The following is a 56,621-nucleotide window of genomic DNA, read 5'->3' as shown; positions in this document are numbered from 1 at the left end:
TTGTTATCCAATAAAATGTCCCCTTCTGTCGGGGATTGCTGTTGTGCCAACAGCTTCAGTAAAGTCGATTTGCCTGAGCCATTGTGTCCGACCAGAGCATAGATTTTTCCCGCTTCGAATTGCATGGAAAAGTCAGATAAAAGTGAGCGATCACCAACTCGAAACTGCAGATTTTTAGACTCTATCATTCTAGAAAACCAAATAGGGTTGTGTGTGATTTAAGTTTGCGTTAGACAAACTCACATAAGCTTACATTTTATTCTTCCTATTAATAATAATGCAAATCGTTTGCAACACTGTTTATTGAAAGAGGGTAAAAAAACCGATTAATCGTTTGTGTGAGAAGACCATGTCAGGCTTTAGTTTGTATAAAGTGCTTTCTGCGGCGAGTCGATTGGTTGATATTTTGGTCATGCAAATGATCGCCTTCTTGCTTGAAGGCGATCAAGAGGGTTACACGTTAAAAGGGAGCGAATTGATCCAATTCAACCGTTGGAATTGTCCAGCGCTGGTGGGCTTCTAGTGGGTCAGTTTGGCGTCCAGTTAAAGGCGTTTGCATCCGCTCACCGTACAGCCAAAGTACCATGTTGCTGCGTGTACCACTGGTGATTGGTTGAGCCGCATGCGGCACACTGCCAAGGTGCAGCATGGCGGTCCCTGGTTTGAAGGTGAGTCGGTTTGCCGTCCCTTTTTGGCGATCATAAAAATCCACTTCTGAGCCTGTGAAGTGTTCGTCTGGCAGATTCAGGTTGATATTCAAGGTGGCAGCACTGGCATCCGTATGAGGTTGTAATGATGTATCCATACCGGTTTGATATTGGATAGAAAAGCCAAATGTTTGGCTGTCATATCCTACGATTTGAGGGAACAGTAAGCGTGCAATTGGACGCATATATTGATTCATGAGTTCGCGGTAAAAGTGTTGAAAGGCTGGTGCGGCCAGATAACCCTCTGAACGAGGATCAAGCATGGCACCATGACGATTGAGTGCGATGCCATAGGGTGGGCGAATCGGAATACCGGCTTCGGCCACCGCGTTGAGGTAGTGACGTAGTTCCGCTAATCGTTGGGGGTCAAAGAATTGAGCCAGATAGACATCAGGTGAAACCTCTTCCCATAGCTCTTTTACGGCGATTTCTTGTGTTGGGTCTTGCCACGCTTGTTCGACGGCAGCGCGTAATTTAGCGTCTAATAAGTAGGTACCTAATGTAATACTAGGAGCTTCTTCTTGGTCTTCCCATGCTTTCCATGCCGCACTTAAAAGTTGACTATTACTGTCCCAAAAGTGCTTAACCGACGGAGCTCGTTGCAGCATGCTCTCTCTGGATGGCAGAGTGAGCGCACGGGCATGTGCTAAGGGGTTGGATGCCATTTGGTTGATCTGGGTGGCAGTCTTGTTCATTTGCCTTATCCTCATACTTTGTTTGGTTAGCAGTGAATGTCACTGTTGATGATGAGGTAAGTGTAATTAGATTAAATTTGTGGATAAACTGGGTAAACACTGAATCACTTTTTTGATTTCGAATATAATTGGTGCGGTTATTCGGCTACTTTTCATGGCTCCCATATTGGGGGAGTGCCTATTTTTTCTAGTAGATAATCAATAAACACTCTGACTTTGGCTGTTAGTACATTGGATTTTGGGTAGACCAGCCATACGGCGCTTTGATCATCAATCTGGTAATCCGGTAGTACTCGTACTAAAGAGCCGTCGACAAGATCCTCATGAATATTCCACAGTGAGCTCATGCAAATGCCCAGTCCTGCTTTGGCGGCAATGCGCATGCTAGCACCGTCATCACACACGACTCTTGGTTTAGTATTGGCTGGGGGGAAACTGTAGGTTTGCTGATTTGATTGAGTGGTAAGCTTACGAGTTTTGGCGTTCATGAAGACCAACAACTGATGGTGTGTGAGCTCTTCTGGTTTTTTGGGCGTACCATGAAGCTCTATATATTTGGGTGAGGCACACAATACTCGTGTGTCACTGGCCAGTCGTCGGCCAATTAAACTGCTGTCTTCTGCTGCAAGATTACGTAGGGCAAGATCAAAGCCTCCTTCAATGAGTTTGACCTGACTGTCGGATAGCATGAGCTCAACATTGATGTCCGGATAGCGCTCTAAAAATTCCGGTAAAATCGGTATGACATAGCGTTGCGCAAAGGTGCTCGACGCGGCAAACCGCAATGTGCCACTGACATTTGGATTGCCTCGCCCTAGAGCGGCCAGAGCAGATTCTTGTTGCGCCAGTATTTCTTTAGCATAGGGTAAGAATTCTTTGCCTTCGATGGATAGGCTTACTTTTCGAGTGGTGCGGTGAAATAAATCCGCGCCCACTTGTGTTTCCAGTTTCGATAACCAAGCGCTGGCCACAGAAGGCGTTAGTCCTAATTGCTGTCCTGCGGCGCTGATGTTTAGAGTTTCAGCGGCTAAAACAAATAACTTAATGCCATTAGTGTCCATTTATTATCTCCAAAATCAGAATTCTGATTCCATTTATAAATCATTTATCATTTTTTTCCAAAGTATTATGCTGGCCTCATTCAATAGTAAGTGACTGATCCTTACTTATTTATCCATTTGGGAGAGAGGGAAAGTGAACATAACAGCCTCTGTTAACTATCATGTCACCAGTACTCAGCCGCAAGCGTTTCGTTTTGAGGTTGATGGCATTGTTGGCAATCTTGTGACACCTGAGTTAGTGGCAACTCGTGTTGAGGTCAAGGATTGCCGAGATGGTATGAATCAAATCCGCTTTGATGATGAGGGTGTTGCTTTCTTGTCGTCTGAGTCTGTGGTGAGCCATTTTACAGGTGATGATTGGCAAGCTCAGTATGATCAAGAAATTGCCGATTTATTGACTCGTCATATTGGAGCGAAAGAGGTGCTGGTGTTTGATCATACCGTGCGTATTGATGAACACGATGCCGACCGTAAGCCTGCTCGAAATGTTCATAATGATTTTAGCGCTAAAGGCGCTCAGCAGCGATTGATTGATCTGTTGGGGGATAAGCAGGCAGAAGGCTATCGGCAGGGGCATTTTGGCTTTGTGAATGTATGGCGGCCATTAGTTCAGTCTATTACTAGCTCGCCGCTGGGTTTTATCCGTCCTACTTCGATGGCCGCAGAAGATTGGATGACCATTGAATTGATTTACCCTGATCGACAAGGGCAGATTCTTGGTGTTGCTGAAAACCCGGGTCATGAGTGGTTCTATCTGTCGAACATGACGCCTGATGACGTGGCCATTTTTAATGTATATGACAACCTGCATCGACCTCATCTCGCACACAGTGCTTTAGATGTTGTCGGCCAAGAGGCAACGACGCCCAGAAAAAGTATCGAAACGCGCACGTTAGTGCGATACAGCTAGTTCAGATTTTGATGAATAGGAATAAACAATGAAAAAGACCATTTTAATTACTGGCGCAACGGATGGTATCGGTTTTGAAACAGCGAAAAAGCTCGCTGCACAAGATCACTCACTTCTTCTTCATGGTCGAAGTGCGGGTAAATTGCAGCAAGTGAAAGAGGCTTTGTTGGAGCAATTCCCTCAGGCTAAATTGGACATTTTTTTAGCGGATTTATCAGACCTTGATCAGGTTGTCACACTAGCGAACCAGGTTAAGGCAAATTATTCGTCGATTGATGTGCTGATTAACAATGCGGGCGTATATAAAGTGCCCAAAGCGATGGCGGAAAACGGGCTTGATGTTCGTTTTGTTGTGAATACACTGGCGCCCTATGTCTTGACCAAGGCTTTATTGCCATTAATGGGGGCAAAGAGTCGAGTGGTTAATTTGTCTTCGGCAGCGCAAGCGTCTGTTAACTTGGAAGCCTTACAGGGTCGTGTGCCAATGTCTGACAGTGAGGCTTATGCACAAAGTAAGTTGGCAATCACTATGTGGAGTTTTCAGCTTGCTAACGCCATGAAAAATGATGCGACAGCCATTATTGCGGTTAATCCTGCGTCGTTTTTGGGGAGTAAAATGGTGAAGCAGGCGTATGGATCAGATGGCAAAGATCTGGGCATTGGTGCAGATATTCTTATTCGTGCAGCGTTGAGTGATGAGTTTGCTGATTGCACGGGACGTTATTTTGACAACGACATTGGGCGTTGGGCACAACCTCATCCTGATGCGTTAAATAAAGGCAAAAATGACGCCTTAGTGAATGTTATGGATGAGCTATTAGGCCAGTTTGGTATTCAGCGTTAAGTCATGTTTTGTTGGTGATGCCTATAACGTTTTGAAAAAATGGATAGGGATGTAAAACATTAGAATCCAGAACTTTGGATAATGACTCAAAAAGAGCTAGAACATTCAGCCAGAGTGAAAGTGTTTTTTGATTTTATGGAAGGGAAAAAGGTAAGTGCATGTTTGTTTACTCATGCCAAAATACCTTATCTCTCAGTAAAAACGAAAGCTTAGAAGAGATATTCATACCATTCTTAACTGGGAAAGTTTGAATTATCTCTATTTATAACATGAGGATAGACATTACTGACGAGTGGATTAGGGTGAAAAATGACACTATCCTGATAAAAGCGAAAAGAAGTACTGAGTGTTTGATTTATAACGCTGAGCCATTTTGCTAGAATAGCGCTCAAACTTTTCATGCTTTGATAAATGGTTTTCTGGCTTTTGGCCCATGGCAAGCTGCATAACAGACAGAGCTTAGACTTAACTTTATTTTTTGCGCTTCTTCTAACGATAAGAAGGCGGCAAAATAGGAATTTGGATACATGGCAAACGCCGATTTTATTAATGAAGTAAACAAGCGTCGTACTTTTGCGATTATCTCCCACCCTGATGCGGGTAAAACTACCATTACTGAAAAAGTCTTGTTGTTCGGACGTGCGATTCAGTCGGCAGGAACGGTAAAAGGTCGTGGTTCTAAGCAACATGCGAAATCCGATTGGATGGACATGGAGAAAGAGCGTGGTATCTCTATCACGACGTCTGTTATGCAGTTTCCATACAACGATTGTTTGGTGAATCTACTGGATACACCAGGACACGAAGACTTCTCGGAAGATACCTATCGAACTTTAACCGCTGTCGATTCCTGTTTGATGGTCATCGATGCGGCAAAAGGGGTCGAGGACCGTACGCGTAAATTAATGGAAGTTACCCGTTTACGTGATACCCCAATCGTCACCTTTATGAACAAATTGGACCGTGATATTCGCGATCCAATGGAAGTGTTGGATGAAGTTGAAAGCGAGCTCAACATCATGTGCGCGCCGATTACTTGGCCGATTGGCTGTGGTAAACAGTTCAAAGGCGTGTATCACATTCATCGTGATGAAACGATTCTGTATTCAACGGGCCAAGGTCATACCATTCAGGAATTGCATGTAGTGAAAGGCCTGAATAACCCAGACTTGGATGCCGCAGTGGGCGACGAATTGGCTGAACAGCTACGTGAAGAACTTGAATTGGTTATGGGGGCGTCAAATGAATTTGACCACGAGTTGTTTATGGAAGGTGAATTGACCCCTGTCTATTTTGGTACGGCGTTGGGTAACTTTGGTGTCGATCATATGTTGGACGGATTGACAAAATGGGCACCTGCACCATTGCCTCGTCAGACCACTGAACGCCAAGTCGAAGCGAGAGATGAAAAATTTTCAGGCTTTGTCTTTAAGATTCAGGCAAATATGGATCCGAAACACCGTGACCGCATTGCTTTTATGCGAATTGTGTCAGGAACTTATAAGCAGGGCATGAAGATGAATCATGTTCGTATTGGTAAAAACATCAGTATTTCCGATGCGGTAACCTTCATGGCTGGGGATCGATCCCGTGCTGAGGAAGCCTTTGCAGGTGACATTATTGGTTTGCATAACCACGGTACCATTCAGATCGGTGATACTTTTACGCAAGGTGAAAGCCTGAAATTCTCAGGGATTCCAAACTTTGCGCCAGAGCTGTTCCGCCGTATTCGTTTGAAGGATCCTCTAAGACAGAAGCAGTTGCTGAAAGGTTTGGTCCAGTTATCCGAAGAGGGGGCTGTGCAGGTCTTTCGTCCGTTACAAAACAATGATTTGATTGTTGGTGCGGTGGGTGTGCTGCAGTTTGATGTGGTCGTGGCGCGCTTAAAAGCGGAATACAATGTGGAAGCCATTTATGAATCGGTTAATGTGGCGACAGCGCGTTGGGTTGACTGTGAAGATGGCAAGAAACTGGAAGAATTTAAGCGTAAGAATCAGGTTAATTTGGCATTAGATGGTGGTGATAACTTGTCTTACATCGCGCCAACTATGGTTAATTTGAGTTTAGCGCAAGAGCGTTTTCCGGATGTTACTTTCCGTGCGACCCGAGAACATTGATCAATACTTGACTAAATTACTAGGTTAAGCGGATAATTCGGTCATTCGTAACAGTATTATATGGTGTCATAATGAGTGTGGTTGAATCGGTTGATCCAATTGAATTTACAGAAGCGGCCGCGGCGAAATTAAAGTCTTTGATTGAAGAAGAAGAAAATGAGCGCTTGATGTTGCGTGTTTACGTGACAGGAGGTGGTTGTTCTGGCTTTCAGTATGGCTTTACCTTTGATGAAGAGCATCAAGAGGATGATACGGAAGTGGTTAGAGACGGTGTGACCCTAGTGGTTGATCCATTGAGCTTCCAATATCTCGTGGGTTCAGAAGTCGATTATAAAGAGAATTTAGAAGGTTCTCGCTTTACTGTACAAAACCCTAATGCCACTTCAACTTGTGGTTGCGGTGCGAGTTTTAGTATTTAAGTAGAGTGATCGTGACTTATTAAAAGAGGTCTTCACGTAAGTGAGGGCCTTTTTTTTATGGCTCAAAAAAACAAAGAGAGAGGGTTCTCGTTAGGCTTTGGTATACAGGTTGTTGGCTCGTCGAGCTCGCTCTTCATCGCTGATGATGCTGCTGTCGAGGGGCTTGTGATGGCCGATGAAGACCAAGCCAATTCGCTGATCCCCCAATATGGCTGGAGTCAGTACTCGATTTTTTGCTTTCCATATTCTTAACCCGTGAATGGCTGGAGGTATGGAGCCTTCTTCTAGCTTACTTTGATTAACTTGAGCGTAAAGGGGCGATAGTTGATCGGCTTCGCCATCTTGATCTAATAAAATATGGTGGTGGGTTACCTGTTGCTCAATAAACTCGGGTGGATAGGGTGTGTTGAGCGTTGGTAAGTGGGTCTCTTTCGGCAAGTTATAGAAAAAGCTGGGCACTTCTGGAGAACCTTGGTGTGGTGAAACGAGCAGTGTCATTTCAGTGGCGAGGCCATAAGATGGCTTCACAGGAATGTGAAAAATTAATTGTTTTGCGGGAGGGTGTTGCCGAACTTCAGGGGCACCGTAACCGGCTTGAGAGTTCGGTCTGCTCATACCGGTTGGCGGGACCTGCAAGAATAATTTCCAATCTTTTTGATCCAAATCCAGCTCTTCGGGCGAATACACCTGTATGTTGGATTGAATCAAATACCCTAAAACATGCTCTAGTAGGTTGGCAAAAATACTGGAAGAGGCTGTCAGTGGCTCTTTAATGTCACTGTCTACATGAATTTCTTTCACTTGGTGGGCAGCACTGCTGAGGTCGACAGAGTCTTTATTGCTCACAAACAGACGTGGCTTGCTTCTGGCAAGAAGTTTCCTGTCAGTCTGTTTGGTGCTTGCTCTGTTCAATGCCTCGATAAATAGCATGGTGCGGCTCCTTTGATCGCTGTGCAATGTTATCGACCATTTTTACCAAGAGTTTAGTGGTAGAGGCTATTTTAGAAAAGTTAATAGTGTTATGACTGAAAAACTATATCAAATGGTGGTGTTAGCTGAGGGGGATATGGAGGGAGACGCTTAGCCTACTTCCTTGTAGGCATGGCGAATTTTGGCTTAGCGCAGTAAGTTTGAGAGCTTAGGGTTTGGCTCTAAAGCTGCGCGGTAAAAAAGTGCGACCTTGCCGATCACTTGTACCGTTTCACTTTTCATCACTTTGCTGATTTCTGCAATTAACGCACTGCGTACATCACGATCCGTGATGCTGATACGGATTTTGATCAGTTCATGATCTTCAAGTGCTCTGTCTATTTCAGTTAGTACGGCTTCAGTTAGGCCGTTACCAGCGATCATTACCACAGGATTAAGGCTGTGGCCGATTAAACGGTACTGCTTTTTTTGGGCGTTTGTCAGACTCATAGTAAATTTTTCTCATCTTAGTTGACCCTCTTTATTGGAGGCTTTAGAGGTTAAGCGATATTATAGCGGAATATTGATTGATTTAGGTATGATGAAAACGTGGCAAGATCAAAAAGTAGTAACAATTGGATGAAGGAACATTTTGACGATCCATATGTCAAAAAGTCCCAACAAGATGGCTATCGCTCCAGAGCGAGTTATAAGCTGATTGAAATCAACGATAAAGATAAGCTGATTCGCCCAGGGATGAGTGTGGTGGATCTCGGTGCTGCGCCTGGTGGTTGGTCGCAAATCGCAGCAAAATTAATTGGCGACAAGGGAACCATCGTCGCGTCTGATATTTTGGAGATGGCCCCACTGCCTGGTGTGCGCTTTGTTCAGGGGGATTTTACTGAACAAGAAGTGTACGAAGCCATTTTGGCAGAGATTGGAGATCAAAAAGCGGATCTTGTAATTTCTGATATGGCCCCCAATATGAGTGGAAACAGTTCTTCTGATCAGCCTCAGGCGATGTATCTAGTGGAACTCGCCTTGGATATGGCGGCTCATGTGTTGCGTCCTGGTGGTAACTTTTTAGTAAAAGTGTTCCAAGGAGAGGGCTTTGAAGAATACTTGAAAGCCATGCGAGAGCAGTTTGGCTCTGTTGTAACGCGAAAACCGGATGCTTCTCGGGCGCGAAGTCGTGAAGTTTACTTATTAGGAAGACAATATAAGGGTTAATGGGCAATGTTCTGGTATGATAGCCAGTAACATTTAAAACTAACCGTTAAGAGGTGTGCTCTTGAACGATATGCTAAAAAATATTCTGTTATGGTTGGTCATTGCGGCTGTGCTGTTAACAGTGTTTAACAATTTTAATACCACGTCAGAAACAAACCGAATTTCGTATTCTGAGTTTGTTAAAGAAGTACAAGATGGCCGGATCGCGAAAGTGATTGTTGACGGTTATACCATCAGTGGTACGCGTTCAAATGGTGACAGTTTTGATACCGTTCGTCCTGCTGCGTCTGATCCAAAATTGATGGATGACTTGTTGAATAAAAATGTGGTTGTTGAAGGTCGTATGCCGGAACAACAGAGCATTTGGACTCAATTGTTGGTGGCGAGTTTTCCTATTCTTCTTATTCTTGCCATCTTTATGTTCTTTATGCGCCAAATGCAAGGCGGTGGCGGTGGCAAGGGTGGCCCGATGTCTTTTGGTAAGTCCAAAGCACGTCTGCTGCCAGAAGATCAAATTAAGACAACCTTTGCTGATGTAGCGGGCTGTGATGAAGCCAAAGAAGACACCGAAGAATTGGTGGATTTCCTTCGTGAGCCAAGTAAGTTTCAGCGTCTAGGTGGTAAGATTCCTCGCGGTATCTTAATGTGTGGACCTCCAGGTACAGGTAAAACCCTGTTGGCGAAAGCCATTGCCGGTGAAGCAAAAGTGCCTTTCTTCACGATTTCCGGTTCAGACTTCGTTGAAATGTTTGTCGGTGTGGGGGCGTCACGTGTACGTGACATGTTTGAGCAAGCGAAAAAACACGCACCTTGCATTATCTTTATTGACGAAATCGATGCCGTTGGTCGTAACCGTGGTTCCGGCATGGGCGGTGGTAATGATGAGCGTGAGCAAACCTTGAACCAGTTATTGGTTGAAATGGATGGGTTTGAAGGTAACGAAGGTATTATCGTTATTGCTGCGACGAACCGTCCCGACGTATTAGACCCAGCGTTGTTGCGTCCGGGTCGTTTTGACCGTCAGGTAACGGTTGGTTTGCCGGATATTCGTGGCCGTGAGCAAATTCTAAAAGTGCATTTGCGTAAAGTGCCGTGTGATGATGATGTTGAGCCAAAAAACATTGCTCGTGGTACACCAGGTTTCTCTGGTGCCGACTTGGCAAACTTGGTCAATGAAGCGGCTTTGTTTGCGGCACGCTCGAACCGTCGATTAGTCAATATGGAACAGCTTGAACTCGCTAAGGATAAGATCCTGATGGGAGCAGAGCGTAAGACCATGGTGATGAACAACGAAGAAAAGCTGAACACGGCTTATCACGAAGCGGGCCATACTATTATTGGTTATCTTATGCCTGAGCATGACCCTGTTTATAAGGTGTCTATTATCCCTCGTGGGCGTGCTTTGGGTGTGACTATGTACTTGCCTGAAGATGATAAGTACAGCGTCAGCAAGCGTGGTCTAGAGAGTCAGGTTTGTAGTCTTTATGGTGGTCGTATTGCCGAAGAGATGATTCATGGTTTTGATGGTGTTTCGACTGGTGCGTCAAATGACATCGAGCGAGCAACCAGCATTGCTCGTAACATGGTGACCAAATGGGGCTTGTCTGAAAAACTTGGACCTTTTGCTTACGAAGAAGATGATAATTCTGGTGGTTACATTTCTGGCCCGACTGGAAGTAAGGCTAATTACTTCTCTCCTGAGACAGGAAAAGTGATTGACGCAGAAGTGCAAGATATTATTAATCGCTGTTATGAAACGGCGACGAAAATTTTGCATGAAAACCGCAGTAAGCTTGATGTGATGGCCGAAGCATTAATGCAATATGAAACCATTGATGCGAAACAAATCAAAGAAATTATGGATGGTAACAAACCATCCGCGCCTGAAGGTTGGTCAGATCCTAGTGCGGATTCACCAGACGGTGGTGAAGAAAAACCAGCACCAGAAACGGTTGCAGAAGAGACTTCGGAAGCCAGTGATGTGGACGGTGTGTCTGGAGAAACGTCGCGACCTGCAGGTGAGTGATTTCAAACCATTTTGATATGGATGTTTCATGTCGTTAATGTCATTCGGGGACAAGTCGTTAGACTTGTCCCTTCCTCATGTAATGGGCATTCTGAATGTCACTCCGGATTCATTTTCGGATGGCGGTGCCTTCAATTCCCTTGACTCTGCCTTGCGTCAAACTGAACGAATGATTCGTGAGGGTGCCAGCATGGTTGATGTCGGTGGTGAGTCAACGCGGCCTGGTGCAGAGCCGGTTTCCTGTCAGCAAGAGCTTGATCGTGTTATTCCCGTTGTAGAAGCCATTAAATCCCGTTTTGATGTTGTTGTGTCGGTAGATACCAGTACGCCTGAGGTAATGTTGCAATCGGCTAAGTTGGGGGCTGGGCTGATCAATGATGTGAGAGCGTTGGAGCGTGATGGGGCTTTACAAGCGGCGGCTCAGACTAAATTGCCAGTGTGTTTGATGCACATGAAAGGCATGCCGAAAACCATGCAAGATCAACCTGATTATCAGTCGGTTGTGTCAGAGGTGTCTGATTATTTGTTAACTCGAGTGTCGGCATGTCAGTCAGTGGGTATGGATTCGGCGAACATTCTGCTGGATCCAGGTATTGGTTTTGGTAAAGCGTTATCGCACAATTTATTGTTATTGCAGTATACAGAGCACTTTAGGCGACTTGGTTTTGATGTGTTAATAGGTGTGTCTCGTAAAACCATGATAGGGGATGTTTTAGGACTTCCTGTCGAAGAGCGCTTATATGGTACTATGGGAGCGAATGCTTCGGCCTATGCACGCGGCGCAAGGATATTTAGGGTTCACGATGTTAGGTCTCATGTCGAAATGTTGACTCTAATGTCACGTATTGAGAGAGAGAAATAATGCGTAAGTATTTTGGTACAGATGGTATTCGTGGCAAGGTTGGTACAACGCCGATTACTCCAGAGTTTATGTTGAAGCTGGGGTGGGCTGCCGGTCAGGTATTTAAGGAAAAAGACAAAAAAATATTAATCGGTAAAGATACGCGTATCTCAGGGTATATGTTTGAGTCAGCTCTGGAGTCCGGAATCGTGGCGGCTGGTGCCGATGTCAGATTGGTCGGACCTATGCCAACGCCGGCGATTGCTTATCTTACGCGAACGTTTCGTGCCAGTGCAGGGATTGTGATTAGCGCTTCTCATAACCCTTTTTATGACAATGGAATTAAGTTTTTTTCAGCCGAAGGCGGTAAGGTTTCTGATGAAATCGAAGAGCGCATTGAATATTATTTAGATCAGCCAATGGAAGTGGTTGAGTCCAGCTTAATTGGCCGAGCGCGCCGCATTGATGATGCGGCTGGTCGTTATATTGAATATTGTAAAGGCACCTTTCCAATTGGGTTGCAGTTAAGTGGCTTAAAGATTGTTGTCGATTGTGCTGATGGCGCTACTTATCATGTTGCGCCGCGTGTATTTTCCGAGTTGGGAGCTGACGTTGTTTCTATCGGTGCTAACCCTGATGGTTTGAATATCAATGAATTCAGTGGTGCGACTAAGCCTGAATTATTGCGCAAAAATGTATTGGCTGAAAATGCGGATATCGGTATCGCTTTAGATGGCGATGGTGATCGCTTGATCTTAGTGGATCGTCACGGTGTGGTGCGTGATGGTGATGATATTTTGTATATTATTGCTAATCACCTTATGAGTACTGGGCGTTTTAGTGGCGGTGTAGTGGGCACCTTGATGAGTAACTTTGGTTTGGAGTTAGCGTTCTCTGAAACCGGTATTGGCTTTAGTCGAGCGGCGGTCGGTGATCGTTACGTGAACGAAAAGCTGGTGCAGCATGGTTGGGTGTTAGGTGGTGAGCCTTCAGGCCACATTGTCTGCCGATCTATTACGACAACGGGTGACGGTATTGTCGCGGCCTTGCAGGTGTTGCAGGCGATGGTGGAAGAAGGTAAAGCATTGGATGAGTTGCTTACTGGTCTCGTCAAATTTCCACAAAAACTGAAAAACATCCGAGTGGCTGAGCGTTTTGTCCCGAATGAAGAGCCAGCGTTACAGAAAGCCATTGCGGTGGCGAATGAAAGATTAAATGGTCTTGGGCGTGTGTTGTTGCGAGCGTCCGGAACTGAGCCGTTGATTCGAGTTATGGTGGAAGGCCGTGATGATGAGACGGTAGATGAATTGGTTGATTATTTAGTGGAAGAGGTTAAAGCCGTTGTTGCGGCGAAGCAATCTGCTTAATAAAACGTCAATTTAGTGATTGGAATAAAAATAAATACTTGAAACCAACAGAGGCTTTCCATAGAATGAGCGCCTCGAATTTAAGGGCTAGATTATGATTCGACAAAAAATAGTGGCTGGTAATTGGAAAATGAATGGTTCGAAAGCGTCAATTTCGGACTTGGTTAACGGTCTATTAGAGATATCAGAATCTAGCGCTGAAGTGGTTGTTACTCCCCCATTTCCTTTTCTTTCTCAAGTCGCTGAGATGATTGCTCCGCGTAATGAGTTGGTACTGGCTGCGCAAAACCTTAGTCAGTATGAAAAAGGTGCTTATACGGGTGAAGTTTCGGCTGCTATGTTGACAGACTTTAAGGTGACTTATGTCTTGGTTGGCCATTCAGAGCGTCGCTCTTTGTATGGTGAGACTGATGACGTGGTTGCTGAAAAGGTGAAAGTTGCCCTGTCGGCAGGTTTGAAACCTATTTTATGTATCGGTGAAACGCTGGAAGAGCGCGAAGCTGAACAGACTTTACTTGTTTGTGAACGTCAAGTTGCTGCGGTAATTGATTTGGTTGGCATTCAGGCGTTTGCGAATATCGTTATTGCTTATGAGCCAGTTTGGGCGATTGGTACTGGGTTATCGGCCAGTGCACAACAAGCACAAGATGTGCATCAAGCAATTAGAGCCAATTTGGCGAGCTTATCTACACCGGTATCTGAGAAAGTTCAGATTCTTTATGGTGGTAGTGTTAAAGCCTCAACCAGTGCAGAGCTATTTACTATGCCTGATGTTGATGGTGCCCTTGTGGGTGGCGCATCTTTGGATGCAAAAGAATTTTTAGACATAGTTAAAGCAGCAGGTTAATTGATGGAAGCGCTTATTTTAGTTTTTCATGTTCTCGCCGCAATTGCGATTATTGCATTGGTGTTATTGCAGCAAGGTAAAGGCGCAGATGCAGGTGCTTCATTCGGTGGTGGTGCCTCTCAAACCGTATTTGGAAGTCAGGGCGGTGGTAGCTTCTTTGGTAAGCTAACCGGTGTTTTTGCTTTGGTTTTCTTTATTACCAGTTTTGGTTTGGCGTTTTACGCTAGTGAGCAAGCTAAGAGCGTTTCTGGCGCTTTAGATTCTCTGCCTTCAGCCTCTCAAGTATCTGAAGAAACAGTTGAATTGCCTGCTCTAGGAGAGGAGAAGAAAGCGTCATCTGACCTTCCTGTAACGGAATAAGGGCGCTTTGATATAAGGTTTTGCCGATGTGGTGGAATTGGTAGACACGCCATCTTGAGGGGGTGGTGGCCTACGGCTGTGCCGGTTCGAGTCCGGCCATCGGCACCAATCTTGAACTGACGTCATATTTTCTGTATGATGTCAGCTATTAATACAGAGTTTTTTGGGACTCTGCTAATAGTCCGGATTGACGGCCTTCTTTTGCGAGAAGGAGACCTGCGACAATTTGATTGTTGCAGGTACTGAGAGCCCCTTTATGGGGTTTTTTGTTATCTGAACTGCATAAATGGGCCTTGAGCCCGTTTTTTGTTTCTGCGTTTTGCAAACGCGATATTCGGAGAAAGCGATTGTCAGCTAAATTTACGATTTTAGAGGAACTTGTCCGCCCAGTAGTTGAAGGCTTGGGGTTCGAGTTTTGGGGAATGGAGTATTTGTCGCAAGGTAAAGACTCTGTGCTGCGTATCTTTATTGAAACAGATGCTGAGAAAGGGATTGATGTCGAAGACTGTGCTCGTGTGAGCCGCCAGGTGAGTTCTATTTTGGATGTTGAAGATCCAATCACAGGTGAGTATCACCTGGAAGTGTCTTCACCGGGGTTAGATCGACCATTATTTTCTTTGGCTCAATATCAAGCATATGTTGGCTCAATTGTTTCTTTACGTCTGCGAGTGCCATTTGATGGGCGTCGCAAATTTAAAGGACAGTTAGTGGGCGTCGAGAGCGATGACATTGTCGTTCGTGTTGACCAAGAAGAATACTTGTTGCCGATTGATTTAATCGATAAAGGCAATATTGTTCCACAATTTTAAAAATTAACCTTGAAGAGAGGCTAAAAGGATGAGCAAAGAAATTCTTTTGGTAGTAGAAGCCGTATCCAACGAAAAAGATGTTCCGAAACAAGTTATTTTCGAAGCTGTTGAGATTGCTTTAGCCAGTGCTGCCAAGCGTCGTTTTGAAGAAGACGCATTAATTCGAGTGTCTATTGATCAGCGTTCTGGTGATTACATGACGTATCGTCAGTGGAACATTGTTGCCGATGAAGATTACTCCAATCCAGCATTCGAATTAACGATCGATGATTCTGAAGAGCAAAACCTAGGTTTAGGCATAGGGGAAGTTTACGAAGAAGAAGTAGAATCCGAAGCGTTTGGTCGTATTGCGGCACAAACAGCAAAACAAGTCATCGTTCAAAAAGTGCGCGAAGCTGAGCGTGCTAAAATGGTGGCTTTGTATGCTGAGAAAGTTGGCAAGTTGGTCCATGGTCAAGTGAAGAAAGTGACTCGTGATAGCTTGATCATCGATCTTGGTGAGAACGCGGAAGCCTCTTTACCAAAAGATCAATTGATTGCTCGTGAGAGTTTCCGTATGAACGACCGCATTCGTGCCTTGTTGTTGGAAATTCGCGAAGACAGTCGTGGCGCTCAATTGATTTTGTCACGTAATGATCCTGCTTTCATGGTTGAGTTGTTCCGTCTTGAAGTGCCTGAAATCGCAGAAGAAGTTATTGAGATTCGTGGTGCTTCACGTGATCCAGGTTTGCGTGCCAAAATTGCCGTCAAAACCAATGACCGTCGCATCGATCCTATTGGTGCGTGTGTTGGTATGCGTGGTGCTCGAGTACAGGCTGTTTCGAATGAAATGAATGGCGAGCGCGTCGATATTGTTCTTTGGGACGATAATCCAGCGCAATTGGTGATCAATGCAATGGCACCTGCTGAAGTGGATTCTATTGTTATTGATGAAGATGCTCATTCTATGGATGTGGCGGTGAAAGCTGACAACCTAGCTCAAGCGATTGGCCGTAATGGTCAAAATGTTCGCTTAGCCTCATCTTTGACTGGCTGGTTATTGAATGTAATGACCAGTGAAGATGCAGAAGCGAAACAACAAGAAGAGTCGCAGAAACTTATCGACTTGTTTGTTTCTGGTCTTAATATCGACGACGATTTGGCCATTCAAATGGTTGACGAGGGATTCGCTTCTTTGGAAGAAGTGGCTTATGTCCCAATGGAAGAAATGTTAGACATCGACGGATTTGATGAAGATTTAGTAAACGAACTTCGTTCGCGAGCAAAAGAAGCCCTATTAAATCAAGCCCTTCAAGCAGAAGAGCAGTTGGATGGGGCGAAACCGGCTGAAGACTTATTGACAATGGAAGGCATGGATAATCATCTTGCCTTGGTACTTGCTTCTATGGGTGTTATCACAATGGAAGACCTGGCCGAACAGTCTGTCGATGAGTTGCTTGACGTTGAAGGTATGACGGAAGAGCGCGCAGCCAGCTTAATTTTGACCGCTCGTGCACCTTGGTTCACTGAATCTGAATAAAATCTGAGTACAAAAGGGGGAACTTAATGACAGTTCAAACCGTAAAGATACTATCCGAACTGGTTAATAAACCAGTCGATAAGCTACTAGCTCAGATGAAAGAGGCTGGTCTACCGCAAACAAAAGCGGACCAAGAAGTCTCTGAAGTTGAAAAGCAAGTGTTATTGAACTATTTAAAACGTCAGCATGGTGAAGGTGAAACGGCTGACAATCAACGCATTACATTGCAGCGTAAGAAAACCAGTACTATTTCTGGTGACGGTGGCAAATCAGTCAATGTGGCTGTGAAGAAAAAACGTACTTACGTAAAGCGTGATGATGTTGACGAAGAGGCGCAAAAACAGGAAGAATTAGCGAAGCGTCTTGCCGAAGAGCAAGCTCGCCAGCAAGCAGAAGAACAGGCTCGCCTTGAAGCAGAGCGTAAGCTTGCAGAAGAGACGGCAGCTAAAGCGAAGGCTGAAGCTGAAGAAAAAGCGCGTCAAGAAGCGGAAAAGACCGTTGCCACTAAGGACAATGGCGTGCTAAATGATACGGAGCAAAATGCCTCCGACGTAGGAGCGGCAGAACCCGTGGAAACACCTAAACAGAAAAAAGCGCCAAAGAAGGCTACTCAGCCAGCAATGGACAGTAAAAAGCCAAGCGTTGCCCCTAAAGGCAAGAAAGGCCCTCGTCATGATAGTGACAAAGACAAAGATAAGCCTCGTGGTCGCAACAACCCAGACAACAAACGCAGTCGTGTCAATGTTAATGACGGCGATGAGTTTGGTCGCCGCAGTGGCAAGCTAGGCCGCAAGCATAAGAAAGCGACTAAGCAAGAGCATGGTTTCCAGAAGCCTACGGCAAAAATGGTTCATGAAGTTGCTCTGCCGGAAAGTATTACTGTCGCTGACTTAGCTGAGAAAATGGCGGTGAAAGGCGCAGAAGTTATCAAGATCATGTTTAAAATGGGGGCGATGGCCACCATTAACCAAACGATTGATCGTGATACGGCGACACTAGTGGTTGAAGAAATGGGTCACACGGTCAAATACATTGACGAAAATGCTGTGGAAAATGACATGATCGATGCTATCGATTATGAAGGTGAAGCTATTAAACGTGCTCCAGTCGTCACGGTGATGGGTCACGTTGACCATGGTAAGACCTCTTTACTTGATTACATTCGTACGACACGTGTTGCCGCAGCAGAATCGGGTGGTATTACCCAGCATATTGGTGCTTACCACGTTGAAACACCGCATGGCATGGTCAGCTTCCTTGATACACCTGGACACGCGGCCTTTACCTCTATGCGTGCTCGTGGTGCGAAAGCGACGGACATTGTTATCTTGGTTTGTGCGGCAGACGATGGTGTTATGCCACAAACCATTGAGGCGATACAGCATGCTCGTGCAGCAGAAGTGCCTATGGTTGTGGCCATTACTAAGGTCGACAAAGAAGGCGCTGACATTGAACGCGTAAAAAATGAGCTTGTTGCCCAAGAAGTGGTACCTGAAGAGTGGGGCGGTGACGTTCAGTTCGTTGGCGTTTCGGCCAAATCTGGTGAAGGTATCGAAGAGCTACTAGAAGCGATTCTTCTGCAGTCAGAGGTTCTTGAACTTACTGCTGTACCAAGTGCTCCAGGTAAAGGGGTTGTGGTTGAGGCTCGACTCGATCGTGGTCGTGGTTCAGTGGCTACCTTGTTGGTACAAAACGGTACTTTGCGTAAAGGCGATATTGTTCTTGCTGGTTTGCAAATGGGCCGTGTGCGCGCCTTGCTAGATGAAAACGGTAAAGCGATTGATACGGCTGGTCCTTCCATCCCTGTTGAAATTCTAGGTCTTGATGGTACGCCTGATGCCGGTGAAGAATTTATCGTTGTTGCCGATGAGCGTAAAGCTCGTGAAGTCGCTAACTTCCGTCAAGGCAAGTACCGTGAGGTACGCTTTGCTCGTCAGCACTCTGCGAAATTAGAGAACTTGTTCTCTGAAATGGGTAAAGACGAAGTTCGTACATTGAATGTGGTATTAAAAGCCGATGTTCGTGGTTCTTTGGAAGCCTTGATCAAATCTCTAACTGATTTGAATACTGATGAAGTAAAAGTCAACATCGTTTCTAGCGGTGTCGGTGGTATTACTGAAACAGATGCGACTTTGGCGCTAGCGTCAGAAGCGGTTATTTTTGGTTTCAACGTACGTGCCGATACGTCAGCGAAGCAATTCATTGAACGTGAAAGCATTGACCTACGTTACTACAGTGTCATCTACAACATCATTGATGATGTGAAACAGGCGCTTTCTGGCATGTTGACACCGGATCTACGTGAAGAGATTCAAGGTACGGCTGAAGTGCGTGATGTCTTCCGTTCACCGAAGTTTGGCTTGATCGCTGGTTGTATGGTTATCGAAGGTACGGTTTACCGTAATAAGCAAATTCGTGTATTGCGCGATGATGTGGTGATCTACGAAGGTGAGCTTGAGTCACTTCGTCGCTTCAAAGATGCGGTGAATGAAGTTAGCCGTGGTATGGAATGTGGTATCGGTGTGAAGAACTACACAGATGTCAAAGTAGGCGATAAGATCGAGGTTTTTGAAACCATCGAAGTTGCGCGTACGCTTTAATAGGACAAAATCATGGCAGGCGAATTTAGTCGTACTAGTCGGATTGGTGACCAGCTCCAAAAGGAGCTGGCGTCCTTGATCCAGTTTGAAGTGAAAGATCCTCGTTTAGGCTTGGTGACCATCAATGAAGTTCGTGTCGCCAAAGATCTTGGTTACGCGGATGTTTATTTTACGGTGTTGGGAAAAGATGATCAGCCTGAAGTGATTGCTGAGAATCAAGCCGCACTCGACAGTGCAAAAGGTTTTTTGCGTCGTCGTTTGTCGCAAGAAGTGAAATTGCGGGTGATGCCGCATTTACGTTTTCACTATGACCAAAGCGTGTTGAATGGTACCCGTATGTCGGCTTTGATTGACGAAGCAATTCGTGATGATCAAAGTAAAAGCGGTAACGAAGACGAGTAATTAGGTTATATGTCTAAAACGAAATGGCGTTCAGTAGACGGTATCGTGTTACTGAACAAGCCGATCGGCTTGAGCTCTAATCAAGCTCTGCAACGTGTTCGTCGCTTATATCGAGCGGCGAAAGCGGGTCACACTGGTGCACTTGATCCATTGGCAACGGGAATGTTACCTCTTTGCCTTGGCGAGGCCACCAAGTTCTCTCAATTCTTGTTAGACGCTGATAAGCGTTACATCACTTGTATTCAGTTGGGGAAGCGAACCACAACTGGCGACAAAGAAGGCGATGTACTCTCTGATGAACCTATTCCGTCACTTTCTGATGCTGAGCTAGAAACCATTCTAGATCAATTTCGTGGTGATATTGAGCAGGTTCCGCCTATGTATTCTGCCTTGAAGCATGAAGGTAAGCCTCTTTATGAGTATGCGCGAAAAGGGATTGTGATCGAACGTAAGCGACGTCAGGTGAGAATTTCAAATTTAACTTTGATTTCTCGCACTGCAGACACGCTCACTTTGGATGTGCAGTGCTCGAAAGGCACTTATATTCGTACCATTGGTGAAGACATTGGTGAGGCATTAGGGTGTGGTGCGCATTTGCATTCATTGCATCGTGTATCGACGGCAGGTTACTCGCCAGATGATATGATGAGCTTAGAAGAGTTTGAGGCGTTGGCACAGCAAGGTGAAGATCAACTTGATGCAAAATTAATGTCAATGGATACTGCCGTTGCGCATTTAGATCAGGTAGAATTGTCGCCATTGCAAGCGAGAGAAATGGTGTTTGGCCGTCGTGTCGAAAATCATACAGAATTAGCGTTCGACAGCTTGGTTCGCTTATACGACCAAGGTGAAAGTCGCTTTTTGGGTCTAGGGGTAATAAAAGAACATTTTATTAAGCCTCAACGACTCATAAATACCAGTGAGTTAGCAAACAATTAGTGTTAAACTAACTCTCGTAGGGTAACTGAAAATATGCTCGGCTATCCTTTATTTTTAATCGCATATTATTATTCGGAGATAAGATTATGGCATTGTCTGCAGAATCTAAAGCAGCATTGGTTAAAGAGTTTCAAGTAGCGGAAGGCGACACTGGTTCACCTGAAGTTCAAGTAGCATTGTTGACTAAGAACATCGAAGGTCTTCAAGGTCACTTTAAAGCTCATATCCATGACCATCATTCTCGTCGCGGTCTAATTCGCATGGTAAACCAACGTCGTAAGTTGTTGGATTACCTTAAGCGTAAAGACGCAGCGCGTTACACTAGCTTGATCAAAAAGCTAGGTCTACGTCGCTAAGACTGAAGAAGGGCCATAAAATATTATGGCCCTTTTTTTATTGGTCTCCCAAGGGCAGCCTGTACTTCATATGTGCTTTACAGAGAACTCAGAGCATATATGAGTACTGGCTTAAAAAGATGAACTTTGGGAGAAAGTAATTTTTTTAATAAAAAGGAATACTAGTGAGTATTACGACAAAAACTTTCCAGTTCGGTAATGATATCGTCACTCTTGAAACTGGCCGTATCGCTCGTCAAGCGACGGGTGCTGTATTATGTACAATCGGTGATGCGCAAGTACTGGCTACCGTAGTTGGTGCTAAGTCTGCAAAACCAGGTCAAGATTTTTTCCCATTGTCTGTTCATTACCAAGAGCGTGCTTACGCCGTTGGTAAAATTCCAGGCGGATTCTTAAAGCGTGAAGGCCGTCCTTCTGAAAAAGAAACACTAACCTCACGTTTGATTGACCGTCCAATTCGTCCTTTGTTTCCGAAAGGTTTCATGAACGAAGTTCAAGTTGTTTGTACTGTCATGTCGACCAACACAAACTTGGATGCGGATATCGCCGCTATGTTGGCAACGTCTGCCGCTTTGACGATTTCTGGTATCCCATTCAACGGCCCAATTGGTGCGGCTCGTGTTGGTTTCAATGATGAATCAGGCTACGTTCTAAACCCAAGCTACTCTGAGTTAGAATCTTCTTTATTAGACATGGTTGTTGCGGGTACAAAAGACGCAGTCTTAATGGTTGAGTCTGAAGCGCAAGAGCTAACAGAAGACGAAATGCTAGGTGGTGTTCTGTTTGCACACAAAGAAATGCAAGCGGCGATCAGTGCTATTACTGAGTTTGCAGCGGAAGCTGGCAAACCTCGCTGGGAATGGCAGGCTGAAGAAGCCAATGCTTCTTTGCTAGAAGCGGTTGAATCTGGTTTTGCAGCACAAATTGAAGAAGCCTATGGTATCAGTGAGAAAATGGCTCGCTATGCACAGCTTGGTCAAGTACGTGATGCTGCCGTTGCTGCTTTGGTAACTGAAGAGGGTGAATTTACAGAAGCGGATGTAACCTCTGTCTTTTCAAAACTAGAAAAACGCATTGTTCGTCGCCGTGTTATTGATGGCAAGCCACGTATTGATGGCCGTGACAATAAGACTGTTCGTCCAATCGACGTTGAAGTGGGTATGTTGAGCAAAACTCACGGTTCCGCTTTGTTTACTCGTGGTGAAACTCAGGCGATTGCAACTTGTACACTAGGTACAAGCCGTGATTCACAAATGACAGATGGTCTAACGGGCGAAAGTAAAGACAGCTTCATGCTGCATTACAACTTCCCTCCATACTCTGTTGGTGAATGTGGCCGTATGGGCGGCGTAGGTCGTCGTGAAATCGGTCATGGTCGTTTAGCCCGTCGCGGTGTTCAAGCGGTATTGCCGACAGAAGAAGAGTTCCCATACACAATTCGTATTGTGTCTGAAATCACAGAATCAAACGGTTCAAGTTCAATGGCATCGGTTTGTGGTGCATCTTTGTCTATGATGGACGCAGGTGTTCCTCTTAAAGCGCCTGTTGCCGGTATTGCCATGGGTCTGATTAAAGAAGACGATGGTTTTGCTGTTTTGACTGACATTCTTGGTGATGAAGATCACTTAGGTGACATGGACTTTAAAGTAGCGGGTACGGAAGAAGGTATCACAGCGCTTCAAATGGACATTAAAATTGAAGGCATCAACGAAGAGATCATGGACATTGCCTTGAGCCAAGCGCTTGAAGCTCGTTCTCATATCCTTCGTGAAATGGCGAAAACCATTGGTTATGCACGCCCTGAAGTGTCTCCAAATGCGCCTTCTATGGCGACGATTAAAATTGATCCTGAGAAAATTCGTGACGTTATCGGTAAAGGTGGTGCAACGATTCGTTCTATTACAGAACAAACTGGCGCTTCTATCGACCTTGATGATGACGGTACGGTGCGTATCTATGCTGCGGATAAAGCCGCTTCTGATGCTGCGTTACTGAAAATCCATGAAATTACTGCTGAAGCAGAAGTGGATAAACTGTATAAAGGTAAGGTCGTACGCCTTGCTGAGTTTGGCGCTTTTGTTAACATCTTGCCTGGTAAAGATGGCTTGGTGCATATTTCTCAGATCGCTGAAGAGCGTATCCGTGCCGTAACGGATTTCCTAGCGGAAGGTCAAGAAGTCATTGTTAAAGTTCTAGATGTTGATGCTCGTGGTCGTATCAAATTGTCTATGAAAGACGTGACTGAAGAAGAAAAAGCCGCCTTTACTGAATAATTTCAGTTTAGGTTTAGGGTTGAAAAGGTGCTTTAAGCACCTTTTTTTGTTTTTAATCAGAGCAGATAGGCTAGAATAATACGCTATTGAGTCGTCTAATCATTCTGTAGTGTGTTTCGTCGTATAAGGAAAAAGTCATGAAACTAAAATTAGTCAGTGTGTTGGCAGCCAGCATGGTTTTGGTTGCTTGTAGCAAAGATGTCGTGAATGTGCCAGAAGTGGCTGTTCCAAGTTGTGTGTTTGCTGATGGTTCTAATCAGGCTGCACCTGATTGGGTATGTGGTGCGCCAGTGGATGGTGTGGCTTTGTCCGCTGTTGGTTACAGTGAAAAGTCAGCGGCTGGACCAAATTACATGAAACAAATGGCGGCCACTTCAGCTCGAGTTGAATTAGCTCAAATTTTGAGTGTTGACCTGCAAAACATGGTCAAGCAGTACGTGGAAACCACGGGTGCGGCAGACGCGGAAACGGTTGATCGTGTGAACAGTGTTGTGACCAAACAAGTCACAGAGCAGCAGCTTGTTGGCTCTCGTGTGATCCGTCAAATGCCAACACCTACCGGTGGCTTGGTGGTTCTGGTGGGACTTGATCCTTCTCAGGTAGAAGGCGTAGCAGAGAGCATTTTACGCACTTCTATGAAGAGTGAGGCGGCCTTGTACCAGAAGTTAGAAGCCGAAAAAAGCTTTGAGGAATTAGCGTCTGAGATCGCTAAACGTCATTCGAACTGATTCTAGTTTGCTGAAAGAAGCGGCCATTATCGCTAGATAATGGCCGTTTTTTTTCTGATGGTGGCTATATCGCTATGGCGAAGAGGGCTGTAGATTGCCTTCGTCATCAAAAATGGGGGTCGGCTTTTTGTTTTCATCGACAGCGACAAAATTAAAATGCCCTGTAATGGCCTTGGTGCGTTTATCACTGTGCAGTTCTTCCAAAAAAATATTCACTTCAACTTTTAAAGAAGTTCGGCCAACATGAACGACACGAGCCACAAGCTCGACTAAAATACCGGAAGGGATGGGCTGTTTGAAATCCACTTGTTCGGTGGATATCGTCACCATGGCTTTGCGTGAAAAGCGAGTCGCCGCAATGTAAGCCACTTCATCCATCCATTGTAATGCGATACCGCCAAACAGGGTGTCATAATGATTGGTGGTACCAGGAAATACCATCTTGGCCACACGAGTTTCGGAGATTTCTTCTCGCTTCTGAATGAGTAGCTTGTTCATGTATTTTAACCCTTTTAAAACAATTATTTGGTTAAGCATTATTATACTGATAAGCGGCTGTGATAGTCGCTTTAAAGCAGAATTGCTGTTATCTGAATACTTACAAGATCTGAATCGATCTCAGTTAATTGAGCTTGAAGACCCAGCAATAGTAATGCCAACTGGTTTACCTCCTACACGCAATCGACAAAATGCCTTATCGACATTTGATGTCAGCTTGTTGGATTTTTTATCTTTACAGCGTTGTGATATCGGCATTGTAGCGGGTAGGAAGAATAGCATTCTAGGGCGAGTGATGCCGGACAGTCAGCGTTTTTTATATGAAATCGATATTGTTCGTGCCATTGAGTCTTGTCCGATTGCTGACCCTGCTTTAGAAAGAGAGTTAATGTTGGTCGCTCAGCAAAAGCGCATTGAGTTACCTAAAGCGTTTGGCAATGCCATTTTTAATGGCGAAGAAAGCGAGGCTTTCTTCAGTCTCTCGAATGGGTTTTTACCATTAAATTATTCTACGGCAAAACAGCAATCTTTATTAAATGCGTTAATTCGTTTTGTGAAAATTGGCAATACGCTTGATGCCTTACCCGTCATTCAAGGCGGGGTCTTTGAACAAGACCTGAAGCGGTTGATGGACAGTGAGTTTGCTGGGCGTTTATTGTTTAGTTTAGTGTACGTTCGTGGTTACTTGGATCAGGTGACGACTCAAGTTGTCCAGTTGAGTAAGAAAGACTGTGGTGCGCCAGTTAACTATTTAAGACAACAGTTTGAAACACATTACGTCAAACAAATTCAGCCTTATATGGGGCGCCTTAGTCAATCTGCTTATCAGGTTTTGCCGTTGCTGAATGAATTGGCTCAATGGTCTCATCTGACACCAGAAATGCAGGCTTTTATGATGCAATACGATATGACGTCAAGTCAAAGTGAATGGCAGCAATACCAAATGGCTTCCCAACGCCATGCAAAAGCTTGGAGTGCTTTGTTTCATATGTGCGGGATAGGGGTTGGTGGACAGAGTTAAATTTGTGTGTGGATTTGGTTCTCTAGGCTTTCCACTAGGTCGTATTCGAAAGGAGTGCCTTCTGCCAATGGTTCTTGATTAAGCGCCTTCAACAAGGCGATGTTGGCCACGGGATTATGGCTGATGCCTTGGGAGAAGTGCATAGGGCGAGTGATGGCATGAGCTTGATGTTCGTTCAAACGGTCTTTGGCATTGATCAGTGATGGACCTGGTTGGCTGAACAAACTCATCATCAGAGCAAATTGCGGGCTGCCTGATACCGACTTCCCTGCCAAGTTGCTCTGGGTGACCTGAGTCTCAACAATTTCTCTTATGCTCATTAACATACCTATTGTTTGGTGATGTTATGAGTATCGGCATAGAAGGTTTTTTCTTAACTAGAATAATGAATTATTCACAATGAGTTGCTAGCAGGATGGAAAAGTCGGAATATCTTGTTCTGATTGTAATTTTTTGTATTAAGCTGACCATTTTTAATACATTTTATAGCTGAAACTGCTTAAGCATCGTACTATAAGATATTGTAGATTCATTATTTTTTAGATTTCGAGTTAGGTTTTGTATCAAGGAAAGAGATGGCTGCTTTGATCTGGCGGTAGGGCACAATGCATGCATGACATCAATGAGCTGATAGACAATGTTCGTCATAACGAAGAAATTGCGCGCAAGTTTTTTGAAATCGAGCGCTGCATTTTGTCGATTGGACGTTGTGATCAGTTTGTTTCTACCCTGACCAAAGAAGTCCAAAAACAATTTAATGTCCCTTATGTTTGGGTAAACCTCATTAATGAGGCGCCTTTATCACATCTTATTGAAAGCCTCGAAAAATTACCTGACTTAAGAGATCGCGTTTTGTTTACTCGTCGCAGCGCCATGATTGATATCATCAAGTCGAGTAATAAAACCGTATTGGTCAATTCTAATTTGAGTTTTTGTCGCGAAATCATCCCAAGTATTTATCGCGATATTATTGCTTCCCTAGCGATATCCCCTTTGACCATTGATGGTGAATTGGTCGGTCTATTTTGCCAAGCAGACGCGGATCGAAGTCGCTATGATGCGAGCACAAAGGACACGTTTTTACTGGACCAATTAGCGATTAAAATCTCGATTTGTCTGAGTAATGTCACGGCTCGAGAAAAACTCGAATACTTAGCCACCCGTGATCCTTTAACTGGCTTATTAAACCGTCGTCAGTTGGAGCTCATGTTGGATCGAGAGTTTTCACGCTCAAAGCAACAAAAGCGTGATCTCACTGTGGTGTTTATTGATTGTGATGCCTTTAAATCCATTAATGATACCCTCGGGCACAACTGTGGTGATGAAGTATTGGAGTACATTGCCAAACGCTTGTTGAAATACGTTCATAAACAAGGGTTAGCATTCCGTTTTGCTGGGGATGAGTTTGTTTTCGTCATGCCCGGAAAAACATACGATCAGGCAATTCAAGTGGCTGAGTCCATTCAAGAATATCTACAATCCAATCCATTAAGGTATAAATCCAATCTCGTTCCGATTACTATTAGTTACGGCGGAGCGAGCGTTGTTTCAGATGCGCCGAGTAACTACAAACATTTGCTAAAAGTGGCAGATGAACGCCTCTACGACTATAAAAATAACCGTAAAAGACTGGTGCCTACAAAGGTCTTTAAGTTTCTAAATAAGCTGAGATAATTCTGTAATTTTATTACATTATATTCCGCTAAGATTGAAAAATTCGGTGTTTTTTGCCTTTATTTTGTTGTAAAATTTCAAAAAATGAATTTAAGGTTCACCTATGTCCCACGCTTTAATTGCCGACCTTGGCGGCACAAATGCTCGATTTGCTTTGGTGCCGGTGCATCAGTTTGAGCCACTCGAAGTGAAAGTGCTTGCTTGTAAAAACTATGAGACTTTTTTTGATGCGGCGGCGGATTATGTTGATCATTGTAGCGTTGACCTAAAAGACATTGATGCCGTGGTTTTGGCCATTGCCGGACCTGTTAATCAAGAGGTTATACGCTTTACCAATAATCCTTGGCATTTTACCCGTGAAGAAGTGCAGAATTACTTTGGCGCGGATAAGCAAGTGGCTTTATTGAATGATTTTGATGCGATTGGTCATTGTCTTGAAGTGCTGCCGGAAGCCGATAAAGTGGTTCTGGGGGATTCAAATCAAGTGGATCCAACCGCCGCAAGCTGGGTCATTGGTGCTGGAACCGGTTTGGGTGTAGCTTGCGTTGTCCCGCAAGCTGATGGCCCCAATATTGTGCTGCCTGGAGAGGGAGGTCATGTGGATCTCTCTAGCTGTAATGAAGTCGAAGACGATATTGTCGTTTTCTTGCGTAAGCGTCATAAGCGAGTATCAGCAGAACGAGTGTTATCTGGTATGGGCTTAGAAAATATTTATGAAGCTTTAGCGGCTCGACAGGGCATAGAGAAACGTCTCTCAGCCCCAGAAATTGGTGAAGCGTTAAAAGCGGGTAATGATCCGATTGCCAAAGCGGCTTTAGAGCAGTTCTTTGTGTTTTTAGGGCGAGTCATTGGTAACCTTGTATTGTCTGTTGAAGCGCGTGGTGGCGTTTACATTGCCGGCGGCATTGTGCCTCGCTACTTAAAGGAAATATTGTGCAGTGGCTTTAGAGAAGCTATGCAAGACAAAGGTCGTATGAAAGAGTTTGTTTCACCGATTCCGACTTTTGTTGTGATGTCTGAATACCCAGGGCTGATGGGATGTGCGTGCTACGCTTCCTATCTTGTGTCGAAAGCCTAGATTAGTTGGAGATAAAAGAATGAAGGCCAGTTTAAAAGCCTGTGATGTCGTAATTTTTGGTGGCGGTGGTGACCTTGCCATGCGTAAGTTGTTACCTGCTCTGTATCATTTAGAAATGGACGGCTTGCTGGCACCCACAACTCGAATCATTGGTGCTTCGAGACGAGAAGTAAGTGATGCTGATTATCAAGCCAAAGTCCGTGATGCACTCGATGAATTTGTGCCATCCAGTGTTGGTGATGATTCCGTTTGGCCGCGCTTTAAAGAGCGTTTAAGTTATGTTTCTGTTGATGCCCAACAAGAATCTGACTTTGCTCGCTTAAATGATCATAAAGTCGGTGGTGATGACCGTGATGTCGTTTTTTACTTAGCGACTTCACCAGACTTGTTTGGTTCGATTTGTTCTTCTTTGGCATTGCATGGTCTGAACGAAGACCGAATGCGTGTTGTGCTTGAGAAACCACTTGGTCGTGATCTTGCCTCATCTCGTGCGATCAATGATGAGGTAATGAAAAACTTTAAAGAGCAGCAAGCTTTCCGAATCGACCACTATCTTGGAAAAGAAACGGTTCAAAATTTGTTGGCTATTCGCTTCGGTAATACCTTATTCGAACCGCTTTGGGACAGTGCGCACATTGATAACGTGCAAATTACGGTCTCAGAGACAGTTGGTGTAGAAGGGCGTTGGGGTTATTACGATAAAGCGGGTGCCATGCGTGACATGGTACAGAATCATCTTATTCAGTTGTTGTGTCTGGTTGCTATGGAGCCTCCAGGTCGTATGGATTCGGATTCTGTACGAGATGAAAAGATTAAAGTGTTAAAAGCGTTACGTCCTATTGTTGGGGCGAATGCGTACACTAAAACAGTACGTGGCCAGTATGCCAAAGGCATGATTAAAGGCAAAGATGTACAAGGTTACTTTGATGAAGAAGGTAGTAACCCGGATTCACGCACAGAGACTTTCGTTGCTCTGCGTGCCGACATTGATAATTGGCGTTGGGCTGGTGTGCCTTTCTACCTGAGAACGGGCAAGCGTTTAGGTCAGCGTTATTCTGAGATTGTAATCCAGTATAAAGCGGTTCCACATAGTATTTTCAGCGATGAGAGTAACCGCCAATTGCAACGTAACCAATTGGTTATTCGTCTACAACCTGAAGAGAAAATTTCTTTGACCGTGATGAATAAAGTGCCGGGTGCGAGTGAAGGCATGAATCTACAGCCTGTGGATTTAAACCTGAGTTTAACTGAGGCGTTCAATGACAAGCGTAGTCCTGAAGCTTATGAGCGTTTGCTGCTGGACGTGATGCGCAACGATGCTACCTTGTTCATGCGTTACGACGAAGTGGAAGCGGCTTGGAAATGGGTGGACGGTATTATGTCTGCTTGGAGTCAAACTAGCGAACGTCCAAAAGAATATGCTTCCGGCTCTTGGGGGCCAGCGGCGTCCATGGCTTTGCCTATTAAAGATGGACGTAACTGGCACGATTATTAAGTCGTACTGACCCCGTGATTTCAGTCGATAAACACTCAGTCAAGAAAAGGAAAATAACATGACGCAAACTTATACTGCTGAGCAGGTGATGACAGCAACGCCTGTTGTACCTGTGATCGTTGTTGATAATGTTGAGCAAGCCGTGTCACTTGGTAAGGCATTGGTTGCTGGTGGCGTGCCTGTACTAGAAGTGACGCTGCGCACCTCTGCCGCATTAGAGGCGATTACGGCGCTACGAAAAGAAGTGCCTGACGCCATTGTTGGTGCTGGTACTGTGTGCTCTCGTGAGCAATATGTACAAGCTATTGAAGCGGGTTCTCAGTTCATTATTAGTCCTGGTATGACGGCTGATTTATTGGCGGTAGGAAAAGAATACGATGTGCCTTACTTGCCTGCAGTGGCAACCATTTCTGATGTATTGCTGGGTATGGAATACGGTTATGACCGTTTTAAGTTTTTCCCAGCGGAAGTGAACGGTGGCGTTAAGGCGCTGAAAGCCTTTGGTGGTCCATTACCACAAATCAAGTTCTGTCCAACTGGCGGCATTGGTGCTAATAATTTCCGCGATTACTTGGCGCTTGATAATGTGTTATGTGTTGGTGGCTCTTGGATTGTTCCGACGGATTTAGTGCGTGCGGGCAAATGGGGTGAGATTACCGAGCTGGCAAAATCGGTTGCTCAGTAAGACCTTAAGTAAGATAAAATTTAAAAGGGAAGATGAGGAATCATCTTCCCTTTTTTGTTGCTAAAGATTCTCTTCTGCAAATTCGGCCAATCGGCTACGTTCAATACCATTTACATGCATGATGCTGGCATATTTAAAGGCTTTAGATTTTTCCACAAGGTAAGTTAATCCAGAGGTTAATGGCGTAATGTATTTATTGTCGATCTGGGCTAAGTTACCTAAGACAATAATTTTCGAGTTGCTGCCAATTCGAGTCACAATGGATTTTAGTTGGAATTGCGTTAATCCTTGTGCCTCATCGATGATAATAAGGGCGTTGTTGAAGGATCGACCTCGCATAAAATTTAAGGATTTGAATTGAATGTTGGCTTTCTGTTTGACGTAATCAATGCTGCTGATGGAGTGTTCATCGGCACCATGCAATATTTCCAAGTTATCATCAAAAGCAGCCAACCAAGGTGCCATTTTCTCTTCTTCTGTACCCGGTAAGAAGCCAATGTCTTCGGCCATTGGTGGTGTTGATCTTGCCACAATGATTTTATTAAAACGTTTTTCTTCCATCGTCACTTGTAAGCCATAGGCAAGTGCCAATAGGGTTTTACCTGAGCCTGCTGGACCAGTCATAACCATCAGATCAGAGTTCTCATGGCGCAGTAAATAAAAGGCCATGGCTTGCTCTAAATTACGCGGGTGAATGCCCCAGAAATTTTGGTTCATTAAGTGCTGCTTATTTATGTCCAATAAATACACATAGTCATGGTCGATGTTTACCACAAAACCAATAAAGTCTTCCTCATCAATGATAAACATATTCAAGTGGATACTTTCGAGTAGTGACTTGCTGATGACGTGGACGGTATGGCGGCCATGTGCTTCGGTTTTGACGCTGTCGACACTTGACCAAAAACTGCCTTCAAACTCAATGTAGCCTTTGGTCATTAGATCGAGATCATCAAGTACCTTGTCTTTACGATAGTCCTCGACACGCTCTAACCCCGAGCCTTTGGCTTTTATGCGCATGTTAATGTCTTTGGTGACGAGACACACAGAAGACCTTAGGTGCGTTGCTTGTAGACTCAGGGCAACATTAATAATGCGGTTGTCGTTGGCATGGTCGTGATTGCCATTGAGAAATGGAATGTTATCGGTTGCTGTGATTTGTTGATCAGGGAAGATGGCCAGCGAGCCTTCGCAGCTTTTCGCTTGTTCGTTTGAGTTTGTGCTCTTGTCTAGTGTGTGGATGGGAACACCGGCTTGAAGTTCTCTTGGTGTGGCGTCACCAACGATCTTGTCGATGGTATTGATGGCGAGTCTTGCTTCGCGGCTGACGTCTTTGTCACGCCGGTCTTTTATTATGTCTAACTCTTCCAGCACCGTCATGGGGATGACGACCATGTGCTCGGCGAAAGCGTAAATGGCTAATGGATCATGCAGTAGTACATTGGTGTCGAGAACGTAGATTTTTTCCATAGACGATAACTCCCATAATGTGAGTAAAGTTTGCTGATGAGAAAGAAACGATTTCGAAAGGGTTGTGCTGATTTAGCAATAGATACGATTTTAGAAAGATATTGGTAGTTTAATAAAATGCCGATGACAGGATAAACGAGAGTGTAAAGCTTACTTCTGCACGCAACTGGGCGGCAGATGTGAGAAAGGTAATTGTTTGGATAACAACGATTTCTGAGCAAGCTAAACCTCACTGTCTTTATCCATACTCTAGTTAGAGTGTATGACAGTTTTGTTGCTGTTGCTTGTTTTATTTGAGGAATGAGGCAATAAAAAAGCCGCTAATCAATAGCGGCTTTTTTCGAAACGAATGATATTTATTCGTCTAGGAAGCTTCTCAAGTGTTCTGAACGACTTGGGTGACGAAGCTTGCGCAAGGCTTTTGCTTCGATCTGACGAATACGTTCACGTGTTACGTCAAACTGCTTACCAACTTCTTCCAGTGTGTGGTCTGTGTTCATGTCGATACCGAAACGCATACGCAATACTTTGGCTTCACGGGCCGTCAAGCCAGCCAGAACGGTCGTCGTAGATTCACGCAAACCTTCAATGGTGGCAATGTCGATTGGTGACTCAGCGCCATCGTCTTCAATGAAATCACCTAGATGCGAATCTTCATCATCGCCGATAGGGGTTTCCATTGAGATTGGCTCTTTGGCAATCTTCAATACTTTGCGAATCTTGTCTTCTGGCATGTCCATGCGCGCCGCCAATTCTTCAGGCGTTGCTTCACGACCCATCTCCTGAAGCATTTGACGAGAAATGCGGTTCAGTTTATTGATGGTTTCGATCATGTGAACCGGAATACGAATGGTTCGTGCTTGGTCGGCGATCGAACGCGTAATGGCCTGACGAATCCACCATGTTGCATACGTCGAGAACTTGTAACCACGACGATATTCGAACTTATCAACGGCTTTCATAAGGCCGATGTTACCTTCTTGAATTAGATCCAAGAATTGTAAGCCACGGTTCGTGTATTTTTTCGCAATCGAGATAACCAAACGTAAGTTGGCTTCAACCATTTCTTTCTTAGCACGACGAGCACGAGTCTCACCAATCGAAATACGACGGTTAATCTCTTTTAATTCTGCAATTGTTAAGCCTGTGTCTTTGGAAACCGCGCGCAATTTACGCTGACTACGCATAAATTCCGCTTCATTTTCTTCCAAAGCCGCAGAGTAGTTTGCGTTGGCAGAAATTTGCTCTTGTAACCAATCTGGATTGGTCTCATTGCTAGGGAAACGTTTCAAGAACTCTGTTCTTGGCATGCCAGATTTACGAACACAAACTTGCATGATCAGTCTTTCTTGTTCACGAACTTTTTCCATACGTGAACGAACACGATCAATCAATTCGTCAAACAGTTTAGGAACCAGTTTGATTGGCGCAAAGGCAATGCTAAGTTCTTCTTGTTTGCTTTTGACAACAGAATCTTGGCGGTTACGTGTTTCAAGCAGTACTTTTAACTCGCCATAAATGCGAGCAATTTCGTTGAAACGCAATGCGGTTTCTTCAGGGTCTGGTCCGTTATCGGTTTCTTCTTCGCTTGATTCTGAATCGTCTTCTTCATCGTCGCTGTCAGCATCATCCGCTTCCTCTTCAATAGGAAGTTCTTCGGCCAATTCTTCAAAGACGGGCTCTTCACCATCGCCATCAATAAAGCCGCTGAAAATATCGCTTAGACGACCTTCTTCCTCTTGGACTTTCGCGTATGCATTGAGCAATACATCGACGGCACCAGGGAAGTAGGAAATCGCTGCCATTACTTCACGCGTACCTTCTTCGATACGTTTGGCAATGGCAATCTCGCCTGCGCGAGTCAGTAGCTCAACGGTGCCCATTTCACGCATGTACATACGCACTGGGTCTGTTGTTCTAGTGATATCTCCTTCTACAGCAGCAAGGGCGGCAGCCGCTTCTTCTGCGGCCGCTTCATCTGTCGTGTCGCCTTCTTCCATAAGAAGGCTTTCTTTGTCTGGAGCGTACTCGGAAACCGTGATGCCCATGTCATTGATCATGGCAATGATTTCTTCGACCTGCTCCGGGTCAGAAAGGTCATCAGGCAGGTGGTCATTAACTTCGGTAAAAGTTAAATAACCCTGTTCTTTACCTTTAGCGATCAACTCTTTAAGACGTGACTGTTGAGTGTCTGGCATTCGACAACCTATCGTTTGAAATTCAATTGAAGTTTTGCAAGCCGCATATTATAACAAAATCAATGAGTTTTATCCACTTAATCCTGCCTTATTTGAGTAATTTTTAGACAGTCTTTATGACTTTTTCTGTCTAATCAAATCCATCAAATTTCTGAGTTCTTGCTTGGTGTTCGTATCCTTAATGGATTCATTACCTTTATTTTTCAAGCGTTCAATGCTGTTATTTAACCCTAGGTTACGTTCCAGGGTGGACACCATATCGAGCACTTCTTGCTTTGCATTAGTGATTTTTTGCTTTGTAGCAGCATCTTGATGGTTTAAAAGATCAATAATTGGCTGATATGTGACATTTTCCGCCAATTCGCCCAGTAAGTGTCCAGCGTTTTTTTCTGGGTGTTTTGCGAAATATCTCCATATTTTACCGAAGATTTTTAATTCATCATTTGCTTGATTGATGATTGGGTCGGGAATATCGATGTGTTGCGCAATATGGGGGTGAAGTAATAGGCATAAAGAGGCTTGTTTTATTTTGCTCAAACTGGAAGGGGCTGGTGGAAAATAAGCCTCATCTTTCTGTTTATTGAATTTGCCTTTTTTCTTATAGCCTGTTTTCCCAGTTTGTGGTGTGTATTCGGGATTGCTATAAGGGGCAGAATGGTAATCCGCATAAGGTGAAGCCGGGTAATCATCATAGTCATGATGAGGTGCATCATGGGCTGGATGATCGTAATACTCAGGTTCATTGGTAGTGCTGGAGGCTTCTTTATCGTAGCTCGATTTTACTTTGGGCAGTGCTGTGTGTCCCAACGTGTCGCTGTCGATGCCTGATTGTTCACTTAATTGCTTAATCAGAATTGAGCGAAATGTCAGCTCTTTCGGAATTTGTTGAATCATGCTCATGGCATTGCGAGCGAACTGGGCTTCCCCTTCTTCGTCCGCGAGCGTGACTTGGTTTCTCGCATGGTCAAACAATACGTGGGAAAGTGAAGCGCTGTCTTCCAAACGCAAATTAAAGGCGTCTTTGCCTTCTTTGCGTACCAAGGAGTCTGGGTCTTCTCCTTCCGGTAAAAATAAGAAACGCAGTTGTTTCTCGTCCTGCATAACAGTAAGTGAGGCTTCTAAACCTCGGATTGCTGCAGCGCGACCGGCTTTATCACCATCAAAACAGAGGATGACTTTGCTCACCAGTTTAAAGAGTTTACGGATGTGCTGACTGTTAACCGAGGTGCCTAGAGTAGCGACTGCATTGGTGATGCCGTGTTGAGCCAATACAATAACATCCATATAGCCTTCAACAACGATAATTTGATCCAGGCTTTGGGTGTTTTGCTTAGCTTCAAATAAGCCATACAGCTCTTGGCTTTTTTGGAAAACAGGGGTTTCTGGCGAGTTCAAATATTTGGGTTTTTCGTCACCAAATGCACGACCACCAAAACCAATAACGCGCCCGCGAGAATCTCGTATAGGGAAGATAATACGATCTCGAAAGCGGTCGTAATAATGGCCTGGTTGGTCTTTTTTCTCGATCAGCATACCGCCGCGGTACAGTTGCTCCTGATGCTCGGCTCTGGTGCCAACTGATTTAAGGAGATTGTCCCAGCCGCTCGGCGCAAAGCCTAGACCAAACACCTTGGCAATTTGGCCGGATAAGCCGCGTTCTTGGGCGAGGTAATTTGTTGCTTTGAGCTTGTCTGAATGTTCGATTAACTGGCGTTGATAAAAAGTGGCGCTTTCAGAAAGCCGCTTTAGCAGCTCAGCATTTTGTTCATAGCGATCTGGCGCACCTTGTTCCCTAGGGACTTCCATACCGGCGTCTTTGGCGAGTACCTCGATGGCATCGACAAAGTCGAGGTGATCATGTTCCATCACAAAGGAAATGGCATTACCGCCAGCCCCACAACCAAAGCAATAATAAAATTGTTTGTTAGGGTTTAAGCTAAAAGAGGGGCTTTTTTCATTGTGAAAAGGGCAAAGCGCGCTGTAGTTTTGCCCCGTTTTTTTTAGGCTGATACGGGACGACACCACATCAGTTAAGTCGGTGCGAGCCAATAACTCGTCAATAAACTGATCAGGTATACGTCCCGCCATAAACTTAGCCTAGTTGTGCTTTCACTTGTTTGCTGATTTGTCCCATGTCGGCACGGCCTTGTACTTGAGGTTTTACAATGGCCATTACCGCGCCCATTTGCTGCATCGAGCTCGCACCCGTTTCTGCAATAGCCGCTTTTACAATGGTGGCGATTTCTTCGTCTGTTAATTGGGTTGGTAAGAATTCGGATATAATGGCCAACTCATCTTTTTCGATTTGTGCCAGGTCGTCACGGCCGCCATCGGTAAATTGCTGGATCGAATCTTTACGTTGCTTATTCATTTTATCCAGAATGGCGATTACTCTAGCATCATCTAATTCAATACGTTCATCAATTTCCACACGTTTACATTCCGCTAAAATAGTGCGAATTACAGTAACGCGGTGCTTTTCTTTTGCGCGCATAGCGGTTTTTAAGGTATCGGAGATGTGTGCTTTTAATTCTGACATGGGGGCCTCTTGGGTGTTAAACAAAAAAAACGGCTAGTTTTTAACTAGCCGTTTTTATAAACCTAAACACAAGAAAGGTCTAGGTGTTTGTGATCTAGTGGATTTGCCAAATGGCAGATCGGCCTAGTACAAACGTTGGAATTTTTTCTGCTCACGAGAAACTTTCTTAGCGTGACGTTTCACTGCAGCAGCAGCGGCACGTTTGCGAAGAGTGGTTGGTTTTTCGTAGCATTCACGACGACGAACTTCAGCCAAAACGCCTGCTTTTTCACAAGAGCGCTTGAAGCGACGTAGAGCGATGTCAAATGGTTCGTTATCTTTTACTTTAACTGCTGGCATGTTTTTACCTTTAATAATCTGTTTTAAGTTTAAGTTATTCACAAAAACGGCGTGCATAATACTCCTAATTAGAGAGTATTCAAAGCGCGTATTTGTTAGACAGAGTTGGGCCAAACAATTTGGCCGATTTTTCTAACCCTGGACAGACAAGATGGCTGTCTGTTGATGTCTGTTTTATGTCATAGGGTGTTTGGAAATGTTCACTTATCGAAATAAGTGCCAAACGAGAAAAATCACCTGCCTTTTAATTTAAACATTGAAAACGCGCGCATTATAATGACTTTATCCGTCTATGTCCAGTGGCATCTGCCATGCTCTGTCGTTCTAGGGTACAATGTTGGCAAATTACAGATGAGATTGGTTTGATGAAAGTATTGGGGCTTGAAACCTCTTGTGACGAAACCGGCATTGCCATTTATGACACTGAAAATGGCTTGCTGGCGCATAAGATTTATTCGCAAATTGCGCAGCATGCTGAATACGGTGGTGTCGTGCCTGAGTTGGCATCGCGGGACCATGTACGCAAAACCTTGCCTTTAATTGATGAAGTGTTAGTGGCGGCGGGTATGACTAAGAAAGAGTTGGACGCCGTGGCTTTTACCAGTGGGCCAGGACTAGTAGGGGCTTTGATGGCGGGGGCGACAATCGGCCGTTCTTTGGCGTATGCCTTAGATATTCCCGCATTGGGAGTACATCATATGGAAGGGCATTTATTGGCGCCTATGCTGGAAGCGTCGCAACCTGAAATGCCTTTTATTGCATTATTGGTTTCAGGTGGTCATACCCAGTTGGTCAGAGTGGATGGTATTGGAAAATATAAATTACTCGGTCAATCACTGGATGACGCCGCGGGAGAAGCGTTTGATAAAGCCGCTAAAATGATTGGTTTACCTTATCCTGGTGGTCCGCAAATTGCGGCATTAGCGAAGCAAGGCAATGCCGCGTCCGGTTTAAGGTTTCCACGTCCTATGACAGATAGACCCGGTCTGGATTTTAGTTTTAGTGGCTTGAAGACGGCTTTTTTAACCGCTGTGCACCAAGCCCTTGACGATGATCGATGCGATGAACAATTTAAAGCGGATGCTGCTTTGGCGTTTGAAACTGCCGTCGTTGATACCCTGGTAATAAAATGTCGTCGAGCGTTAGAAAGTGAAGGCTTAAAGAGTTTGATCATTGCTGGTGGCGTTAGTGCTAATCAAAGGTTGCGCGAGCAATTAGAAAGCCAGCTTAAAAAGATCAAAGCCAGTGTGTTTTATGCACGTCCAGAGTTTTGCACGGATAATGGTGCCATGATTGCCTATGCAGGGGCGCAACGCTTGCTGGACGGGCAATCTTCAGAATTGAATTTGTCCATTCGGGCCCGCTGGCCGTTGGCTGAGTTGCCACCACTTAAGGAGTCGGCAAATGTCTGATTTGGTATTCATTGAAGGGTTGAAAGCAAAAGCGGTAATTGGTGTTTATGATTGGGAAAAAGTCATTCAGCAAGACCTGCTATTGGATTTGGAAATGGAGCACGATAATCGCTTGCCTGCGGCCACCGATGATCTTAGCAAAACGTTGGATTATGAGGCCATTTCAAATTACATTTTAGCCTATTGCTTAGAGCATCAATTTGAATTAATTGAAACCTTGGCTGAGCGTTTGTTAACGGATTTGGCGGCCACGTTTCAATTGCAAGCGGTGCGTTTAGTACTTCGCAAGCCAACCGCGGTCGCGGCGGCTGATGCGGTAGGCGTGAAGCTGTATCGCCGGTTTGTGGATTAGTTTGTTTGATCCTCTATTGCATCAAGGTGAAGCGGAATCTCCTTGGATCAATAGAGGGGAGTTTAAGGTGGCTAGACTGCGAATACGTTCTTGTTTTAGTGCTTTTCCTAGTTCAGCACCAGTAAAGCCTTGCTTGATAAGACTGGCTGCATTCACTTTGGCAATTGTGTTTCTTAGGGTGAGCCAATCTTTTAGGTTACTTTGGGTAACTAGGCTTAATACCTGAATTAATTTTTCAAACGGTTGCGGCTTTTTAATCGCATTGACTGACATGAGCCAAGCTTCCCAATGTTCTGCCGACATGCAGAGCGTCTTCTTTTCTAGAAACTCCCTAACTTGCTCAGCCAAGAGCTTGTATTGATTTGGGCAGCGAAGCTCTTGATGCAGTGTTTTTAAGTCTTGCAGCGGCGTGTGTCGACAAATGATTGCCCAACGTTGGGTTTGTGTCAGGGATCTTAGTGCTTCTTCTGAGTTGTCTTGCTCAGACCATTTTAGAGTTGAAAATAGTATGGGCATGGCGTTGGCTTTTGCCAGCACTTTGAAGAAGGTTTGTGGGTGTGTCGTCGCTAAGGCTTTTTCTAATTCTCGCCATATTCTTTCAGGACTCAGACTATTGAGTTCGCCAGACTCGCTAATCTGTTGCATCAATGACATGGTTTCATCCGCGACGTGAAACCCAAAGGATTGAAAACGAGCGGCGAATCGTGCCACTCGTAAGACTCGCAATGGGTCTTCGATGAATGCATTGGAGACGTGCCGTAACAGACGTTTTTGAAGATCTTGTTGACCATCAAAGGGGTCGATAAGTTGGCCTTTTTCGTCTTGTGCAATGGCATTAATGGTTAAGTCTCGCCTTTCAAGGTCCTCTTCTAGGGTGATATTAGGCGAGAAGTCACAGATAAAACCTGTGTAACCTTGGCCTTGTTTTTTTTCCCGGCGCGCAAGGGCGTACTCTTCTTTGGTTTTTGGATGAAGAAAAACCGGAAACTGTTTGCCGACTTGTTGAAAGCCTTGCTGTTCAAGCTGTTCTGGCGTAGCGCCTGTCACCACCCAGTCTTGATCAATAACAGGGAGCTTGAGTAGGCGGTCGCGGACGGCACCGCCAACCAGATACACTTGATATGACATTTATGCTTGGCCTGCCTCACACTGCTCAGGAAACATAGCACTCCATTGACTGAAGCCGCCATTTAGGGAATAAACTTGTTTAAAGCCTTGGGAGGCGAGGTATTCTGCGGCGCCCTTGCTACTATTACCGTGATAACAGCAGACGATGATTGGACGTTCTTGGTCGGTGCTGTCTATAAATTCTTGTACATTGTCATTGTTTAAGCTGATGGCGTTTGTCATGTGACTTGTCTGATAGCTAGCAGGGTCACGGATATCTACGATGGCAGCGTTATCTTCCAAAATGGGAAGGGCGTCTGCGATATCGATACAAGTATAAGTCATGGAGTTTTCCGATTGATTGTACAAGGCATACTAAAACGTTCTTTGTCTTCCAGTCGTAAGGCAGTTAAGCTGCCTCCCCAAACACATCCTGTATCAAGTGCATGTATATGCTTAAGTTGGGTTTTGCCTTCTAGGGCAGCCCAATGTCCAAAGACGATGTGACAGTCTTCGGGAACTTGACTTGGGTAACTAAACCAAGGGGCGAACCCTTTGGTTGCCGTGTTAATGCCTTCTTTTGATTTTAAGTCTAATTTGCTGTTTTGGTTGCAAAATCTCATGCGAGTTAAGTAGTTTGTGATGACTCTAAGTCGGTCTAAACCCACTAAATCATCTTGCCACTTATTCGGACTATTACCATACATGGCTGAAAAATATTCATCAACCGTGTCTGATTGCAGCTTGTCTTCTACTTCATTTGCAAGTTCGAGTGTTTGCTCTAATGTCCAGCAAGGTGGAATGCCTGCGTGTGTCATAACAACATTGAGTTCTGCGTCATAATGGCAAAGAGGTTGATGCCTCAACCAGTTCATTAAATCGTCACGGTCACTGGCCATTAGTATGTCGGTTAAGGTGTCGCCTTTTTTGAGTGTGCCATGACCATAAGATACGGCAAGTAAGTGCAGGTCGTGGTTGCCTAATACGACCTTGGTTTTCTCCCCAAGTGATTTAATGAAGCGCAGCGTGTCTAAGGATTCTGGCCCACGATTGATCAGGTCGCCTGCAAACCAAAGTTGATCGTGCTCTGGCTGATACTGGATATGTTTTAGTAATCTTTCCAGTGGTTCTAAACAGCCTTGTAAATCGCCGATAACATAGGTTGCCATAATCTTCTCAATGAACTTTGTTTGGGACAGATAGGGTAAATGGGCGTATTGGGGCGGTAAATTCGGTGCCATCGTCAGCGATGAATTGATAGCTGCCATGCATAACACCGACGACCGTCTCAATAACGGTGCCACTGGTGTATTGGTAAGACTCCCCAGGTTGTAAATAAGGGTATTCTCCTATGACACCACTGCCTTTGACTTCTTGTACCTGCTCATCGCCATTGGTAATAACCCAATGACGAGTTTGCAGTTTGGCCGCATGAATTCCGCAATTGGTGATCGTGATGTGATAAGCGAAGACATAACGGGACTCATCCGGTGTGGATTGTCTGGCTAGATATTCGGTTCTAACATCCACCACGATATCGTATTCTTCCATTTAACTTTCCTTCTCAAGAAGGTAGTTGGCGATGGCGACAAACTCTTTCACGTCTAAGCGTTCAGGGCGTAGGCTTGGATCAATGCCTAGGTGCGCAAAGTCATCTTGATCTAATACACCCTTGTAGTTGTTGCGCAATGTTTTACGGCGCTGTTGGAAGCCAATGCGCACCACATCTTCTAATTTCTTCACGTCGGTCGTTGCGTAAGGCAGCGTTTTATAAGGTGTCATACGCACAATAGCGGAATCGACTTTAGGCGCTGGGTCAAACGATTCTGGGCCAACCACGAAAAGGGAGTCTACAGCACAATAATACTGCGCCATGACACTGAGTCGACCATATAAGTTATCGCCAGGGCGAGAAGCTAACCGATCCACTACTTCCTTTTGCAGCATAAAGTGCATGTCGGTAATGCTGCTGGCTTGGCTGAGTAGATGAAAAATTAAGGGGGTGGAAATGTTGTAAGGCAAGTTGCCGACAACACGGATCGTTTCGTTATCTTGCACCAGCGAGCTGAAATCAAATTTCATTGCGTCCGCTTCGTGCACGGTAAGTTCAGGATAACGGAACAAATTGACTTTTAGAATCGGGATCAAATCGCGGTCAAGTTCGACAACATCCATACGCTCTGTGACACTGATAATGCCTTCTGTTAAGGCCCCTTTACCTGGGCCAATTTCAACGATGCGTTGGCCTTTCTTAGGAGCAATACAGGCAACGATACGACGAATCACGCCATGATCATGAAGGAAATTCTGGCCAAATCTTTTTCTGGCTTTATGGGGTTGTACTTTGCTCATTGAGAAAACTTTTTCGCGTTATTGGCCATATTGATGGCGTGTTGAATGGCGACGTTTAGGCTGCCATGGTTGGCATTACCTGTGCCGGCTAAATCCATTGCTGTGCCGTGATCTACGGACGTACGAATGATGGGTAAGCCCAACGTAATATTCACAGCATTACCAAATCCAGAATATTTTAACACAGGTAAGCCCTGATCGTGATACATGGCGAGGGCACAGTCTGCATTCTCTAAATACTTTGGTGTAAACAGGGTGTCAGCAGGAAGCGGGCCGATGAGATCCAGACCCTCGGCACGAAGTTTGTCGAGTGCTGGGATAATCGTGTCGATTTCTTCTTTGCCGAGATGGCCGTCTTCGCCAGCATGAGGATTTAATCCACATACTAAGATACGCGGGTGCTCGATCCCGAATTTTGTCTGTAAATCTCGATGCAGTGCCAGTGTTACCTTGCGGAGCGCTTCTTCAGTGATCGCCTCAGACACGTCTTTTAAGGGGAGATGAGTTGTCACCAGAGCGACTTTCATTGCCTCACTTGCCAACATCATCACCACGTGAGGTGAATGGCATTGGGCTTGAAAAAATTCAGTATGTCCGGAAAAGTGCGTGCCTGTTCGACAGAGAATGCCTTTATGCACAGGCGGGGTGACAATGGCGTCAAATTGCCCAGATAAACAACCTTCCCCAGCTTGTTTTAAGGTGTCCAGCACATAGGGCGCGTTGGCGATATTGAGTTGTCCAGGTTGTGCTATTGCCGCCGTAGGGATGTGAATTAAACTTATTTTTCCTGCTTGATGGGCTGGTGGCTTGGCGTGGGCGGCAAGCGTTTCGATGTCAAGTTTGAGGTTGAGGGTGTTTGCTCTTGAACGCAGTAAATCGACATCACCCAGAACCACTAAACGAGCCGCAAAAGACGACTCATTTAGTGCGCTTAGAATAATGTCTGGTCCGATACCGGCCGGTTCACCTGAAGTGATCGCGATGATTGGAAGTGTGTCAGGTGATACTTGCTTCATGAGGTGTTACTTATCCTTGATGTCAATAAAAGCGTCAGCACGCAATTCGTCTAACCAATTGCCTAATACAATGTCTTGCTTTTGCTTCGTTAGGGCTTGTTTGGCGTTACTGCGTTTGACTTGATCACTGATGTCGGCTTCACGACGACCTTCCACCTGCAAAATGTGCCAGCCGAATTGAGTACGGAAAGGTTTGCTAACCTGGCCAACCGTTGTTTCATTCATCATGTCTTCAAAGGCCGGTACCATAGTGCCAGGAGTGACCCAGCCAAGATCACCACCTTGCAGTGTTGAGCCTTGGTCTTCACTGTATTCTTTGGCTAATTCTGCGAAGTCGGCGCCATTTTGAAGCTTGTTATAGAGCTCGTCTGCAAAGGCTTGAGTTTGCGCCATATCACGAATTTCATTGGGTCTTACTAGTATATGACGAGTTTTGGTTTGTTGTTGCAGTGTCACAGAAGCAGAACGTTTGTCGATGACCCAAAGTAAATGGTAACCCGCATTACTTTGTAGTGGGCCAACAAGAGGGCCTTGTTCTGTATCAAGCGCTCTGACAAACAAGGGAGGTAATTGGTTCATCGGGCGCCATCCAAGGTCACCACCTTCTATGGCAAACTGGCCCGCTGATTTTGCCACGGCTTGTTGGATAAAATCGTTTTCATTTTGAATTTGCTGAGTGATCGTGTTGATTTCCGCTTTCGCTTCTTCTGGATTACTGGCTCTAATCAAAATATGACGTAGATGAACTTGGTCCTTGTCTTTGGTGATGCTGGTTTCTGAGCTCATGTAATCATCAATTTCTTGTTCCGAAATGACGATACGACGCTTAATGATTTCACGTTTAATGTTGTTGATTAGGATTTCATGTTCAATTTGTTTACGGTAGCGACTGTAGTTGATCCCTTTGCTCGCTAATACCGTCTTTAAACCTTGTAGATCAAGGTTCATATTCTTTGCGACGCCTAAAATGGCGTTATCTACATCGGAGCTGGATGCTCTCATACCAATTTTTTCGGCATAGTTAGCTTGTAGGGTTTCATCGACTAATTGATTGAGTATTTGGCGATGAATGTTGTCTGACATTATGCCGCCAGGCACTCTGTCTTTGACAATTTGAAAACGGTTTTGAATGTCGCTTTCAAGGATTGGGGTGGAGTCAATGATGGCGGCGATGCCATCGATTTTGCTGGTGTCGGCCTGCACCGTTTGTAAACTAGAAAATGTTAGCATTAGGACGAAAAAAGAGAATAACTTCATGATTAATATCCGGTTTTTCCTTGGTTCCAGTAGGTGTCTGCAATGCTTGTGGCGTTACTGTTGCTACGTCCAGCGGTGCTTAAACTACGTAAAATAAATTGTAAAAAGATGCCTCGGTCGGCGTCATTGTCATCATCAATCCAGTCTTGATAGCTCAGAGAGACCTTAATGCAGCAGTTTTCATAGCCAACACCTGATACCTGTTTGGTCGCTTCATCGTCCATGAAATCGTAACTGTATTGAGCGAACGCTGACCAATTTTGGTTGATTGGGAATACCGTACCAAAACTGGCTTGTTTTGCGTCATCATCCGAGTCTGAATTATTAATTGAGTACAAATAACTCAGGTTCACTTTGACCCGATCCGCTGGTGTCAGACTTGCCACAAGTTGGGCAAGATTAATGTCATCTTCATCTGGGTCGTAATTCAGGTTGGCGGTCAGACTAAAATCAGAACCATAATAGCTGGCAGAGGTTAACAGGTCACTGTGTTCACTATTATCCACTAGGCTGCTGTCACTGGTGGTGCCACTAATATCAACATATCGATCGTCTAAGTAGAAGACCTGTCCTGCTTTTAAAGACCACTTTTCATTATTATTTTCATCATATAGACGACTTTCTAACCCAAAACTGACTTGTTCTGTGTCGCCAACTCGGTCATTGCCATTAAATCGCTCGTGACTAAAGGCGCTAGAGTAAGTCAAAGTGGACTCGCTGGCATCAAAGTCAGGAATGTTTGTTTGGTTTTCGTAGGGTGCGTGTAAGTAGTTTAGTCTAGGTGACAAGGTTTGACGCCACGTGCCATTTTCATTAGTGAAACGGCGTTCAAACGCTAACCCTGTGTCCAGGTAACCTGTAATGTGGCCGAGCGACGCTTCGGAATCTGTGTCGCTACTGTAGTCATGCAATTGATAGTCTCGATATTGGGTTAATATACCTGGGGTTAGAGTCAACCAGTCGTTACTAAAATCGAGAGAGGTATCTTGATTGACGACTAAGCGCTGGCCATCAAAGTCGTCTTCGGCTGGATCATAAAAATCCGTATATTGTACTTCTAAGTTATATCTTAAGTAGGTGTTTGCCATCGAATAGGAGCTTTCTAGACGAGGCTGCCACTCAAAAGGTTCGTCGTCCGAGCTATCCGGTGTTTGATAGGTTAAATAGGTCAACTTGTTGAAGAAGTTACCACTGTTTAAAGACACATAAGCACTCTGCTGATAATGGTCTTTTTCCCCTATAGAAGTGCTGTTTGCTTCGGGAAATTCGTTTTCTGTGGGGTTGGCTTCATAGGTGAAACCGGATTGCAGATATTGGTTAAAGCGCTGATTAGAGGTTAGCTTGAGTAATATCTGATCCCCTTCATCTTGATCCGAGAAATAGGACTGTTCGTAGGTCGTTTCGCCGAATGAACTCAGATGACGAAATTCAACGTCGATCCCTTCACCTTTTTCTTGAATGTATTGTGGGGTAAAGGTGGCATCATAGTTGGCCGCCATGTTCCAGTAAAAAGGCGCGGATAGGCTTAAACCATCATTGCCTGAATAGCCAAAACTGGGGAATAGAAAACCACTTTGGCGTCTGTCATCGATCGGAAAGCGTAACCATGGTGAGTAGAAAATTGGAATGCCAGCGATTCGAACCTGAACGTGTTTGGCCGTGCCGAAGCCAGACGCAGGGTTAAGCTCAATGCTGCTGCCATATAAGCTCCAGCTTTCTTGGTTCGGTTCACAAGTGGTAAAGAAACCTTCCTCAATAAACACCACACCATTTTTTTCTTGTGTTAACGATTTGGCTTTACCCCGTGCTTTGCTGCTATGACTCAAAAATAGGGCGTTTTCAAATTCTGTGGCGGCGCTGCCATTATTCGATATGTAGCTGTTTGTGCTTCGAATGAGCTCGTTATCGGTTCTTAGGGTAACGTCGCCCGAAGCTTGGTAATAGTCGTTTGGAATGCCTTGAATCGTGTCTGCAGAGAGCTGAGAGTCGGGTTGAACGATGTTAGCATTGCCTTGCAGATGAATAACACCGGTTTGATCTCGAGTGATTAGATCGGCTTGAAGTTGCGTATTATGACTCTGACTGGCTTGCCATTGATTAATGTATTGGCCTTGGCAATAGCGACCTAACTGAGCTTGTTGCTCAGTCGTCAGGGATTCTCGAGGAGCCCAATCCCATTGATCTACTTGCCCGTGAGCAAGTGGCAATATGAAAAGACCTTGAAAAAATAGGGCGTAGTTGCGTAAATGCTTAACCATGCAGGGTATACTTATTTACCAATAATTGTTGTCCGAAATCGGAGGCTGCCAATTGAGGCTCCACGTAATAAGACAAATGATAATCTATGCAGGCCCATAGGGGCTACCGATTCTGGAGAAATATCTTTATGTGGAAAATTGTGTGCGCCATTTTGGGCTATGTTTTGATGTCAAATTTCCTTGGCGCGATATTGGGGTATGTTGTTGGTAGCCTGTTGGATAGGGCTCAAAAAGGCGGTGCGTTTAATCAAGCAAAGCGAGGCAATATACGCCTTCAGCAAGAAACCTTTTTCCGAACTTTGTTTTTATTAATGGGGCGTTTGGCTAAGTCGGATGGGCAGGTTTCCGAAGCAGAAATTCAGCTGGCTCAATCGGTTATGCAGCGATTGCGTTTGTCCCCGGAAGCGCAAGAGCAAGCTAAACACCTATTCAACGAGGGTAAATCCGCGAATTTTGATTTGGCTGCTGAACTGAATCATTTTAAAAGCATCGTAGGCCCTGGGGATTTAACGCGAACCTTATTAGAAGTTTTGTTGGTGTCTGCGTATGCGGATGGCCATTTCAGTATTGAAGAGAAGTCTTTTGTTTCTCAAGTGTGTGCCAACTTAGGCATTACTGTGGCAGAGTTTGAGGCGCTACACATTCAAGTGAAGCAACAAGCACACTTTAGACAGGGCTATCAATCTTCCAGTAACAGTATGGGATCGAAAGACTTATTGAAGTCGGCCTATGACGCGTTGGGAGTGACGCCGGACATGTCAGATGCTGACATTAAAAAAGCGTATCGTCGTCTAATGAGTAAAAACCACCCAGATAAACTGAGTTCTCAAGGTTTACCGGATGAAATGATTGAGTTGGCAAAAGAACGTACGCAAGAAATTCAGTCGGCTTATGAGTTAATTAAAAACGCACGTAAGTAATGGTATTGCTCAGTGAATAAAGGGATTAAAAAAGTCCTTTATTCACTTGAGGCAGTGGCCGACGCTGGCTAATTTGTTTGGTGTTTTGCTTTAAAAAACCACGAACTCTTTGTACCAACAGCGCTTGACTGTCTTGCCCGGTGACACGATCCGGAATGGCGTCTTTTTGAATGTATTGGCCTTGCGGTTTTTCTCTCTGAAGGCCTGCTTGTCGTCGCCACTGGGCAAATTGTTGATTTCGACTTGGCTGACTTAAGTAATAATCCAATATGGGTTGTGGCGTCTCTCTGATCAATTGTGCAATCTGATAACTCGACATGTCCGCCGGTGTTTGGATATCAATGAGCGCTAGGGCTTGAACGGCTAACTTGTTTTGCGCAGAAAAAGCTAAGGCATAACTGGCGCCGGTTCGATAGCCAATTAAGGCAAACTCATTAACCCCATCGGCTTTGGCCAACGCTATGGCCGCCCCAATTCGGGCAAACACAATCGCTTGGTTGGCTAGACTAACCGCATTCTCTTCAGCATCTTCTGATGGTAAATCTGCGCTGGGTATCTTAATGGCTTGGCCACGTTTAGTGACATCAGGCACTTCTATCGACAACGTACACCAGCTGTATTCTGTTAGTTTATCGCGTAGGGGGGCAATGGCTTCCGGCCAATCTGGGTGTTCATTGTCTGAGTGTAAAAGAATGGCGCAGCCTTGAGTTGAGCTGGTCTGAGATTTTCGGTAAAGCGACAGAAATGGGCCACCTTCGGCTTCCAATACTTGTATTTGATGTTCAAGTTGAACGCCCTCTAATGAGGCTTTTAACGCGTTAATTCGACTTACTTGAGGCTGTGGTGTGGCGTATTTCTGTGCCGCAGGGTCCGCTGGCGATGCTTCTTCTGCTTGTGTGTTGGCAGCAGAGCCAAGTAGCCAGCCAACCAGTGTAATCTTCAGTAAGAGATGAATTTTCTGCATTGTTTTCAATACTTCTTTCGATGGCCTTGTTAAAATATCGTCTTCGACGTTTGGTGTTTTTTATCAAGTTGCATTTATTGTGTCACTGCTGGAGACAGATATGAATGATTTTATCATTGCCCCTTCAATTCTTTCTGCTGACTTTGCCCGTCTAGGGGAAGAAGTCGATCATGTGCTAGAGGCGGGAGCCGACATCATACACTTTGACGTCATGGATAATCACTACGTTCCCAATTTAACGATTGGGCCCATGGTCTGTAAAGCGTTACGCAAACATGGCGTGACGGCAGACATTGATGTGCACTTAATGGTGAAGCCTGTCGATCGTATGATCGGAGATTTTATTGAAGCAGGCGCTTCCTATATAACCTTTCACCCAGAAGCCAGTGAACACATTGATCGTTCATTGCAGATGATTAAGGATGGCGGTTGTAAAGCCGGTTTGGTTTTTAACCCTGCAACGCCTTTGCATCATTTGAAGCATGTTTTAGACAAGGTGGATATGGTACTGCTAATGTCGGTAAACCCAGGTTTTGGTGGTCAATCTTTTATTCCGGGTACCTTGGATAAACTTCGCGAAGCACGTGCGTTAATTGAAGCCAGTGGTCGTAATATTCGTCTCGAAGTGGATGGCGGTGTCAGTGAAAAAAATATCGCTGAGATTGCTGAGGCGGGTGCGGATACCTTTGTGGCTGGGTCGGCGATTTTTGGGAAGCCAGATTATCGGGCTGTCATTGATGCGATGAGAGCTGAATTGGCGAGTGTTCGTTAATGAAAACACCTAAGTATTTTTCTAAATGGTTTGAAGGGTGGCCAGATCTAGTGTGTTTGGATTTGGATGGTACATTGGTCGACAGTGTGCCGGATATTGCCGCTGCTGTGGATGCCTTTTTATCTGAATATCAGGTGCCTTTGGCAGGGGAAGAGCAAGTCCGAGCTTGGGTTGGCTTAGGCGCAGCCAAGTTAATTGAACAAGCATTGGATTGGGCTGGGCTAAGCCAAGATAAGCATGAAGACGCGTATCGCCTGTTTTTAATTCATTACCATCAACACCTGACGGATCATTCCAAACTGTATCCCAATGTGGTTGCGATTCTAAAAGCTTTTAAGCACAACGGTGTGCCAGTGGCTTTGATTACCAATAAGCCCAGTGTTTTTATTAAACCGATACTGGATAAATTTGGTATCACGGAAGAATTTGCGTGGTTCCTTGGCGGTGATACGCTAGATGAGAAGAAGCCTTCTGCTCTGCCACTGTTACATTGCAGCGAATCCATTGAGGCTCAACCTGAACGTTGCTTGATGATAGGGGATTCCATTACGGATTTTAAAGCTGCACAGAACGCGGGTTTTAAATCGGCACTGGTAACTTATGGTTACCATCAAGGGGTGGACCTTAAAGGACTGGGAGCGGATGCCATTATTGATGATTTGGCGGAGCTGCTCGTTTAACAGCAATGGCTTACCCAAAAGACTTAAAACGGCCAAGCTTGATGACATCATCAAGCTTGGCCGTTTTTCATTGCAAACTAGCCTTGTTCGTTAGGCGTTGATTGGTTAGAAACGGATGGGTTTGAAGTCGATTGATTATTGCTAAAATGGATTTGACCATCGTCACCAAAGTGCAACGTTTGCGTTGGGAAGGCGACTTCTGCGCCATGTTCTTCAATAATCTTCATCGCTTGGAAAAGCACATCTTGTTTGACATTGTGATAGGTTCGCCAGTCGACTGTTTTGGTGTAGGTGTAAATAAAGAAGTCGAGGGAAGAAGGACCGAATTGGTTGAAGTTCACCATATAAACTTGTTGTGTGTCTAAATCTTCATGATTCGCCACCATCTCTTTAATGTCTTTGAGTATGTCAGGCAGAATACTGAAATCAGAGTAGCGCACGCCGATGGTTTCATTGATGCGCCTGTGTGTCATGCGCGATGGGTTTTCAACTGAAATCAATGAAAAAGTTGAGTTGGGAACGTATAGAGGGCGTTTTTCAAAGGTGCGAATGCGAGTTTGACGCCAACCTATGTGTTCAACTGTACCCTCTATGTCTTGGTCGGGTGAGCGTATCCAATCGCCAATGGCAAAAGGTCGATCCAGATAGACCATGAGCCCGCCGAAAAAGTTAGCCAATAAATCTTTAGCGGCAAAACCGACTGCGATGCCACCGATACCGCCAAACGCCAAGACACCTGAAATGCTGTAACCTAATGTTTGCAGTACTACCAGAGCCGAAGTGATGATGACGGAGGCTCTCAGTAGCTTACTAATCGCGCCTGCTGTGGTGTAATCGACCTTGGTTTTCACCTTGCTAGAACTGGTAACGGCTTTCTCACTTTGAGAAATACAGCGCAGAATAAACCAGGTCAATATGACGATAACACCAACTTCTCTAACCGAGGCAATTAGAGAAGTGAGTCCTGGGTCAATATTGGTGCCTGAGATTTCCGCGGCGACGCTTAATCCGACTAGCCAGATAAAGACCCCAACGGGTTTTTGAGCGGCAATCACTAACACATTGTCCCAAGGGGTTTTGGTGCGTTCCAGTTGTTTGTTTAAACGAATTAATAAACGACTGGCAATAAAATTAACGATGAGGGTACCTAAGACCACCAAAAAGACTCTGACGACCCAGTGCATTTCGGTATCACCTAAGCCGAAGTGAGTTTGCATTGTTTCCCAGTTCATAAAAACTCTCTGTATTGATGAATGTAATATGGTTTAAAGAAGCAGTAAGGTGCCCAAGCCTAAGAAAGCCACAAAACCTGCGATGTCCGTCACTGTGGTGAGTATGACTGAGCCTGATAAGGCCGGATCAATACGCAGTTTGTCGAGTAAGACGGGGATTAAAACCCCAGACAGGGCGGCCATCAAAATATTGATGATAATTGCCAGACCAATCACGGCTCCGAGCATGGAGTTGTTAAACCACCAATAGGTCACTAGGCCGATGATGATGGCCCATACAATGCCATTTAGCCAGCCTACCTTTAATTCCTTGCTTAGTAGGGACTTTAAGTTGCTCCGAGTGATTTGCCCAAGCGCCAAACCTCGGACAATCAAAGTGAGTGTTTGGCTGCCAGCAATGCCGCCCATCGAAGCGACAACAGGCATTAATACCGCCAATGCGACCACTTGTTGTAAGGTGGCTTCAAATAAGCCAATGAAGGCTGACGCGAGAAAGGCGGTCAATAAATTAATGCCCAGCCAAATACCACGGGTGGCCGCACTGCGTTTAACCGGAGCAAATAGATCTGACTCTTCATTTAACCCCGCCGTGGACATTTGTTGCGCTTCATTTTCAAGGCGAAGAGTCTCTAACGCTAGACCTGCATGGAAACGGCCCAGCAGTATGAGGTTGTTGTCGACAACGGGGAGCGCTGACAAGGTCGATTTTTCGAGTTGTTCTGCTGCTTTCGATAAGGTTGTGTCTGCTTGAATAACAGAACATTCTTCATCCATCAGGTTCGAGATGGGCTCATGTTCATGCGCCTTAAATAATTTATCGAATTTGACACAACCCACCCAGCGTCCGGTTCGGTTCACCAGATAAATCATGTCTGTGTAGTTGGGTGTGGTCTTTTTTAATAACCGCATGGCTTCCGCGACTCGAATAGACTGAGAGGCGATTAATAGCTCATGATCTATCCAGCGGCCAACAATGTCATCTTCGTAAACAATACTTTGTTGGTAATATTCACGCTGTTTGTTGTCCATTTGCTTAAGGGCAAGGTCAACCAGTCGGTCTGGCAGCGAGTCGGTAATCTCTAATAGGTCTGCCGCATCAACATCAGCAAACAGGCTCTCAATTTCATTATCATCCAGTTCTTTTAGTAGTAATTGACGAGATTCGCCACGCATCTCCACCAAAATATCTAAGCGGTTGGCTTGTTTGATGTTCTCCCAAGCCTGTCTTCTTTGATCTAATGGAATGGATTCTAGGGCTAGAGCGATATCGTCTGGACTGAATTCAGACATCATTTGGCTGATCGAGTTGGGCGAGTGCTCGTCATGAATCAAAAGTTCAATTAATTGAGTAACTTGGCTTTGCATTGGTGGCCCTTACAAATGCTGGTTTGAATGCGTACTTTTCTTAGTGTGCGGTATTCATTGGGGATTATCAAACAAGGCTTTGTTTTTGCAAGATATTATTTCATTGCTTAGGGATTTATGACGATTCTCAATACTGGATGGGCTAAAAGTAGTGCGTTTGCGTTTTTTGAGTCCGCCCAGCAGGAGACAGCTCGTTCGCTTAAGTGTAGAATTTAGCCTTTTAAATGTCCCTTTTGATTGGGCATTTCGTTCGCTTTGGGCCTTATTTAAACCATGTTGTTAGTCATAGATAATTACGACTCTTTTACCTACAACCTAGTGCAATACTTTAGTGAGTTAGGAGCGGAAGTGATGGTGTATCGAAATAATCAGATCACCATTGCCGACATTGAGCGCTTGTCACCCACTCATCTGGTCATTTCCCCTGGCCCTTGCACGCCCAATGAGGCAGGTATTTCGATTGAGGCAATTAAGGCGTTTGCTGGCAAAATGCCTATTTTGGGTATTTGCTTAGGTCATCAAAGTATTGCTCAGGCCTTTGGTGGTAAGGTGATTCGTGCTAAAAATGTCATGCATGGAAAAACATCCTTAATTCATCACCTTAATCAAGGTGTCTTTGCCAGTTTGCCTAACCCTCAAACAGCGACACGTTATCACTCTCTTGTGGTTGCACAAGAGAGTTTGCCAGATTGCCTAGAGGTGACGGCTTGGAATCAAGATGATGAAGGAAAGCATGATGAAATCATGGGCCTACGTCATAAAATATATGATATTGAAGGGGTGCAATTTCACCCTGAGTCTATTCTGACCGAGGCTGGACATGCCTTGTTAGCTAACTTTTTAAAACGATAGGAGAGACTGGTGGATATCCAAAAAGCAATTGCAGCCGTTGTGGAGCATCAAAGCCTGTCAGCAGAAGACATGCAATCTGTGATGACAGATATTATGACCGGCAAAGCGACGCCAGCTCAGATCGGTGGTTTTTTGATTGCGTTGCGTATGAAAGGCGAAACGGTCGAAGAAATTACTGCGGCTGCGCGCGTCATGCGTGAACTCTCCAGTAAAGTCAGTTTGCCGATTGATGACATTGTGGATACCTGTGGTACCGGTGGTGATGGTGGCAACTTATTTAATGTTTCTACCGCCTCGGCCTTTGTTGTCGCCGCGGCTGGTGGCAAGGTCGCTAAGCATGGCGGTCGTTCCGTGTCCTCTAAATCCGGTAGTGCGGATGTCCTTGAGCGAGCGGGTATTTTTCTGGGGATAGACGCTGAGCAAGTGTGTCGCTGCGTAGAAGAAATCGGTTTGGGGTTCATGTTTGCGCCAAATCATCATGCGGCCATGAAGTATGCGGTTGGGCCTCGTAAAGAGATGGCAACAAGAACCATTTTTAATTTGTTGGGCCCTTTAACCAATCCGGCCAATGCAAAGCGTCAGGTAATGGGCGTTTTTCATCAAAAGTGGGTCCGACCTATAGCGGAAGTGTTAAAAGCATTGGGAAGCCAACATGTTATGGTCGTTCATTCCGAAGATGGTTTGGATGAAATTAGTATTGCAGCACCGACCTATGTGGCTGAACTAAAAGACGGTGATATTAAGGAATATCGTATTTCACCTGAGGATTTTAATATTCCTCTGCAGTCTACTGAGGGTATACAGGCATACGACGCCGATCAAAGCTTGTCTTTGATTAAGTTGGCGTTAGACGGTAAAGGAAAAGTGAACCCAGCCCGTGACATCGTGGCATTGAATGCTGGAGCCGCGATTTATGTTGCTGGTATAGCTGACTCCTTGGCCGAAGGGGTCAATATTGCTGAAGATGTGATCGGTGGCGGAACAGCGAAAGTGAAAATGTCTGAATTAGCGAGCTTTACGCGCTGCTTTATGGCACCTAACGCATAGAAATAGGAGTGACTTGGTTATGCAAGTGGAAACACCCACCATTTTGAAAAAAATTGTCGCGCGTAAATTCGAAGAGATTACGCAACGAAAAGCTCATACACCTTACAAAAATTTAGAAGTGGCGGCCTCTGTTGCCAACGTACACAATGCTCCACGTGGGTTTGCGCAAGCGCTTAAACATCAAATTGCTATGGGCAAAGCAGGTGTCATAGCCGAAATTAAGCAGGCGTCACCGAGCAAAGGTGTTTTGCGTGAACCTTTTTATCCGGGAGAGATTGCCAAGTCGTATGAAAGAGCGGGTGCGGCCTGTCTCTCTGTGCTGACGGACAAAGATTTCTTTCAGGGGCATGAAGATTATTTGGTGGAAGCGCGTTCAGCGTGTCAGTTACCTGTGATTCGTAAAGACTTTATGGTTGATGAGTATCAGGTGATTGAAGCCAGATCCATTGGCGCTGACTGTATTTTATTGATTGCAGCATGCTTGTCAGGTGAAAAGCTCAGAGCCTTAGATCTTATGGCTAGAGACTTGGGAATGGACGTGTTGGTAGAAGTGCATAACCGAGCCGAATTAGACTTGGCATTAGAATACACAGAGACAGAATTACTGGGCATTAATAATCGAGATTTGCATACGTTTGAGCTTAGCTTGGAATACACTTTTGAGCTCATGAACAGTGTGCCGAAAGACAAGTTGATTGTTACTGAAAGTGGTATCCATACTCAAGAAGACGTGGCCTTAATGCGTAACCATGAAATTCATGCCTTTCTTGTTGGCGAAGCGTTTATGCGTGCCGATGATCCTGGTGAGAAGTTGGCTGAGCTATTTCAGAGTTAACTGACGATAAGTCGTATTGATAAGAAATAAGGTTATATATGAAAACAAGTGTGAGTTGGCAAGAAGACGTCCATTTTACGGCTGAGACGGGATCTGGGTTTAACGTTGAAATCGACGGTAATCAAGTGGCTGGCCCTCGTCCGATGGAATTGATTTTGGCAGGATTGGGTGGCTGTACTTCTTATGATGTGGTGGGCATCTTGAAGAAATCCCGACAAGAGGTAGTGTCTTGTGTGGCACAAATTGATGCAGATCGTGCGGATACAGTCCCTGCTGTATTTACCGAGATTCGTGTGCACTTTGTGGTCACGGGACGAAAGTTAAAAGAGAGTGTTGTGGCAAGAGCGGTGAAGCTGTCGGCTGAGGAGTATTGCTCTGCATCATTAATGTTAGAGCGTGGTGGCGTAAAGATTGTCCACAGCTTTGAGATTGTTGAAATCGACTAGTTTAGCGATTTAGAAAGAGTATGAAAAAGGGCTGAGAAGCTCTTTTTTTTTGGGCTGAGAGAAGGTTTTTGTTAATTGATGGCGTCCTCACCAGGACTCGAACCTGGAATAGCTGCTTAGGAGGCGGCCGGTATATCCTGTTTACCTATGAGGACTCATTGGCGAGTATTTTATACCTTAAGGGCTTGTGATTACAAACGATAAGTCTTTATCACTTTGATTTGTATGTGATTTTAAGCTCGACCTAAGGTCTGTTTGCTGCTGATCGGACGAGTTGAGCCGCGAGACGTGTAAACTTTATTTTTGGTACTGTGGCCTTGTAAAAGTTCAAATAGGTGTTTGTTGCGCTTCTGCAAGGTGTTGAGGATTTGAGCGTTAGTATTGTTTTTCGTTTTGCAGTTTTTAAGAAGTGTTTCGCACTCTTTCATGAGTAAACGTACTTCGTCCATAGAGCTGTCTTGCACTTTCAGCCAGTTTTTAAATTCTTCTTCTGTCGGGTTTTTACGGTCAACGACATCAAATTTAATCAGCACCTTGATGCGTTTTTCATTGAGCTCATTCATCTCATCAAGCAAGACTTGTTTTTTGTCTGCTATTGCAATGATGGTTTCGCTATTTTGTTCACCGTATGCAGAACGCTCTTCATCAAGAAGTTGGGACAGTTCAATTAAAATGTCTTTGCTTTTGATGAAGATGGGAGTGATGGGGATCATAGAGTAAGCCCTTTATAGGCTGTGTAGGACACGCTGATTAAAATAGCGTGTCCATAGAAGCCATGTTATTGGCGAGCTTTTGGGT

57 protein-coding genes and 2 tRNA genes (2 of these 59 running past the window's edge) are annotated in these 56,621 nt (G+C 44.9%); 33 read left to right on the top strand and 26 right to left on the bottom strand.

Going from position 1 to position 56,621, the window contains the following annotated elements:
* The 3 genes from OA79_RS11050 to OA79_RS11040 all read right to left on the bottom strand — a co-directional run.
* A protein-coding gene (locus OA79_RS11050) for an ABC transporter ATP-binding protein (RefSeq protein ID WP_063333295.1) crosses the window boundary here: on the bottom strand, positions 1-188 show its beginning. The gene continues 577 nt to the left of window position 1, outside the view; the window shows 188 of its 765 coding nt (coding positions 1-188); the start codon lies at positions 186-188; the stop codon falls past the left edge of the window.
* 272 nt (positions 189-460) lie between these two features.
* On the bottom strand, positions 461-1,402 hold the full coding sequence (locus tag OA79_RS11045; protein ID WP_063333294.1) for a hypothetical protein: 942 nt from the start codon (positions 1,400-1,402) through the stop codon (positions 461-463).
* A gap of 152 nt (positions 1,403-1,554) precedes the next feature.
* Positions 1,555-2,463 (bottom strand): LysR family transcriptional regulator, encoded by a 909-nt coding sequence (locus tag OA79_RS11040; protein ID WP_063333293.1) that lies wholly within the window; start codon positions 2,461-2,463, stop codon positions 1,555-1,557.
* Positions 2,464-2,596: 133 nt separating this feature from the next.
* Here OA79_RS11040 and OA79_RS11035 point away from each other — a divergent pair, with 133 nt between their 5' ends.
* The 4 genes from OA79_RS11035 (at position 2,597) to erpA (ending at position 6,753) form a co-directional block, all read left to right on the top strand.
* Complete coding sequence (locus OA79_RS11035) at positions 2,597-3,373, top strand: CmcJ/NvfI family oxidoreductase (protein WP_063333292.1); 777 nt, start codon at positions 2,597-2,599, stop codon at positions 3,371-3,373.
* 28 nt (positions 3,374-3,401) lie between these two features.
* On the top strand, positions 3,402-4,217 hold the full coding sequence (locus tag OA79_RS11030; RefSeq protein ID WP_063333291.1) for an SDR family NAD(P)-dependent oxidoreductase: 816 nt from the start codon (positions 3,402-3,404) through the stop codon (positions 4,215-4,217).
* 527 nt (positions 4,218-4,744) lie between these two features.
* Positions 4,745-6,334 (top strand): peptide chain release factor 3, encoded by a 1,590-nt coding sequence (prfC, locus tag OA79_RS11025; RefSeq protein WP_063333290.1) that lies wholly within the window; start codon positions 4,745-4,747, stop codon positions 6,332-6,334.
* A gap of 71 nt (positions 6,335-6,405) precedes the next feature.
* Entirely contained in the window at positions 6,406-6,753 is a 348-nt protein-coding gene (erpA, locus tag OA79_RS11020) for an iron-sulfur cluster insertion protein ErpA (RefSeq protein ID WP_063333289.1), read from the top strand.
* A 90-nt stretch (positions 6,754-6,843) separates the two neighbouring features.
* On the opposite strand, the gene OA79_RS11015 is transcribed toward erpA, so the two are convergent.
* Positions 6,844-7,683, bottom strand: a complete 840-nt coding sequence (locus tag OA79_RS11015; protein ID WP_063333288.1) for a hypothetical protein — start codon at positions 7,681-7,683, stop codon at positions 6,844-6,846.
* 186 nt (positions 7,684-7,869) lie between these two features.
* Positions 7,870-8,172: a YhbY family RNA-binding protein gene (locus OA79_RS11010; protein ID WP_063333287.1), complete on the bottom strand. Its 303-nt coding sequence runs from the start codon at positions 8,170-8,172 to the stop codon at positions 7,870-7,872.
* 99 nt (positions 8,173-8,271) lie between these two features.
* Here OA79_RS11010 and rlmE point away from each other — a divergent pair, with 99 nt between their 5' ends.
* The 15 genes from rlmE to OA79_RS10935 all read left to right on the top strand — a co-directional run bounded on the left by rlmE (position 8,272) and on the right by OA79_RS10935 (position 23,959).
* On the top strand, positions 8,272-8,892 hold the full coding sequence (gene rlmE / locus OA79_RS11005) for a 23S rRNA (uridine(2552)-2'-O)-methyltransferase RlmE (protein ID WP_013797353.1): 621 nt from the start codon (positions 8,272-8,274) through the stop codon (positions 8,890-8,892).
* A 61-nt stretch (positions 8,893-8,953) separates the two neighbouring features.
* Positions 8,954-10,918: an ATP-dependent zinc metalloprotease FtsH gene (gene ftsH / locus OA79_RS11000; protein ID WP_197465388.1), complete on the top strand. Its 1,965-nt coding sequence runs from the start codon at positions 8,954-8,956 to the stop codon at positions 10,916-10,918.
* Positions 10,919-10,946: 28 nt separating this feature from the next.
* Positions 10,947-11,780, top strand: coding sequence for a dihydropteroate synthase (folP, locus tag OA79_RS10995; protein ID WP_063333285.1), 834 nt, complete (start codon positions 10,947-10,949; stop codon positions 11,778-11,780).
* Positions 11,780-13,126 (top strand): phosphoglucosamine mutase, encoded by a 1,347-nt coding sequence (gene glmM / locus OA79_RS10990; protein WP_082825454.1) that lies wholly within the window; start codon positions 11,780-11,782, stop codon positions 13,124-13,126. Before folP ends, glmM begins: the two co-directional genes overlap by 1 nt.
* A 94-nt stretch (positions 13,127-13,220) precedes the next feature.
* Positions 13,221-13,973 (top strand): triose-phosphate isomerase, encoded by a 753-nt coding sequence (gene tpiA, locus OA79_RS10985; protein WP_082825453.1) that lies wholly within the window; start codon positions 13,221-13,223, stop codon positions 13,971-13,973.
* 3 nt (positions 13,974-13,976) lie between these two features.
* Positions 13,977-14,333 carry a preprotein translocase subunit SecG gene (gene secG / locus OA79_RS10980; RefSeq protein WP_013797348.1) on the top strand — a complete coding sequence of 119 codons (357 nt, stop codon included), beginning with the start codon at positions 13,977-13,979 and terminating at the stop codon, positions 14,331-14,333.
* Positions 14,334-14,355: 22 nt separating this feature from the next.
* Positions 14,356-14,441 (top strand) — tRNA-Leu (locus tag OA79_RS10975).
* 239 nt (positions 14,442-14,680) lie between these two features.
* Complete coding sequence (gene rimP, locus OA79_RS10970) at positions 14,681-15,142, top strand: ribosome maturation factor RimP (RefSeq protein ID WP_063333312.1); 462 nt, start codon at positions 14,681-14,683, stop codon at positions 15,140-15,142.
* 28 nt (positions 15,143-15,170) lie between these two features.
* Complete coding sequence (nusA, locus tag OA79_RS10965) at positions 15,171-16,661, top strand: transcription termination factor NusA (RefSeq protein ID WP_063333283.1); 1,491 nt, start codon at positions 15,171-15,173, stop codon at positions 16,659-16,661.
* A gap of 26 nt (positions 16,662-16,687) precedes the next feature.
* Positions 16,688-19,261: a translation initiation factor IF-2 gene (gene infB / locus OA79_RS10960; RefSeq protein ID WP_063333282.1), complete on the top strand. Its 2,574-nt coding sequence runs from the start codon at positions 16,688-16,690 to the stop codon at positions 19,259-19,261.
* 12 nt (positions 19,262-19,273) lie between these two features.
* The gene (gene rbfA / locus OA79_RS10955; RefSeq protein ID WP_063333281.1) at positions 19,274-19,663 is read left to right on the top strand and encodes a 30S ribosome-binding factor RbfA; all 390 of its coding nucleotides are present in this window, start codon (positions 19,274-19,276) and stop codon (positions 19,661-19,663) included.
* A 9-nt stretch (positions 19,664-19,672) separates the two neighbouring features.
* A complete protein-coding gene (gene truB, locus OA79_RS10950; RefSeq protein WP_063333280.1) occupies positions 19,673-20,602 on the top strand; it encodes a tRNA pseudouridine(55) synthase TruB in 930 nt (309 codons plus the stop codon).
* Between the two features lie 86 nt (positions 20,603-20,688).
* The gene (gene rpsO, locus OA79_RS10945; RefSeq protein WP_012068748.1) at positions 20,689-20,958 is read left to right on the top strand and encodes a 30S ribosomal protein S15; all 270 of its coding nucleotides are present in this window, start codon (positions 20,689-20,691) and stop codon (positions 20,956-20,958) included.
* Between the two features lie 164 nt (positions 20,959-21,122).
* Positions 21,123-23,231, top strand: coding sequence for a polyribonucleotide nucleotidyltransferase (gene pnp / locus OA79_RS10940; protein WP_063333279.1), 2,109 nt, complete (start codon positions 21,123-21,125; stop codon positions 23,229-23,231).
* Positions 23,232-23,368: 137 nt separating this feature from the next.
* Positions 23,369-23,959 (top strand): LPP20 family lipoprotein, encoded by a 591-nt coding sequence (locus tag OA79_RS10935; RefSeq protein WP_063333278.1) that lies wholly within the window; start codon positions 23,369-23,371, stop codon positions 23,957-23,959.
* Positions 23,960-24,031: 72 nt separating this feature from the next.
* Here the strand turns inward: OA79_RS10935 and OA79_RS10930 are convergent, their stop codons facing one another.
* Positions 24,032-24,457, bottom strand: coding sequence for an acyl-CoA thioesterase (locus tag OA79_RS10930; RefSeq protein ID WP_063333277.1), 426 nt, complete (start codon positions 24,455-24,457; stop codon positions 24,032-24,034).
* Here OA79_RS10930 and OA79_RS10925 point away from each other — a divergent pair.
* Entirely contained in the window at positions 24,456-25,478 is a 1,023-nt protein-coding gene (locus tag OA79_RS10925) for a DUF3080 family protein (protein WP_063333276.1), read from the top strand. The genes OA79_RS10930 and OA79_RS10925 overlap by 2 nt on opposite strands.
* Here OA79_RS10925 and OA79_RS10920 read toward each other — a convergent pair.
* Entirely contained in the window at positions 25,475-25,798 is a 324-nt protein-coding gene (locus OA79_RS10920) for a hypothetical protein (protein WP_063333275.1), read from the bottom strand. The genes OA79_RS10925 and OA79_RS10920 overlap by 4 nt on opposite strands.
* A 289-nt stretch (positions 25,799-26,087) precedes the next feature.
* On the opposite strand from OA79_RS10920, the gene OA79_RS10915 reads away from it, so the two are divergent.
* The 4 genes from OA79_RS10915 to OA79_RS10900 all read left to right on the top strand — a co-directional run bounded on the left by OA79_RS10915 (position 26,088) and on the right by OA79_RS10900 (position 30,410).
* Positions 26,088-27,152 carry a GGDEF domain-containing protein gene (locus tag OA79_RS10915; protein ID WP_063333274.1) on the top strand — a complete coding sequence of 355 codons (1,065 nt, stop codon included), beginning with the start codon at positions 26,088-26,090 and terminating at the stop codon, positions 27,150-27,152.
* 103 nt (positions 27,153-27,255) lie between these two features.
* A complete protein-coding gene (glk, locus tag OA79_RS10910) occupies positions 27,256-28,230 on the top strand; it encodes a glucokinase (protein WP_063333273.1) in 975 nt (324 codons plus the stop codon).
* 19 nt (positions 28,231-28,249) lie between these two features.
* Positions 28,250-29,725, top strand: coding sequence for a glucose-6-phosphate dehydrogenase (zwf, locus tag OA79_RS10905; protein WP_063333272.1), 1,476 nt, complete (start codon positions 28,250-28,252; stop codon positions 29,723-29,725).
* A gap of 58 nt (positions 29,726-29,783) precedes the next feature.
* Complete coding sequence (locus tag OA79_RS10900) at positions 29,784-30,410, top strand: bifunctional 4-hydroxy-2-oxoglutarate aldolase/2-dehydro-3-deoxy-phosphogluconate aldolase (RefSeq protein ID WP_063333271.1); 627 nt, start codon at positions 29,784-29,786, stop codon at positions 30,408-30,410.
* Positions 30,411-30,470: 60 nt separating this feature from the next.
* Here the strand turns inward: OA79_RS10900 and OA79_RS10895 are convergent, their stop codons facing one another.
* The 5 genes from OA79_RS10895 to rpsU form a co-directional block, all read right to left on the bottom strand.
* Positions 30,471-31,880, bottom strand: a complete 1,410-nt coding sequence (locus OA79_RS10895) for a PhoH family protein (protein WP_063333270.1) — start codon at positions 31,878-31,880, stop codon at positions 30,471-30,473.
* Between the two features lie 356 nt (positions 31,881-32,236).
* Positions 32,237-34,078, bottom strand: a complete 1,842-nt coding sequence (gene rpoD / locus OA79_RS10890; protein ID WP_063333269.1) for an RNA polymerase sigma factor RpoD — start codon at positions 34,076-34,078, stop codon at positions 32,237-32,239.
* A gap of 114 nt (positions 34,079-34,192) precedes the next feature.
* Positions 34,193-36,166 carry a DNA primase gene (gene dnaG / locus OA79_RS10885; RefSeq protein WP_063333268.1) on the bottom strand — a complete coding sequence of 658 codons (1,974 nt, stop codon included), beginning with the start codon at positions 36,164-36,166 and terminating at the stop codon, positions 34,193-34,195.
* A gap of 4 nt (positions 36,167-36,170) precedes the next feature.
* A complete protein-coding gene (locus OA79_RS10880) occupies positions 36,171-36,617 on the bottom strand; it encodes a GatB/YqeY domain-containing protein (protein WP_063333267.1) in 447 nt (148 codons plus the stop codon).
* A gap of 123 nt (positions 36,618-36,740) precedes the next feature.
* Positions 36,741-36,956: a 30S ribosomal protein S21 gene (gene rpsU, locus OA79_RS10875; RefSeq protein ID WP_009835737.1), complete on the bottom strand. Its 216-nt coding sequence runs from the start codon at positions 36,954-36,956 to the stop codon at positions 36,741-36,743.
* 365 nt (positions 36,957-37,321) lie between these two features.
* Here rpsU and tsaD point away from each other — a divergent pair, with 365 nt between their 5' ends.
* Together tsaD and folB are read left to right on the top strand one after the other, a co-directional pair.
* Positions 37,322-38,368 (top strand): tRNA (adenosine(37)-N6)-threonylcarbamoyltransferase complex transferase subunit TsaD, encoded by a 1,047-nt coding sequence (gene tsaD / locus OA79_RS10870; protein ID WP_063333266.1) that lies wholly within the window; start codon positions 37,322-37,324, stop codon positions 38,366-38,368.
* Positions 38,361-38,720 (top strand): dihydroneopterin aldolase, encoded by a 360-nt coding sequence (gene folB / locus OA79_RS10865; RefSeq protein WP_063333265.1) that lies wholly within the window; start codon positions 38,361-38,363, stop codon positions 38,718-38,720. Before tsaD ends, folB begins: the two co-directional genes overlap by 8 nt.
* A 21-nt stretch (positions 38,721-38,741) precedes the next feature.
* On the opposite strand, the gene OA79_RS10860 is transcribed toward folB, so the two are convergent.
* From OA79_RS10860 to OA79_RS10825, 8 genes are read right to left on the bottom strand one after another with little or no spacing between them, the layout of a single operon-like run.
* Positions 38,742-39,848, bottom strand: a complete 1,107-nt coding sequence (locus OA79_RS10860; protein ID WP_063333264.1) for a tRNA nucleotidyltransferase — start codon at positions 39,846-39,848, stop codon at positions 38,742-38,744.
* Entirely contained in the window at positions 39,849-40,172 is a 324-nt protein-coding gene (gene glpE, locus OA79_RS10855) for a thiosulfate sulfurtransferase GlpE (RefSeq protein ID WP_063333263.1), read from the bottom strand.
* Positions 40,169-40,996, bottom strand: coding sequence for a symmetrical bis(5'-nucleosyl)-tetraphosphatase (locus OA79_RS10850; protein WP_063333262.1), 828 nt, complete (start codon positions 40,994-40,996; stop codon positions 40,169-40,171). The genes glpE and OA79_RS10850 overlap by 4 nt, the downstream gene beginning before the upstream one ends.
* Before the next feature lie 7 nt (positions 40,997-41,003).
* Positions 41,004-41,378, bottom strand: a complete 375-nt coding sequence (gene apaG / locus OA79_RS10845; protein ID WP_063333261.1) for a Co2+/Mg2+ efflux protein ApaG — start codon at positions 41,376-41,378, stop codon at positions 41,004-41,006.
* A complete protein-coding gene (rsmA, locus tag OA79_RS10840; RefSeq protein ID WP_063333260.1) occupies positions 41,379-42,179 on the bottom strand; it encodes a 16S rRNA (adenine(1518)-N(6)/adenine(1519)-N(6))-dimethyltransferase RsmA in 801 nt (266 codons plus the stop codon).
* Positions 42,176-43,195 (bottom strand): 4-hydroxythreonine-4-phosphate dehydrogenase PdxA, encoded by a 1,020-nt coding sequence (pdxA, locus tag OA79_RS10835; RefSeq protein ID WP_063333259.1) that lies wholly within the window; start codon positions 43,193-43,195, stop codon positions 42,176-42,178. The genes rsmA and pdxA overlap by 4 nt, the downstream gene beginning before the upstream one ends.
* Positions 43,196-43,201: 6 nt before the next feature.
* Positions 43,202-44,452 (bottom strand): peptidylprolyl isomerase, encoded by a 1,251-nt coding sequence (locus OA79_RS10830; RefSeq protein WP_063333258.1) that lies wholly within the window; start codon positions 44,450-44,452, stop codon positions 43,202-43,204.
* Positions 44,453-44,454: 2 nt separating this feature from the next.
* Positions 44,455-46,659, bottom strand: coding sequence for an LPS-assembly protein LptD (locus tag OA79_RS10825; RefSeq protein WP_231908856.1), 2,205 nt, complete (start codon positions 46,657-46,659; stop codon positions 44,455-44,457).
* A 179-nt stretch (positions 46,660-46,838) separates the two neighbouring features.
* Between OA79_RS10825 and djlA the strand changes: the two genes are divergently transcribed.
* On the top strand, positions 46,839-47,630 hold the full coding sequence (gene djlA / locus OA79_RS10820; protein ID WP_063333256.1) for a co-chaperone DjlA: 792 nt from the start codon (positions 46,839-46,841) through the stop codon (positions 47,628-47,630).
* A gap of 25 nt (positions 47,631-47,655) precedes the next feature.
* On the opposite strand, the gene OA79_RS10815 is transcribed toward djlA, so the two are convergent.
* Positions 47,656-48,594, bottom strand: a complete 939-nt coding sequence (locus OA79_RS10815; protein ID WP_063333255.1) for a DUF3530 family protein — start codon at positions 48,592-48,594, stop codon at positions 47,656-47,658.
* A gap of 100 nt (positions 48,595-48,694) precedes the next feature.
* On the opposite strand from OA79_RS10815, the gene rpe reads away from it, so the two are divergent.
* Both rpe and OA79_RS10805 read left to right on the top strand, forming a co-directional pair.
* Positions 48,695-49,366: a ribulose-phosphate 3-epimerase gene (gene rpe / locus OA79_RS10810; protein ID WP_063333254.1), complete on the top strand. Its 672-nt coding sequence runs from the start codon at positions 48,695-48,697 to the stop codon at positions 49,364-49,366.
* On the top strand, positions 49,366-50,046 hold the full coding sequence (locus OA79_RS10805; protein WP_063333253.1) for a phosphoglycolate phosphatase: 681 nt from the start codon (positions 49,366-49,368) through the stop codon (positions 50,044-50,046). The genes rpe and OA79_RS10805 overlap by 1 nt, the downstream gene beginning before the upstream one ends.
* Before the next feature lie 77 nt (positions 50,047-50,123).
* On the opposite strand, the gene OA79_RS10800 is transcribed toward OA79_RS10805, so the two are convergent.
* On the bottom strand, positions 50,124-51,278 hold the full coding sequence (locus OA79_RS10800; RefSeq protein ID WP_063333252.1) for a mechanosensitive ion channel family protein: 1,155 nt from the start codon (positions 51,276-51,278) through the stop codon (positions 50,124-50,126).
* Positions 51,279-51,311: 33 nt separating this feature from the next.
* Positions 51,312-52,643 (bottom strand): magnesium transporter, encoded by a 1,332-nt coding sequence (locus tag OA79_RS10795; RefSeq protein ID WP_063333251.1) that lies wholly within the window; start codon positions 52,641-52,643, stop codon positions 51,312-51,314.
* 273 nt (positions 52,644-52,916) lie between these two features.
* On the opposite strand from OA79_RS10795, the gene OA79_RS10790 reads away from it, so the two are divergent.
* The 4 genes from OA79_RS10790 to OA79_RS10775 are packed head-to-tail and all read left to right on the top strand — an operon-like array spanning position 52,917 to position 55,823.
* Positions 52,917-53,495: an anthranilate synthase component II gene (locus tag OA79_RS10790; protein ID WP_063333250.1), complete on the top strand. Its 579-nt coding sequence runs from the start codon at positions 52,917-52,919 to the stop codon at positions 53,493-53,495.
* Positions 53,496-53,504: 9 nt separating this feature from the next.
* Positions 53,505-54,542: an anthranilate phosphoribosyltransferase gene (gene trpD / locus OA79_RS10785; protein WP_063333249.1), complete on the top strand. Its 1,038-nt coding sequence runs from the start codon at positions 53,505-53,507 to the stop codon at positions 54,540-54,542.
* 19 nt (positions 54,543-54,561) lie between these two features.
* Positions 54,562-55,377: an indole-3-glycerol phosphate synthase TrpC gene (gene trpC / locus OA79_RS10780; RefSeq protein WP_063333248.1), complete on the top strand. Its 816-nt coding sequence runs from the start codon at positions 54,562-54,564 to the stop codon at positions 55,375-55,377.
* Positions 55,378-55,415: 38 nt separating this feature from the next.
* Positions 55,416-55,823 (top strand): OsmC family protein, encoded by a 408-nt coding sequence (locus tag OA79_RS10775; protein WP_063333247.1) that lies wholly within the window; start codon positions 55,416-55,418, stop codon positions 55,821-55,823.
* Positions 55,824-55,902: 79 nt separating this feature from the next.
* Here the strand turns inward: OA79_RS10775 and OA79_RS10770 are convergent.
* From OA79_RS10770 to flgM, 3 genes are all read right to left on the bottom strand, one after another.
* Positions 55,903-55,978, bottom strand: a tRNA-Arg gene (locus OA79_RS10770).
* Between the two features lie 78 nt (positions 55,979-56,056).
* A complete protein-coding gene (locus OA79_RS10765) occupies positions 56,057-56,536 on the bottom strand; it encodes a flagella synthesis protein FlgN (protein ID WP_063333246.1) in 480 nt (159 codons plus the stop codon).
* A 37-nt stretch (positions 56,537-56,573) separates the two neighbouring features.
* Positions 56,574-56,621, bottom strand: partial view of a flagellar biosynthesis anti-sigma factor FlgM gene (gene flgM, locus OA79_RS10760; RefSeq protein WP_063333245.1) — the final stretch only. Its footprint extends 267 nt past the window's final position; only the last 48 of its 315 coding nucleotides appear in the window; its start codon lies off the right edge, out of view; its stop codon occupies positions 56,574-56,576.

The organism is Marinomonas sp. TW1 (assembly GCF_001625355.1).
GTDB lineage: Bacteria > Pseudomonadota > Gammaproteobacteria > Pseudomonadales > Marinomonadaceae > Marinomonas.
Note: the sequence above shows the minus strand (reverse complement) of the source record. Positions and strands in the feature narration are given on the sequence as shown.

What these genes read in the sequence shown, in the direction of transcription:
- OA79_RS11045 (WP_063333294.1), bottom strand. Translation starts at nt 1,402, where the DNA reads ATGAACAAGACTGCCACCCAGATCAACCAAATGGCATCCAACCCCTTA.
- OA79_RS11040 (WP_063333293.1), bottom strand. Translation starts at nt 2,463, where the DNA reads ATGGACACTAATGGCATTAAGTTATTTGTTTTAGCCGCTGAAACTCTA.
- OA79_RS11030 (WP_063333291.1), top strand. Translation starts at nt 3,402, where the DNA reads ATGAAAAAGACCATTTTAATTACTGGCGCAACGGATGGTATCGGTTTT.
- prfC (WP_063333290.1), top strand. Translation starts at nt 4,745, where the DNA reads ATGGCAAACGCCGATTTTATTAATGAAGTAAACAAGCGTCGTACTTTT.
- erpA (WP_063333289.1), top strand. Translation starts at nt 6,406, where the DNA reads ATGAGTGTGGTTGAATCGGTTGATCCAATTGAATTTACAGAAGCGGCC.
- OA79_RS11015 (WP_063333288.1), bottom strand. Translation starts at nt 7,683, where the DNA reads ATGCTATTTATCGAGGCATTGAACAGAGCAAGCACCAAACAGACTGAC.
- OA79_RS11010 (WP_063333287.1), bottom strand. Translation starts at nt 8,172, where the DNA reads ATGAGTCTGACAAACGCCCAAAAAAAGCAGTACCGTTTAATCGGCCAC.
- folP (WP_063333285.1), top strand. Translation starts at nt 10,947, where the DNA reads ATGTCGTTAATGTCATTCGGGGACAAGTCGTTAGACTTGTCCCTTCCT.
- glmM (WP_082825454.1), top strand. Translation starts at nt 11,780, where the DNA reads ATGCGTAAGTATTTTGGTACAGATGGTATTCGTGGCAAGGTTGGTACA.
- tpiA (WP_082825453.1), top strand. Translation starts at nt 13,221, where the DNA reads ATGATTCGACAAAAAATAGTGGCTGGTAATTGGAAAATGAATGGTTCG.
- secG (WP_013797348.1), top strand. Translation starts at nt 13,977, where the DNA reads ATGGAAGCGCTTATTTTAGTTTTTCATGTTCTCGCCGCAATTGCGATT.
- nusA (WP_063333283.1), top strand. Translation starts at nt 15,171, where the DNA reads ATGAGCAAAGAAATTCTTTTGGTAGTAGAAGCCGTATCCAACGAAAAA.
- infB (WP_063333282.1), top strand. Translation starts at nt 16,688, where the DNA reads ATGACAGTTCAAACCGTAAAGATACTATCCGAACTGGTTAATAAACCA.
- rbfA (WP_063333281.1), top strand. Translation starts at nt 19,274, where the DNA reads ATGGCAGGCGAATTTAGTCGTACTAGTCGGATTGGTGACCAGCTCCAA.
- truB (WP_063333280.1), top strand. Translation starts at nt 19,673, where the DNA reads ATGTCTAAAACGAAATGGCGTTCAGTAGACGGTATCGTGTTACTGAAC.
- rpsO (WP_012068748.1), top strand. Translation starts at nt 20,689, where the DNA reads ATGGCATTGTCTGCAGAATCTAAAGCAGCATTGGTTAAAGAGTTTCAA.
- OA79_RS10935 (WP_063333278.1), top strand. Translation starts at nt 23,369, where the DNA reads ATGAAACTAAAATTAGTCAGTGTGTTGGCAGCCAGCATGGTTTTGGTT.
- OA79_RS10925 (WP_063333276.1), top strand. Translation starts at nt 24,456, where the DNA reads ATGTATTTTAACCCTTTTAAAACAATTATTTGGTTAAGCATTATTATA.
- OA79_RS10930 (WP_063333277.1), bottom strand. Translation starts at nt 24,457, where the DNA reads ATGAACAAGCTACTCATTCAGAAGCGAGAAGAAATCTCCGAAACTCGT.
- OA79_RS10920 (WP_063333275.1), bottom strand. Translation starts at nt 25,798, where the DNA reads ATGAGCATAAGAGAAATTGTTGAGACTCAGGTCACCCAGAGCAACTTG.
- OA79_RS10915 (WP_063333274.1), top strand. Translation starts at nt 26,088, where the DNA reads ATGCATGACATCAATGAGCTGATAGACAATGTTCGTCATAACGAAGAA.
- glk (WP_063333273.1), top strand. Translation starts at nt 27,256, where the DNA reads ATGTCCCACGCTTTAATTGCCGACCTTGGCGGCACAAATGCTCGATTT.
- zwf (WP_063333272.1), top strand. Translation starts at nt 28,250, where the DNA reads ATGAAGGCCAGTTTAAAAGCCTGTGATGTCGTAATTTTTGGTGGCGGT.
- OA79_RS10900 (WP_063333271.1), top strand. Translation starts at nt 29,784, where the DNA reads ATGACGCAAACTTATACTGCTGAGCAGGTGATGACAGCAACGCCTGTT.
- OA79_RS10895 (WP_063333270.1), bottom strand. Translation starts at nt 31,880, where the DNA reads ATGGAAAAAATCTACGTTCTCGACACCAATGTACTACTGCATGATCCA.
- rpoD (WP_063333269.1), bottom strand. Translation starts at nt 34,078, where the DNA reads ATGCCAGACACTCAACAGTCACGTCTTAAAGAGTTGATCGCTAAAGGT.
- dnaG (WP_063333268.1), bottom strand. Translation starts at nt 36,166, where the DNA reads ATGGCGGGACGTATACCTGATCAGTTTATTGACGAGTTATTGGCTCGC.
- OA79_RS10880 (WP_063333267.1), bottom strand. Translation starts at nt 36,617, where the DNA reads ATGTCAGAATTAAAAGCACACATCTCCGATACCTTAAAAACCGCTATG.
- rpsU (WP_009835737.1), bottom strand. Translation starts at nt 36,956, where the DNA reads ATGCCAGCAGTTAAAGTAAAAGATAACGAACCATTTGACATCGCTCTA.
- tsaD (WP_063333266.1), top strand. Translation starts at nt 37,322, where the DNA reads ATGAAAGTATTGGGGCTTGAAACCTCTTGTGACGAAACCGGCATTGCC.
- folB (WP_063333265.1), top strand. Translation starts at nt 38,361, where the DNA reads ATGTCTGATTTGGTATTCATTGAAGGGTTGAAAGCAAAAGCGGTAATT.
- OA79_RS10860 (WP_063333264.1), bottom strand. Translation starts at nt 39,848, where the DNA reads ATGTCATATCAAGTGTATCTGGTTGGCGGTGCCGTCCGCGACCGCCTA.
- glpE (WP_063333263.1), bottom strand. Translation starts at nt 40,172, where the DNA reads ATGACTTATACTTGTATCGATATCGCAGACGCCCTTCCCATTTTGGAA.
- OA79_RS10850 (WP_063333262.1), bottom strand. Translation starts at nt 40,996, where the DNA reads ATGGCAACCTATGTTATCGGCGATTTACAAGGCTGTTTAGAACCACTG.
- apaG (WP_063333261.1), bottom strand. Translation starts at nt 41,378, where the DNA reads ATGGAAGAATACGATATCGTGGTGGATGTTAGAACCGAATATCTAGCC.
- rsmA (WP_063333260.1), bottom strand. Translation starts at nt 42,179, where the DNA reads ATGAGCAAAGTACAACCCCATAAAGCCAGAAAAAGATTTGGCCAGAAT.
- pdxA (WP_063333259.1), bottom strand. Translation starts at nt 43,195, where the DNA reads ATGAAGCAAGTATCACCTGACACACTTCCAATCATCGCGATCACTTCA.
- OA79_RS10830 (WP_063333258.1), bottom strand. Translation starts at nt 44,452, where the DNA reads ATGAAGTTATTCTCTTTTTTCGTCCTAATGCTAACATTTTCTAGTTTA.
- djlA (WP_063333256.1), top strand. Translation starts at nt 46,839, where the DNA reads ATGTGGAAAATTGTGTGCGCCATTTTGGGCTATGTTTTGATGTCAAAT.
- OA79_RS10815 (WP_063333255.1), bottom strand. Translation starts at nt 48,594, where the DNA reads ATGCAGAAAATTCATCTCTTACTGAAGATTACACTGGTTGGCTGGCTA.
- rpe (WP_063333254.1), top strand. Translation starts at nt 48,695, where the DNA reads ATGAATGATTTTATCATTGCCCCTTCAATTCTTTCTGCTGACTTTGCC.
- OA79_RS10805 (WP_063333253.1), top strand. Translation starts at nt 49,366, where the DNA reads ATGAAAACACCTAAGTATTTTTCTAAATGGTTTGAAGGGTGGCCAGAT.
- OA79_RS10800 (WP_063333252.1), bottom strand. Translation starts at nt 51,278, where the DNA reads ATGAACTGGGAAACAATGCAAACTCACTTCGGCTTAGGTGATACCGAA.
- OA79_RS10795 (WP_063333251.1), bottom strand. Translation starts at nt 52,643, where the DNA reads ATGCAAAGCCAAGTTACTCAATTAATTGAACTTTTGATTCATGACGAG.
- OA79_RS10790 (WP_063333250.1), top strand. Translation starts at nt 52,917, where the DNA reads ATGTTGTTAGTCATAGATAATTACGACTCTTTTACCTACAACCTAGTG.
- trpC (WP_063333248.1), top strand. Translation starts at nt 54,562, where the DNA reads ATGCAAGTGGAAACACCCACCATTTTGAAAAAAATTGTCGCGCGTAAA.
- OA79_RS10775 (WP_063333247.1), top strand. Translation starts at nt 55,416, where the DNA reads ATGAAAACAAGTGTGAGTTGGCAAGAAGACGTCCATTTTACGGCTGAG.
- OA79_RS10765 (WP_063333246.1), bottom strand. Translation starts at nt 56,536, where the DNA reads ATGATCCCCATCACTCCCATCTTCATCAAAAGCAAAGACATTTTAATT.